This window comes from Brenneria roseae subsp. roseae, assembly GCF_003115845.1.
Classification (GTDB): Bacteria; Pseudomonadota; Gammaproteobacteria; order Enterobacterales; family Enterobacteriaceae; genus Brenneria; species Brenneria roseae.
Genome location: NZ_KZ819041.1, coordinates 1 through 44,223, shown reverse-complemented (window position 1 = coordinate 44,223; position 44,223 = coordinate 1). Strand labels below are relative to the sequence as shown.

The 44,223-nt window shown below is 50.5% G+C and carries 34 protein-coding genes, 2 tRNA genes and 1 riboswitch; of the genes, 16 read left to right on the top strand and 20 right to left on the bottom strand.

Annotation, left to right across the window (positions count from 1 at the left end):
- The first annotated feature begins 460 nt into the window (after window positions 1–460).
- Together DDT52_RS19905 and DDT52_RS19900 are read left to right on the top strand one after the other, a co-directional pair.
- Window positions 461–661: a ribbon-helix-helix domain-containing protein gene (locus tag DDT52_RS19905; protein ID WP_210732748.1), complete on the top strand. Its 201-nt coding sequence runs from the start codon at window positions 461–463 to the stop codon at window positions 659–661.
- Window positions 662–665: 4 nt separating this feature from the next.
- On the top strand, window positions 666–980 hold the full coding sequence (locus DDT52_RS19900) for a type II toxin-antitoxin system RelE/ParE family toxin (protein WP_136157885.1): 315 nt from the start codon (window positions 666–668) through the stop codon (window positions 978–980).
- A 341-nt stretch (window positions 981–1,321) separates the two neighbouring features.
- On the opposite strand, the gene DDT52_RS19895 is transcribed toward DDT52_RS19900, so the two are convergent.
- Both DDT52_RS19895 and DDT52_RS19890 read right to left on the bottom strand, forming a co-directional pair.
- Window positions 1,322–1,981 carry an HNH endonuclease gene (locus tag DDT52_RS19895; RefSeq protein WP_136157884.1) on the bottom strand — a complete coding sequence of 220 codons (660 nt, stop codon included), beginning with the start codon at window positions 1,979–1,981 and terminating at the stop codon, window positions 1,322–1,324.
- Complete coding sequence (locus DDT52_RS19890) at window positions 1,981–3,222, bottom strand: AAA family ATPase (protein ID WP_136157883.1); 1,242 nt, start codon at window positions 3,220–3,222, stop codon at window positions 1,981–1,983. The genes DDT52_RS19895 and DDT52_RS19890 overlap by 1 nt, the downstream gene beginning before the upstream one ends.
- An 889-nt stretch (window positions 3,223–4,111) precedes the next feature.
- On the opposite strand from DDT52_RS19890, the gene DDT52_RS19885 reads away from it, so the two are divergent.
- Window positions 4,112–4,975: a phage integrase N-terminal domain-containing protein gene (locus tag DDT52_RS19885; RefSeq protein ID WP_136157882.1), complete on the top strand. Its 864-nt coding sequence runs from the start codon at window positions 4,112–4,114 to the stop codon at window positions 4,973–4,975.
- Window positions 4,976–5,143: 168 nt separating this feature from the next.
- Here DDT52_RS19885 and DDT52_RS19880 read toward each other — a convergent pair whose 3' ends face one another.
- The gene (locus DDT52_RS19880; RefSeq protein WP_136157890.1) at window positions 5,144–5,389 is read right to left on the bottom strand and encodes a helix-turn-helix domain-containing protein; all 246 of its coding nucleotides are present in this window, start codon (window positions 5,387–5,389) and stop codon (window positions 5,144–5,146) included.
- A gap of 105 nt (window positions 5,390–5,494) precedes the next feature.
- Between DDT52_RS19880 and DDT52_RS19875 the strand changes: the two genes are divergently transcribed.
- Together DDT52_RS19875 and DDT52_RS19870 are read left to right on the top strand one after the other, a co-directional pair.
- Complete coding sequence (locus DDT52_RS19875; protein ID WP_048637299.1) at window positions 5,495–5,758, top strand: helix-turn-helix domain-containing protein; 264 nt, start codon at window positions 5,495–5,497, stop codon at window positions 5,756–5,758.
- 102 nt (window positions 5,759–5,860) lie between these two features.
- Window positions 5,861–6,130: a helix-turn-helix domain-containing protein gene (locus DDT52_RS19870; protein ID WP_136157889.1), complete on the top strand. Its 270-nt coding sequence runs from the start codon at window positions 5,861–5,863 to the stop codon at window positions 6,128–6,130.
- A gap of 5 nt (window positions 6,131–6,135) precedes the next feature.
- Here the strand turns inward: DDT52_RS19870 and DDT52_RS19865 are convergent, their stop codons facing one another.
- The 4 genes from DDT52_RS19865 to orn form a co-directional block, all read right to left on the bottom strand.
- A complete protein-coding gene (locus tag DDT52_RS19865; RefSeq protein ID WP_136157881.1) occupies window positions 6,136–7,500 on the bottom strand; it encodes a tyrosine-type recombinase/integrase in 1,365 nt (454 codons plus the stop codon).
- A gap of 228 nt (window positions 7,501–7,728) precedes the next feature.
- Window positions 7,729–7,804: transfer RNA gene (locus DDT52_RS19860), tRNA-Gly, on the bottom strand.
- Window positions 7,805–7,874: 70 nt separating this feature from the next.
- Window positions 7,875–7,950 (bottom strand) — tRNA-Gly (locus DDT52_RS19855).
- 212 nt (window positions 7,951–8,162) lie between these two features.
- Window positions 8,163–8,705 carry an oligoribonuclease gene (gene orn / locus DDT52_RS19850; protein ID WP_109052332.1) on the bottom strand — a complete coding sequence of 181 codons (543 nt, stop codon included), beginning with the start codon at window positions 8,703–8,705 and terminating at the stop codon, window positions 8,163–8,165.
- A 196-nt stretch (window positions 8,706–8,901) separates the two neighbouring features.
- Between orn and rsgA the strand changes: the two genes are divergently transcribed.
- From rsgA to mscM, 3 genes are all read left to right on the top strand, one after another.
- Complete coding sequence (gene rsgA, locus DDT52_RS19845) at window positions 8,902–9,951, top strand: small ribosomal subunit biogenesis GTPase RsgA (protein ID WP_136157880.1); 1,050 nt, start codon at window positions 8,902–8,904, stop codon at window positions 9,949–9,951.
- Between the two features lie 71 nt (window positions 9,952–10,022).
- Window positions 10,023–10,982: an archaetidylserine decarboxylase gene (gene asd / locus DDT52_RS19840; RefSeq protein ID WP_136157879.1), complete on the top strand. Its 960-nt coding sequence runs from the start codon at window positions 10,023–10,025 to the stop codon at window positions 10,980–10,982.
- 44 nt (window positions 10,983–11,026) lie between these two features.
- Window positions 11,027–14,350 (top strand): miniconductance mechanosensitive channel MscM, encoded by a 3,324-nt coding sequence (mscM, locus tag DDT52_RS19835; RefSeq protein WP_136157878.1) that lies wholly within the window; start codon window positions 11,027–11,029, stop codon window positions 14,348–14,350.
- A 53-nt stretch (window positions 14,351–14,403) separates the two neighbouring features.
- On the opposite strand, the gene epmA is transcribed toward mscM, so the two are convergent.
- The gene (gene epmA, locus DDT52_RS19830; RefSeq protein WP_136157877.1) at window positions 14,404–15,381 is read right to left on the bottom strand and encodes an elongation factor P--(R)-beta-lysine ligase; all 978 of its coding nucleotides are present in this window, start codon (window positions 15,379–15,381) and stop codon (window positions 14,404–14,406) included.
- A 517-nt stretch (window positions 15,382–15,898) separates the two neighbouring features.
- On the opposite strand from epmA, the gene frdA reads away from it, so the two are divergent.
- Genes frdA through frdD form a run of 4 tightly spaced genes read left to right on the top strand, consistent with a single transcriptional unit; the run spans window position 15,899 to window position 19,202 of the window.
- Window positions 15,899–17,695: a fumarate reductase (quinol) flavoprotein subunit gene (gene frdA / locus DDT52_RS19825; protein WP_136157876.1), complete on the top strand. Its 1,797-nt coding sequence runs from the start codon at window positions 15,899–15,901 to the stop codon at window positions 17,693–17,695.
- A complete protein-coding gene (locus DDT52_RS19820) occupies window positions 17,688–18,422 on the top strand; it encodes a succinate dehydrogenase/fumarate reductase iron-sulfur subunit (protein ID WP_109052326.1) in 735 nt (244 codons plus the stop codon). Before frdA ends, DDT52_RS19820 begins: the two co-directional genes overlap by 8 nt.
- Window positions 18,423–18,435: 13 nt before the next feature.
- Window positions 18,436–18,831, top strand: coding sequence for a fumarate reductase subunit FrdC (gene frdC, locus DDT52_RS19815; RefSeq protein WP_109052325.1), 396 nt, complete (start codon window positions 18,436–18,438; stop codon window positions 18,829–18,831).
- A 14-nt stretch (window positions 18,832–18,845) separates the two neighbouring features.
- Window positions 18,846–19,202 carry a fumarate reductase subunit FrdD gene (gene frdD, locus DDT52_RS19810; RefSeq protein ID WP_109052324.1) on the top strand — a complete coding sequence of 119 codons (357 nt, stop codon included), beginning with the start codon at window positions 18,846–18,848 and terminating at the stop codon, window positions 19,200–19,202.
- Window positions 19,203–19,718: 516 nt separating this feature from the next.
- Here the strand turns inward: frdD and DDT52_RS19805 are convergent.
- The gene (locus tag DDT52_RS19805; RefSeq protein ID WP_109052659.1) at window positions 19,719–19,850 is read right to left on the bottom strand and encodes an entericidin A/B family lipoprotein; all 132 of its coding nucleotides are present in this window, start codon (window positions 19,848–19,850) and stop codon (window positions 19,719–19,721) included.
- A 185-nt stretch (window positions 19,851–20,035) separates the two neighbouring features.
- On the bottom strand, window positions 20,036–20,602 hold the full coding sequence (gene efp, locus DDT52_RS19800; protein WP_136157875.1) for an elongation factor P: 567 nt from the start codon (window positions 20,600–20,602) through the stop codon (window positions 20,036–20,038).
- Window positions 20,603–20,641: 39 nt separating this feature from the next.
- On the opposite strand from efp, the gene epmB reads away from it, so the two are divergent.
- Window positions 20,642–21,694: an EF-P beta-lysylation protein EpmB gene (gene epmB, locus DDT52_RS19795; RefSeq protein WP_136157874.1), complete on the top strand. Its 1,053-nt coding sequence runs from the start codon at window positions 20,642–20,644 to the stop codon at window positions 21,692–21,694.
- 143 nt (window positions 21,695–21,837) lie between these two features.
- On the opposite strand, the gene DDT52_RS19790 is transcribed toward epmB, so the two are convergent.
- Window positions 21,838–22,182 (bottom strand): DUF4156 domain-containing protein, encoded by a 345-nt coding sequence (locus tag DDT52_RS19790; protein WP_136157873.1) that lies wholly within the window; start codon window positions 22,180–22,182, stop codon window positions 21,838–21,840.
- Window positions 22,183–22,562: 380 nt separating this feature from the next.
- Between DDT52_RS19790 and DDT52_RS19785 the strand changes: the two genes are divergently transcribed.
- A complete protein-coding gene (locus tag DDT52_RS19785; protein ID WP_136157872.1) occupies window positions 22,563–23,996 on the top strand; it encodes a capsule assembly Wzi family protein in 1,434 nt (477 codons plus the stop codon).
- Window positions 23,997–24,054: 58 nt separating this feature from the next.
- On the opposite strand, the gene pgi is transcribed toward DDT52_RS19785, so the two are convergent.
- Window positions 24,055–25,704, bottom strand: a complete 1,650-nt coding sequence (gene pgi, locus DDT52_RS19780) for a glucose-6-phosphate isomerase (RefSeq protein WP_136157871.1) — start codon at window positions 25,702–25,704, stop codon at window positions 24,055–24,057.
- Window positions 25,705–25,873: 169 nt separating this feature from the next.
- Window positions 25,874–26,069: riboswitch (Lysine riboswitch) on the top strand.
- A gap of 121 nt (window positions 26,070–26,190) precedes the next feature.
- Here pgi and lysC point away from each other — a divergent pair.
- Entirely contained in the window at window positions 26,191–27,567 is a 1,377-nt protein-coding gene (gene lysC, locus DDT52_RS19775; RefSeq protein ID WP_136157870.1) for a lysine-sensitive aspartokinase 3, read from the top strand.
- Window positions 27,568–27,628: 61 nt separating this feature from the next.
- Here lysC and DDT52_RS19770 read toward each other — a convergent pair whose 3' ends face one another.
- The 4 genes from DDT52_RS19770 to metH form a co-directional block, all read right to left on the bottom strand.
- Window positions 27,629–29,275, bottom strand: coding sequence for a Na/Pi cotransporter family protein (locus DDT52_RS19770; RefSeq protein ID WP_136157869.1), 1,647 nt, complete (start codon window positions 29,273–29,275; stop codon window positions 27,629–27,631).
- 330 nt (window positions 29,276–29,605) lie between these two features.
- A complete protein-coding gene (gene foxA, locus DDT52_RS19765; RefSeq protein ID WP_136157868.1) occupies window positions 29,606–31,714 on the bottom strand; it encodes a ferrioxamine B receptor FoxA in 2,109 nt (702 codons plus the stop codon).
- Window positions 31,715–31,927: 213 nt separating this feature from the next.
- The gene (locus DDT52_RS19760; protein WP_136157888.1) at window positions 31,928–32,884 is read right to left on the bottom strand and encodes a helix-turn-helix transcriptional regulator; all 957 of its coding nucleotides are present in this window, start codon (window positions 32,882–32,884) and stop codon (window positions 31,928–31,930) included.
- A 296-nt stretch (window positions 32,885–33,180) separates the two neighbouring features.
- The gene (gene metH, locus DDT52_RS19755) at window positions 33,181–36,864 is read right to left on the bottom strand and encodes a methionine synthase (protein WP_136157867.1); all 3,684 of its coding nucleotides are present in this window, start codon (window positions 36,862–36,864) and stop codon (window positions 33,181–33,183) included.
- Window positions 36,865–37,056: 192 nt separating this feature from the next.
- Here metH and iclR point away from each other — a divergent pair, with 192 nt between their 5' ends.
- Entirely contained in the window at window positions 37,057–37,890 is an 834-nt protein-coding gene (iclR, locus tag DDT52_RS19750) for a glyoxylate bypass operon transcriptional repressor IclR (protein WP_136157866.1), read from the top strand.
- A 56-nt stretch (window positions 37,891–37,946) separates the two neighbouring features.
- Here the strand turns inward: iclR and aceK are convergent, their stop codons facing one another.
- The 4 genes from aceK to metA form a co-directional block, all read right to left on the bottom strand.
- Complete coding sequence (aceK, locus tag DDT52_RS19745) at window positions 37,947–39,698, bottom strand: bifunctional isocitrate dehydrogenase kinase/phosphatase (RefSeq protein WP_136157887.1); 1,752 nt, start codon at window positions 39,696–39,698, stop codon at window positions 37,947–37,949.
- 52 nt (window positions 39,699–39,750) lie between these two features.
- Entirely contained in the window at window positions 39,751–41,058 is a 1,308-nt protein-coding gene (gene aceA / locus DDT52_RS19740; protein WP_136157865.1) for an isocitrate lyase, read from the bottom strand.
- Between the two features lie 31 nt (window positions 41,059–41,089).
- Entirely contained in the window at window positions 41,090–42,688 is a 1,599-nt protein-coding gene (aceB, locus tag DDT52_RS19735; protein ID WP_136157864.1) for a malate synthase A, read from the bottom strand.
- A gap of 276 nt (window positions 42,689–42,964) precedes the next feature.
- Window positions 42,965–43,894 carry a homoserine O-acetyltransferase MetA gene (gene metA / locus DDT52_RS19730; RefSeq protein ID WP_136157863.1) on the bottom strand — a complete coding sequence of 310 codons (930 nt, stop codon included), beginning with the start codon at window positions 43,892–43,894 and terminating at the stop codon, window positions 42,965–42,967.
- Window positions 43,895–44,223: the final 329 nt, after the last annotated feature.

Sequence of the window (44,223 nt, the reverse complement as noted above, 5' to 3'; positions counted from 1 at the left end):
GCTCAACAGAGCGATTACCCTGTTGAATCAGAGAGCTACAGACGTTGGTGGCTGTCTATAGAACAAGAATTGGAGCGGGAAACGAGACAAGCGCTGAGTTGCTAAGTCTGAGTTTATTAACGTTAATTTGATACTGTCAGTATCAGTCGAGCCTTGAAATTAGCCTTGTTTTGGGGGCTGGTCAAGCAAACGAATTGACAGCGCCTTTAAACAGCCATCAAAGCTCAATCGCCCTTCCCGATTAATATTATCTCCGCGCCAAACACAATATGCCAATGTTTCATAACCATATGAAAATATTAGTTTTTATTCATATGATTTACACCTTATGGCATAGGGTTCTACGTTGTTTTTGTATTATTTTTTGATTATATTCAATACATGATTCATCAATGAGGTACACACCATGTCCCGAACCACGACAATGACCGTTCGCCTCAAAGGGCCACTGAGCGACTTCGTGGCCGCCAACGTAGGCGAAAACGGCGCTTACGATAACGTCAGCGAGTACGTCCGAGACCTGATCCGCCGGGACAAAGAGCGGGTAGAAGCGGAAGCATTCGCACGACTTAAGGCCGAACTGACTAATGCCTTTGCTGCACCAGAGTCTTCATACGTACCCCTGACTGCCGCAGATATCATCGCACGCAACAAGGCCTGACCGTATGGCTAATGTTCGCATACAGGAAGCCGCCTCTTATCGTCTTGATGAGATCTACCGATACACCCGTGAGCGATGGGGTACAGAGCAAGCGGATCGCTACATTACCGGCATGTTTCAGGCATTTGCCAAGATAGACACCCACGAGGTCGTTTCACGGCCAGTACCCGCCGAATTTGGAGTAGAAGGTTTCTCCTTTCGCTACGAGCGACATGTTATCTACTGGCGCAGACTATCAAACGGCGATATAGGTATCGTGACGGTTCTGCACGAGCAGATGCATCAGATCGATCGGTTTCGAGAGGACTTTGGCATTTGATGACGGCTTAGGCATAGTTATTCTTAAATGAGCTAAGGTGCGTTGATTCGTACTTAATCTGACATATTACTACTCTGGGTCTATCAGATCTGACTGTCGGCTCAGCCAGAAGCGGACGTTGCGAATTTCATGTTCTATTAATTTGTGGAGAGCAAGGCAACCGAACCTTCGATGGACAAACATTCTCTTATCCGATTACAATTGAATGATTGGAGTCTTCAACAAAGAATTATTTACAATGAACATATCGTAAATATTTATGATATATTCATTTAGTCCCATACATGCTAAGACATGTATGGGAATTATTTTATTGTCACTTACAGCCTGCTTGTTTTTACTTAGAACACACCATTCCTAAAATGATGTAATTTTGGTGATTCAATTATAGACCATCGTAAAAAAGCAGAAAATTCATACTCTACTTTTAGCATATTTGCTATCCTTTTCTCTATTATAATTCGCTCTTCCTCTATAGTGTCTTCATCATCATATTGCCAAAGCAACTCTAAGAATTTCCTATATTGGGACATGAGTCTTTTTAATAAATAAGTTCTTGACAGCTCTTTATTTCCAGTGCTTTCGCTGTTAAAAACTTCATCTAGCAAAGAGGCTGTCATTTTTGTCTTTTCGTCATTGAACATTGCCGTGATTTTAACTTCTCTGGCATGGGCTGTAAGGGGAAACTCATGCTTCACTGCCATAAGAACATTGATGTCTTTGCTTGTGCAATCTAAAATATTATCATACTTACTTCTCTTTATGTTGTTGCATCTTGCACATGCAAAAAATAGATTACTCCAATCATATTTTTTTTCATCATCTATGTTTTTATGAGGTTTAAAGTGCTCAACATTCAAAGATATAGGATCTTTTATTTCACATATATAACACTTATTATGAAAATCTCTTGCCAATTGCTCTATGACGTCTTTACTACTGTATGAGCCTTCCTTTTCTAACGAGGCAGGTGCAGGCATGGTTTTTATAACATGAAACATTATGCCTCCTTTTTATTATCACGAAGAAACATCTTTGCCTTTATCAAAAATACAGCGCTTTCATCATCAAGCTTATCGTCATGTGGAGACAGTTTTTCAACCAATTCAGTCACGGCAAAAGTATCTGGATTATCTTCGGCTAAAAAAATTGAAAGTCGTTTTATGTCCTTCTCAAGTGACATAGACACTACAGGTACGCCTAATAGCCCCTCAACTATTGTTTCATATGAATAATTAGAAAGATTTGTAAACTCTTGCTTACTGCTAAGATCATAAACAACTGCATTATCAAGTGAGCCGATTACAAAAGGCGAATGAGTCGTTACTATAAATTGAATGTTTGGATAAAGATTACTTAAGAACGGTAATATCTTTCTTTGTAAGGATACATGTAGATGTGCATCTATTTCATCAATTAAAACCACACCCTGCATGTCCTGAGGGGAAGTTTTATATGCCTCCGTCATCATTATTAATTCTGATAATATATTAAATATTGAAGAATAACCAGAGGACAATTTTTGAAAGCTATAGGGTAATTTATTATCTTGGGTAAGAAGGAAACGAAACCCATCAGAATCAAATTTCAATTTAAAAGAATCATCCTCCATTAAAATGGAGATATTTTTCTCAAGTTCGTCAAACCATTGTTGAAGTTTGTTGGAGAGTTCAAAGTCTTTATCATAGGTTTCAGCAAATGACTGCCTTGTCTTCAGGTTAACCAAGTGATTTTCAAATTCGTTACCCAATCTTTTTTCGTTAGCCTGGAATTTATTCTTTAAGATCTTATCATCCAAGCTTGCTTTTGTTGCTCCAGAGGATGCGCTAATTTCAGATTTTCGTTCGGCAATGAAGTATTTATAAATTGCCTTCCCTCCATCTAATAATGCACAGAAACCAATTGCGTCAGAGATAGTTGCTTCAACTCCAGTGTCGTATTTTTCTAACTCATTGACTATATGATTATATTGTTCTTCACCTTGAGCATACTGGCTGGTTCCCTTAGGGTTTTGATCCATTTTCTTCTTCCAATGAGCCAGATTTCGAAGTGACTGTTCTTTTGCATCGTGTTTCTTTTCGACATATATATGTTGGATGTGTTTGTTAATTGCGTTTAAGAAAGTTGTTTTCCCACATCCATTACTGCCAGTGATTATTAAATCTTTGCCTGCTATATGAATATTCAACTCACCTATTAAATTCTTAGGTTGATATTTTATTTTCTCGATGTGTTTTTTCATTGCACCCTCTCGTCTAAATTAACCAAACGTTGTATGTCAGCGTAAGCATTCGATGCCGCATGAAATTACATTTGCTTACAGTAATTGAATTCGTGGTATAAGGCTAGAACACAAATCGTTACCATAGCCGCAGTGTAAGGAGCCCTATAAGAATGGCTATTAACTTTAGAGGCACTCCTGCATTTGACGCTCTTTAGATAACATCCACTTTTCGCTCTTAGTCGATTGTCAGATTTAGCCGTACCTTGCTACTGTTTATTCGCTCTGCGCCAACATCAAGCCGTCACTGCCGCCGCAGTGACGGCTTGATGCAACTCAGCAACAATATGGGCTGGCGCAACACCCTATTCATTGCTGCCTGCGTGACGATGCTCCGGCATACTGCCCCAGCAACAACCTTCCGGCGGGTCTGAACACCGGAAACATGGCTCAGCGTGTATGCTGCGCTGGCCGTACCCATCCGGCCATCCCAAAGGCATTGGCTCCTGCGAGTGTCTGTCCGCTGAGGATGGAGCCATCCAGACGCTTCTGGCTCATTCCCGGCGTCGCCCCTTAATCGGGTTGAGCCTTTTTCTCTCAGGGTATTACTGGCCCAATTTAATCAATGTCTCTTATCCGTAGCGGGCCGCAGGCCCGCATTTTCTTTTCATCCATCTGCAACAAAGGAGGTTTTATCACGTTTTTCAGGCAATACCCTCCGCCCGGCTTTCCAGCAGGAAACAAGGCGGATGCCTCAATCTGAGGCAACAGACGTTCTGAGCGTCTGGCCCCTGCCCTTCGGGGATCTTGTCGCAGTGAATGCGGCGAGTTGGCAATTACACTAACCCGATTTCCTCTCAGAACAAGCAAATTAACTTTAGCAAAAAGGCCGACAAAGAGGAGGCCGATTATGGATGACCTGACATGGACGCTGAACCAGCTTTGCCGACGCAACCGGGACGGCAGCCATACCACGCAGGCTGACAGAAAACGGTCTCTGACGCTGATGGCCCGCCAGTTACGTGAGGCCGGTTTCCGCCAGATGCGCGCTACTTCGCTTAAAGGTAAGCATATCAACACCCTGCTGACGCGCTGGCAATCAGAAGATTTGTCCGCCGGCACCCTAAAGAACCGGCTGGCGCATCTGCGCTGGTGGGCGGAGAAGATTGGCAAACCGGGCCTGCTGCCCGCCGACAACGACCAGTTGGGCATTCCCAAACGGTGCTATGTCACCAATCAGAATAAAGCCAAAACGCTGAACGACCGGCTCGACCGTATCCGCGACCCGCAGGTAAAAATGAGCTTGCGTTTGCAGGCTGCCTTTGGGCTACGCCGCAAAGAGTGCCTGCTGTTCCAGCCCCGCTATGCCGACCGGGGCGACCATATCGCATTGAAAGGCACATGGACCAAAGGCGGTAAAGCACGTACCGTCCCCATCACCACGCCGGAACAACGGGCCGTGCTGGATGAAACCCACGCGCTGGCGGGAGCCGGTTCGCTAATCCCGGCGCAGAAAACCTATATCCAGCAACGGCATCTGTATGACGGCCAGTGCAAAAACGCCGGACTCAGCGGCATGCACGGTTTACGCCATCGTTACGCCCAGATGCGCTATGAAACCCTGACCGGCTGGCTGGCCCCCGCCGCCGGTGGCCCCGGCTATAACCACCTGACGCAGGAACAACAAACCATCGACTGTGAAGCGCGGCAAATCATTAGTCGGGAACTGGGGCATGAAAGATTACAGATCGTGTCGCTCTATCTTGGACGATAAAAAGGGGTTTCTGGATCAAAAAGGCAGGAAATGGCCGAAGGGAATAGATATTAAGGGGCAACGGACCTGCCAGAAAAAGGGAAAAGGCACTCTGCCCTATTTCACGGTATCCCAGTCGCGGCTGCCAGCAGACGACGTCATAAACAGCCATCAAGCCCCTTCAGGTTTTCAATCCGCCTCCCCTTCCCCACCCTGACCACGGCTGACGCCCTGATAGCGGGAAGGCCAGATCTCTTCCGGTTGTTTGTTCAACGCTTCGGCAATTAAGCGCTCGCCCTTCGGCCAGTGTCGCGTCAGCGCATTTGCCAATGTAGATGACGCTAATCCCGCCTCTCTGGAGATCGCCGCCAGCGTTGTGCCACGTTTTCTCAAACCAGCGATAATATCCGCCGGATGCCAGTCATTACCGTCCATTACCCTCTCCCCCATGATTTTATCCGCCATGTTCAGTATCTCTAAACAACTACGATGTTAAGTAATGCTAAACACTAAGTCAATAGCTTATCTAGGGTGTTGATCATGCTTCCCGGACGTCTTAAATCCGCACGGTTAAACGCGCATCTTACTCAGGAAAAACTGGGTACGCTGGCAGGTATTGAAGAGGAAACCGCGCGGTCACGCGTCTCGCAGTATGAAAATGGGATACATCGCCCGACATTCGAAATGATGTGCGCCTTTGCGAAGGTGCTACATGTGCCGGAGGGTTATTTCTACACCCTTGATGATAAATTTGCGGCCATGCTGCTCGACCTTTATCGCCAATATAAAGCGCATTCCCTCTGATCTTTCTCTTATCTCAAGCCGACTCTGTTCAGGGACTCTAAGCAACTCGCCTGTAAAGCAATGCTAAACATGACATCAATATTGATTATTGATGGTGTCACTATGTTACCTGCTCGCCTTAAAGCTGCCCGCCTGCGTGCCCAAATGACGCAGGAAAAATTGGGGGTACTCGCTGGGATTGAAGAAGCCACCGCGCGGTCGCGTGTCTCCCAGTATGAAAGCGGCACACATCGCCCAACATTTGAAACGATGTGCGCCTTTGCCCGCGTTCTTAACGTCCCTGAAAGCTATTTTTATACCCTTGACGACGACTTTGCAGACATCATCCTGAAACTATATGACGGTGAAGTCGTTCAGTGGAAAAAGGGATAACCCGCTCATTGCAAAATAAACTCACGTAAAAACGGTATGCCCTCACCGGGCAGCATCCGACCGTCTGCCATGGCTTTCAGCGTGTTTTCAAGTACGCTGATTTTTGCAACGCCATCATTAACCTCACCGGCTCCGTTCGCCGTCCAGCGATCCAGCCTATCCGCCCACTCCTGCATCATGCGCCGCCGCTGTTCCACATACTGTGCATGATTGTAGGCCGCGCTGACTTTGTTGGGGTCGGCGTGGGAAAGCTGCGCCTCAATCCAAATTTTGGGATAGCCGATTTCATTGAGCGCCGTCGAGATGGTGGCGCGAATACCATGGCCGGTTAGTTGTTCCGCATACCCCATACGGCGCAGCGCGCCATTAAGCGTATTTTCGCTGATGCGTTTATTTAAATCGCTACGATGGGTCAGCAAATATTTTTGAGCCGGTTTCATCTGCGCCAGCAGATGATGCACAATGTCGAGCGCCTGAGCGGGTAACGGCACAACGTATGGCGGAATAGCCTGAGCACGCTTGCCGTGCCTGCGCATAGCATTCTGCAACTGCTTTATATTCTCCGGCGGAATGATCCATAGCTCACGCGTCAGATCGAACTGATCCGGCGTTGCCAGCCGCAGTTCTCCGGTGCGAACCCCGGTCAATAGCAACAACCGGATGCCAAGCTGCGTTTGCATATCGCCTGCGTAGTTGCTCAGCTTCCGGAGTAATGACGGCAGCTCGTGGATAGCGAGATAGGGATTATGCCTGACGGGTGGCTTAGGGGCCGCCACCACGTCCAGATCCGACGCCGGGTTAGTTTCCAGCCCTTCGATTTTCACCAGCGCAAAGCGAAACAGCTGGTTAAACCACGTACGCACTTTTTCCGCGATGGTCAGCGCTTTGCGCCGTTCAATACGGGCAATCACCTCCAGCAAGTCAGAGCGACGGAGCTCAAAGATCGAACGCTCACCCAGAATGGGCAGCACATCTTTAGAAAAAATACGCTGGATTTGCGACAGGGTACTTTGCCGCCCTTCTCTGAGTTCGAGTCTGCGATGGTCAAGCCAAAGGGAATAGACGGCTTTAAAGCTGTGTCCGGCAGCCAGACGCGCGGCCTGCCGCTTTTGCTTGCGAACAGTGCAGGGGTTGATGCCTTTAGCCAACAGCTCGCGAGCTTCATCACGCAATGCGCGCGCTTTGCGTAAGCCGATTGCAGGATAACGGCCCAGAGAGAGGCGCTTCTGTTTACCCAGCCAGTAATAGCGGAAATGCCATGACTTACCGCCCACCGGCGAAACAACCAGACCGAGGCCATCGCAATCAGGAAGATGAAAGGTTTTACCGTTGGCTTTGGACTGCCGGATAATCAGATCGGAAAGTGCCATGTTGATAGCTCCCAAGTTGAGACTCAGGCTCTATGCTTGTCATTGCCTTTATTTGATCCCAGCAACAATCCGCAACGCGTTGCCACCCTGTTTTTTTGGCCTCAATTCTGGCCTTAAAAAGGCTGGCCGTGGGTGGTTTTCAATGGATTGCTTTGGAAACAAAAAAAGAGCTTTTCGCTCTTTTTTCATAGACCTACAGACATCAGTGGACATCTATAGAAAAGAAATTGGAGCGGGAAACGAGACTCGAACTCGCGACCCCGACCTTGGCAAGGTCGTGCTCTACCAACTGAGCTATTCCCGCATAGTGGAGCAGACGATAATACGCCTGATGACTGCACGCTGTTTGTTTGGTGACAAACAACGCTAAAACTTGGAGCGGGAAACGAGACTCGAACTCGCGACCCCGACCTTGGCAAGGTCGTGCTCTACCAACTGAGCTATTCCCGCCCGGAATAGTGCCGTACCAGATATAAAATTCTGCATCGGTACGGGGTGCGCATTATACGAGAAATCTTTTTAACCGCAAGCCCCTGAAAATGAAAAGACGTTCAATTGCCGATAAAAAGAGCAAAGCGGCGTTAAAACATGCGTTACTCGATCTGAAGGCCGTCAGATTAATGCGCCTGACGGCCAATTCGCCCATGAATGCCAGAATCAGCTTAAAGCTGAATAAAATGCTCGCGGTAATACGCCAACTCAGCCAGCGATTCGCGAATATCGTCCATGGCCTGATGCGTGCCCTGCTTTTTAAAGCCCGACAGAATTTCTGGTTTCCAACGACGCGCCAGCTCTTTTAACGTACTGACATCCAGATAGCGATAGTGGAAATAGGCTTCCAGCTCCGGCATATAACGGAACAGGAAACGACGATCCTGACCAATACTGTTGCCACAAATCGGCGATTTACCTGCGGGTACCCACTGTTGCAAGAAAGCCAGCGTAGCCAGTTCTGCCGCACGCTCATCGACCGTGCTGGCTTTAACACGATCGATTAACCCGCTGGCGCCATGCGTGCGTACATTCCAGTCATCCATCAGCGCAAGCTGGCTATCAGGTTGATGAACCGCCAGAACAGGCCCTTCCGCCAACACATTAAGATTGGCATCCGTCACTAATGTCGCAATCTCAATAATACGATCTTGTTCAGGATTCAGTCCTGTCATCTCAAGATCGATCCAGATCAGGTTATTTTCATCTACCATCGTTGGTATTCCCATTTAGCCGTGTATTGTTGCCCGTTGGCGTCGATTGTAACACCCGCATTGGCGCCATCTGGCGGCATCAGTTAATTAAAATCAAATAGGGTGTATTATAGTCGCTTCAATCATCATGGGCGACAACCATGTCCTGTGGCGTTCATCGTACCATGGCGATCAATAGCGTATTAAGTGAGGCTTAGTGAGCAAAAAGAAACTGTCGAAAGGTCAGCAACGTCGGGTAAGTGCGAATCATCAGCGTCGCCTTAAACATTCTGAAAGCAAGATAGAATGGGAAGATAGCCAACTGGGCGATGCCCAGGAAGGTATTATCATCAGCCGATTCGGTATGCATGCCGATGTAGAAGCCGGAAACGGCGTCGTACATCGCTGTAATATTCGTCGAACGATTAAATCACTGGTCACAGGCGATCGCGTCGTGTGGCGGGCAGGTAATGAAGCACTGGCCGGGATCAGCGGGATCGTTGAAGCCGTTCATCCACGCCATTCTGTCCTGACGCGTCCTGATTACTACGACGGCGTCAAACCGATCGCGGCCAACATTGATCAGATCGTGATCGTTTCTGCCATTTTGCCCGAGCTCTCGCTCAATATTATCGATCGTTATCTGGTTGCCTGCGAAACACTGGAAGTTGAACCGCTGATCGTTCTGAACAAGATCGATTTGCTGGATAAAGAAGCGCTTCTTTTCGTTAATGAACTGATGGATATTTACCGGGCGCTCAACTACCGCGTACTGATGGTATCAAGCCATACTCAGGAAGGCATTGCGGAGCTGGAGCTGGCGTTAACCGATCGTATCAGTATCTTTGCCGGACAATCCGGGGTGGGTAAATCCAGCTTGCTCAACGCGTTGCTGACGCTTGGCGAAGAGCGCATTCTGGTTAACGAGGTTTCCGATAACTCAGGGCTGGGACAGCACACAACGACCGCAGCCCGTCTTTATCACTTTCCACACGGCGGGGATGTGATTGACTCTCCGGGCGTTCGTGAATTTGGTCTGTGGCACCTGGATCCCGATCAGATCACCCATGGCTTTATCGAATTCAGGGAATATATCGGCGCCTGTAAATTCCGTGACTGCAAACATGACAACGATCCCGGTTGCGCTATTCACGCGGCCCTCGAGCGCGGTGACATTGCCGCCGAGCGCTTCGATAATTATCACCGCATTCTGGAAAGCATGGCGCAGGTAAAGACGCGTAAAACCTTTTCCGATACGGATAACTGACATTTATTGTATCCATCGCTACAATGCGCCCCTTTTACATCATGGCGCACCATTAACCCAAGAGGCTCACTGTGCTGGATAATATCAAAATCAAATTACAGTATTGGCTTCCCAAAATCTGGCTGACTCGTTTGGCCGGTTGGGGAGCGGACAAACAGGCGGGTAAGCTCACCAGGCTGGTTATCGATCTGTTTGTCCGTCGGTACAAGGTCAATATGCAGGAAGCGCAGCAACCCGATACCGCCGCCTATCGTACTTTCAATGAATTTTTTGTTCGTCCGCTGAAGCCTGAAGTTCGTCCTATCGACCTACATGCCCATCGCCTCGTTCAACCTGCCGATGGTGTTTTGTCTCAGTTAGGCCCCATCACGGACGGCAAACTGATTCAGGCTAAAAACCACCTTTACTCACTGGAAGCATTGCTTGCCGGTAACTATGTCATGGCGGAACTGTTCCGCGACGGCCTGTTCGCCACGACATATTTATCGCCACGCGATTATCACCGCGTGCATATGCCGTGCGACGGCGTTCTGCGCGAGATGATTTATGTGCCGGGCGATCTGTTCTCCGTCAATCTGCTGACCGCAGACCATGTGCCAAATCTGTTTGCCCGTAACGAGCGGGTTATCTGCCTGTTTGATACCGAGTTTGGTCCACTGGCGCAGATTCTGGTCGGCGCCACCATTGTCGGCAGTATCGAAACCGTCTGGGCAGGCACGGTTACGCCGCCACGGGAAGGCATTATTCAACGCTGGACATATCCTCAGGCAGGCGAAGACGCGGTTATTCTGGAAAAAGGTCAGGAAATGGGCCGCTTTAAACTGGGCTCTACCGTGATTAACCTGTTTTCCCCCGGCCGGGTACAGTTTGCCGCTCATCTCAACAGCCTTAGCGTTACCCGGATGGGAGAACCCTTCGCGGAAATGCTGTCTGAAGATCAGGAAACCACGACACCACAGGGTGAAGTGGTCGCACAAGTGCAATCTCATGATGTACATGTTAAGTCTGACACAACAGATAATCCGGGCTGAATGCCGTCAATTCCCCATCGTTGTTAGTGAAAGGTAGGCTAAACGTGCGTTTGATTCTGACTTTTCTGCTGAGTTGCTTATTATCAACTACCGTATTGGCGGCCCCTGCGCTCAATGAGGCTCAGCTACGCCAGCAATTGCAACAGGCAGAGGCCAATAAAGGCGCAGCCGATCAGACGCAGATTGTTGAAGAGCTGCAATCTGCCCTGAATACAACACTGGAAGCCAAAGAGTCCCACGAACGCGCGGCGCAGTATCAACGTATTATTGATGATTTTCCCAAGCTGATTCAGGAACTGCGTCGCCAGTTGGCGGCGGAAGATGAAAAACCATCATCAATCACGAGCAATCTGTCCGTTAACGATCTTGAACAGCAGATCCTGCAAACCAGTAGCCAGCTACTGGAACAAGGTCGCCAGTTACAGCAGGAACAGGATCGATCACGCGAAATCAGTGATTCACTCGGACAGCTTCCCCAGCAACAAACTGAAGCCAGCCGCGCGCTCAGCGACATGGAACGCCGCATCCAGTCTCTCGGTACGCCGACGACACCGTTGACACAGGCGCAGTTGGCGGCGCTACAGGCTGAATCGGCCTTGCGCAAAAGTCTTGTAGACGAGTTGGAACTGGCGCAGCTATCAGCCAGTAATCGTCAGGAACTATCCCGTTTACGCGCCGAACTGTATAAAAAACGGCACGACCGACTGGATATTCAGCTACAGGAGTTACGCAGCAGCATCAATAGCCTGCGTCAGAAAGAGGCCGAACAGGCGCTGGAACGAACCGAACTGCTGGCAGAACAAAGCGGCGATTTACCCGGCGTTATCAGCGATCAGTTAAAGATCAACCGGGAACTGTCCGTCGCGCTGAATCAGCAGGCACAGCGTATGGACCTGATCGCCTCTCAGCAGCGTCAGGCCACCACGCATACGCTCCAGGTCCGCCAGGCGCTGACCACTATCCGTGAACAGGCGCAATGGCTCGGCGTCTCGCCAGTATTAGGCGAAACCCTGCGGGCGCAAGTTGCACGGCTGCCGGAAATGCCCAAACCACAGCTGTTGGACAGCGATATGGCGCAGCTACGCGTTCAACGTCTGCATTTTGAGGATCTGATCAATAAGCCACACGACCCTGATCAGTCGAAACAGGATGACGGTACGCCGCTGAGTACCGCCCAGCAGCGCATCCTGACCGATCAGCTGCGCACCCAGCGCGACTTGCTGACCTCATTGATCTCGGGTTGCGATGCTCAGATTCTGGAGTTGACCAAGCTCAAAGTGGCGAATAACCAGTTGGAAGATGCATTAAGAGAGACGAAAGAAGCGGCTCACCGCTACCTTTTCTGGGTGGCTGACGTCAACCCGATTACCTTCTCTTATCCGCTGAAGCTGGTACAGGATCTGACACTTCTGCTGTCTTTGGATACCTTTACCCAACTCAGCAGCGCCATGATCATGATGGTAACCAGCCGCGAAACGATCATCCCGCTACTGGGCGCCCTGTTACTGGTGGGGTTCAGCATCAGTTCCCGTCGTCATTACCACGCTTTTCTGGAACGCGCCAGCGGTCGGGTAGGCAAAGTCACCCTCGACCACTTTACGCTGACGCTGCGTACCGTTTTCTGGTCAATCCTGACGGCGCTGCCATTGCCGGTGCTCTGGGCCGCTCTGGGCTACGGCTTGCAAAATGCCTGGCCTTATCCGGTTGCAGTGGCCATTGGCGACAGCGTTACCGCTACCGTTCCTTTAATGTGGCTGGTGATGATCAGTGCGTCATTCGCTCATCCTCAGGGACTGTTTATCGTTCACTTCCGCTGGTCGCCCGAGCGGGTCGCCAGAGCGATGCGCTACTACCGTCTCTCCATTGCGTTTATCGTGCCATTAGTCATGGCGTTGATTACTTTCGATAACCTGGACGATCGCAAATTCTCCAGCACGCTGGGGCGCTTGTGCTTCATTCTGCTCTGTTTGGCATTGAGTCTGGTGACCACCAGCCTTAAACGCGCCGGTATCCCGCTTTATCTGGATAAAGAAGGTTCGGGCGAGAATTCGGTTAACCGAGCCATGTGGAATCTGCTGATATGCGTTCCGCTGGTCGCCGCGCTGGCATCCTGCATCGGCTATCTGGCAACGGCGCAGGCGCTGTTGGTCAGGCTGGAAACGTCCGTATCCATTTGGTTTTTCCTGCTGGTTGTCTACCATATTATTCGTCGCTGGATGCTCATTCAGCGACGCCGTATCGCTTTTGATCGCGCCAAGCAGCGCCGTTCAGAAATTTTGGCGCAGCGGGCCCGCGGAGAAGAGGAAACCCAGTCAGGTTCGACGCACGAAAACAGTTCGGAAGCGATTGAGGAACCGGTGGTGGATTTGGATGCGATCAGCGCTAAATCCCTACAGTTGGTTCGTTCCATCCTGACGCTTATCGCCCTGGTTTCCGTCATCGTTCTGTGGTCTGAAATCCATTCCGCTTTTGCTTTCCTGGAAAATATCAGCCTGTGGGACGTCACCAGTACGGTCAAAGGCGTGGAAAACGTTCAGGCGATTACATTGGGCTCCGTTCTCATTGCCGTGCTGATTTTTGTGATTACCGCCCAACTGGTGCGCAACCTGCCAGCCTTACTGGAGCTGGCCCTGTTACAACATCTTGATTTGTCGCCGGGCAGCGGTTACGCCATCACCACCATCAGCAAATATATTCTGATGCTGATTGGCTGCCTGATGGGCTTCTCGCTGATCGGGATTGAGTGGGCAAAATTGCAATGGCTGGTTGCCGCGCTCGGTGTGGGATTAGGGTTTGGCTTGCAGGAAATCTTCGCCAACTTTATTTCCGGCCTGATTATCCTGTTTGAAAAACCGATACGTATCGGCGATACCGTTACCATCCGCGATCTCACGGGGAGCGTCATGCGCATTAATACGCGCGCGACCACGATTTCCGACTGGGACCGCAAAGAGATTATCGTGCCGAACAAAGCCTTTATTACCGAGCAATTTATTAACTGGTCTCTGTCAGACTCCGTGACGCGCGTGGTCTTGACGATCCCGGCTCCCGCTGAAGCGGACAGCAAGGAAGTCACCGATTTGCTGATGGATGCGGTCAGCCGCTGCTCGCTGATATTAGAAAATCCGCCGCCGGAAGCCTTTCTGGTCGATTTGCAGCAGGGTATTCAGATTTTCGAACTGCGTATTTTCGCGGCGGAAATGGGTCATCGCATGCCGTTGCGGCATGAACTGCACCAGTTGATTCTGGAGAATTACCGTAAACACAACATGGTGCTGCCATTCCCACCCTTCCAGATGCGGATGGACAACCTATCGCGTAGAGGGAATACATTGACGTCCAAAAATCGGACAGCAGGAAGCTTATAATAACAAGCATCAGGGCGGGGCAGCAGCTTGCCCCGCCTTTTCGCAGCGAAATATCAGGAACGCTCGACCGAAAACGCGATCACATCACTCAGCTTTTCCGCGTTCAATGCCAGCATAATCAGGCGATCAACGCCCAACGCCACCCCTGCACATTCCGGAAGGCCATGCTTCAGTGCAGCCAGCAGGTTTTCATCAATAGGCTGCTGGGGTAAACCGCGCGCCGCGCGCTTGCGGTTATCCTGCTCGAAGCGCTGACGCTGCTCATCGCTGTCAGTCAGTTCGCGAAAACCGTTCGCCAGTTCAATGCCTTTGAAATAGACTTCAAAACGCTCGGCGACACGATGATCCTCGGTGCTAATTTCAGCCAGTGAGGCCTGCGTTGCCGGGAAATGGTAAACAAACGCCGGTTTGTCACGGCCGATGTTCGGCTCCACGCCGAAGGTAAACAACATTTGCACCAGCGCATCACGATCGTCTTCACGGCAGGCGATGTCGCCCAGTCCCAGCTTTTCCGCCGCTTCGCGCAGTTGGGCTTTGTCCACAGACAGCGGATCAATCTCCAAATGGCGCAGGAAGGCCTGTTGATACGAAAGCATCTCCGCACTTTCGCAGTCCAGTACCTGCTGTAGTAAATCATCGACTTCATTCATCAGTCGGTACATGTCGTAATGCGGCCGATACCATTCCAGCATGGTAAATTCTGGGTTATGGTATCTACCGGACTCTTCATTACGAAAGCTGCGGCATAGTTGAAAAATCGGACCGCTGCCTGCGGCCAGCAGTCGTTTCATGTGGTATTCAGGGCTGGTCATCAGATACAGCGTCATCCCATCAGCAGCACCCGGCCCAACGAAACGGGTCTGGAACGGGCATAAATAAACGTCCGTGACCGTTGCCTGGCTCATCGCCGGCGTTTCAACCTCCAGTACCCCGCGATCGGTGAAGAAACGCCGGATAGCTGAGACTATCGACGCACGCTTCAACAAATTAGCGACAGATGCACTGGGTTGCCAACTTGCCGTCTCGCTCATGGCTATTACTCCAAAGTCAAACAGGTGAAGCAGTCTACCCGCATCAGCGCGGGCAGACAAACGCCGGCACGTTTTTTAGCAACGCGCGGCGTTGTTCCGTCAGGTGGAGCGGCATAAGTACGAGAGGAAACCCGCGTACCTGCAACACGAAAGCGGGCAGCGATATATCCAGTGAAACATTTTCCTGTATAGCCTGCAAAAGAGTTATTAAAGAAATAAAAGCACTATTTTTATAAAAATAAGCCTTTCGATCACGTTTTTATCTCTTATTACCGTACTCCCTGAAAAAAAAGCAAAATGCTGGATCACATCAAATTTCATCTACCTATAATTCGCTATACTCATTCCCATACAAAAAATAGAGTTATGTCTATTCTTAATATGTTCGCGAATCAATTTTTCATACAGTTACATGCATAAAGCGTTCCGCGGATATATGTGGATATATAAAGATAGAAATGAATAGATATTATTTTTTTATTTTAACTTAATTAACTTAAGTAACTGGAGGAATGCAGTGCAAACCTTTAATGCCGACTTGGCCATTATCGGGGCCGGGGGCGCTGGCTTACGAGCGGCAATTGCTGCCGCTGAAGCTAATCCCCAACTGAAAATTGCGCTGATCTCAAAAGTCTACCCTATGCGTAGCCATACCGTGGCGGCAGAAGGCGGATCAGCAGCGGTCACTCAGGATCACGATAGCTTCGATTATCATTTCAACGACACCGTTTCAGGTGGCGACTGGCTATGTGAACAAGACGTTGTCGAACACTTCGTCAAACACTGTCCTGAAGAAATGATCCAGATGGAACAATGGGGCTGCCCGTGGAGCCGTAAACCTGATGGTTCTGTTAACGTTCGCCGCTTCGGCGGAATGAAAATAGAACGAACCTGGTTTGCCGCCGATAAAACCGGCTTCCACATGCTGCATACGCTGTTCCAGACCTCGCTCAAATACCCACAAATTCAGCGTTTCGATGAGCATTTCGTTCTGGATGTGCTGGTTGATGACGGCCATGCACGCGGTGTCGTCGCCATCAATATGATGGAAGGCTCATTAATCCAGATACGCGCAAACGCGGTGGTTATCGCCACCGGCGGCGCGGGCCGGGTGTATCGCTACAACACCAATGGCGGCATCGTTACCGGTGACGGTATGGGCATGGCATTCCGCCACGGCGTACCCTTGCGCGACATGGAATTCGTGCAGTATCACCCGACCGGCCTGCCAGGCTCGGGCATTTTGATGACCGAAGGCTGCCGTGGCGAAGGCGGGATCATGGTCAACAAAGACGGCTATCGTTATTTGCAGGATTACGGCATGGGTCCTGAAACCCCGCTGGGTCAGCCGAAAAACAAATACATGGAGCTGGGCCCGCGTGACAAGGTGTCTCAGGCGTTCTGGCATGAGTGGCGTGCGGGACGCACCATTTCCACTCCGTTGGGCGACGTGGTCTATCTTGACCTGCGCCACCTTGGCGAGAAAAAACTCAAAGAGCGTCTGCCGTTCATCTGCGAACTGGCGCAAGCCTATGTTGGCGTTGATCCGGTAAAAGAACCGATTCCGATTCGGCCTACCGCCCACTACACCATGGGTGGCATCGAAACCGATCAAAACTGCGAAACCCGCATCAAAGGTCTGTTTGCCGTCGGTGAATGTTCGTCTGTCGGCCTGCACGGCGCAAACCGTCTCGGTTCCAACTCGCTGGCGGAACTGGTGGTATTTGGCCGCGTAGCCGGCGAGCAAGCGGTACAGCGCTCCCAGTCTGCGGCGCCCGCCAACGGCAGCGCACTGGATGCGCAAACCCGTGATGTCGAACAGCGTCTGAACGACCTGATGAAACAGGAAGGCACCGAAAGCTGGGCGAAAATCCGTGATGAACTGGGGCTGTCCATGGAAGAAGGCTGCGGAATTTATCGTACAACGGACCTGATGCAAAAAACCGTTGATAAAATCACCGAGCTGAAAGAACGCTTCAAACGGGTGAAAATTACCGACCATTCCAGCGTGTTCAATACTGACCTGCTTTATACCATTGAGCTGGGACACAGTCTGGACGTCGCAGAATGTATGGCGCACTCCGCCATCAATCGTAAAGAATCCCGTGGCGCTCACCAACGTCTGGATGAAGGTTGCACCGAGCGTGATGACGTTAACTACCTGAAGCACACGCTGGCTTTTTATAACCCTGAAGGTGCGCCACATCTGGAGTACTCCGATGTGAAAATCACCAAACTGCCGCCGGCCAAACGTGTTTATGGCGCCGAAGGCGATGCTCAGGATAAAAGCAAGAAGGAGCAGGCGAATGGCTGAGATGCAAACCCTGAAAATGGAAGTCATGCGCTACAATCCAGAACAGGACAGCGAGCCGCATTTTGAGACGTTTGACGTTCCATTCAACAAGCAGACTTCCCTGCTGGACGCGCTGGGTTATATTAAAGATAACCTGGCGGCGGATCTCTCCTACCGCTGGTCCTGCCGTATGGCGATCTGTGGTTCATGCGGCATGATGGTGAATAACGTGCCCAAGCTGGCCTGTAAAACCTTCCTGCGTGATTATCAGGACGGATTGAAGGTTGAAGCGCTGGGCAACTTCCCCATCGAACGCGATCTCGTGGTCGACATGACTCACTTCATTGAGAGCCTGGAAGCCATCAAACCTTATATAATCGGCAACGATCGTAAACCGGCTGATGGCCCCAACAAACAAACCCCGGCGCAGATGGCCAAATACCATCAGTTCTCCGGTTGTATCAACTGTGGTCTCTGCTACGCCGCCTGTCCGCAGTTCGGCCTGAATCCTGAATTCATTGGTCCGGCAGCGATCACACTGGCGCATCGTTACAATCTGGATAACCGCGATCGCGGTAAAAAAGAGCGTATGCCGCAGTTGAACGGTGATAATGGGGTCTGGAGTTGTACCTTTGTAGGTTACTGCTCAGAGGTTTGTCCGAAGCATGTCGACCCGGCCGCTGCAATCCAGCAAGGCAAGGTGGAAAGTGCCAAAGACTTCATGATTGCCATGCTGAAGCCACAATAAGGGAGGGGCAATAATGACATCCAAACGTAAAGCGTATGTCCGTGACATGTCGCCAACCTGGTGGAAAAAGCTGGGATTCTATCGCTTTTACATGTTGCGTGAAGGTACGGCCTTACCTGCCGTCTGGTTCAGCATCATATTGATGTGTGGCGTATTTTCACTAAAAAATGGCCCGGAAAGTTGGGCTCATTTTGTTGGATTCCTGCAAAACCCACTGGTATTGCTGATCAATATCATTGCTTTGCTGGCCGCCGTGCTGCATACCAAAACCTGGTTTGAGCTGGCGCCGAAAGCATCCATCATCATCATAAAAGACGAGAAAATGGGGCCAGAGCCGATCATTAAAGGTCTCTGGGTTGTCACCATTGTAGTAACGGTAGCGGTACTGGCTATCGCCTTACTATTCTGATCAGGAGGAATAACGTGATTAATCAAACGCCAAAACGTTCCGATGAACCCCCTTTCTGGGGTTTGTTCGGCGCCGGTGGTATGTGGAGCGCATTTTTCGCTCCCGTCATTATTCTGCTGGTTGGTGTGCTATTACCGCTTGGCCTGTTTCCGGATGCGCTGACCTATGAACGTATCGCGGCATTCAGCCAAAGCTTTATCGGTCGCGTCTTCCTGCTGCTGATGATTATCCTGCCAATCTGGTGTGGTCTGCATCGTCTTCATCACGCCACGCACGATCTGAAAATCCATATTCCCGCCGGGAAATGGGTGTTTTATGGTCTGGCAGCGATTCTGAGCGTCGTGACTATCATTGGTGTTGTCACGCTGTAAGCGACCTTGTCCGCTATTAACGGCCTGCCTGTGCAGGCCGTTTTCTTTTCCAAATTAGCAGAAACCGCTGAACGCTCGATGATCCCCCGGCTAATTGATTAATTCATCTATCCCAATAAGCCGGTTAATCGGCAAAAGGCGGAAACCATAATTAAAGGAACGGCTGAAAATATCAGAAATCAATAATCAAAATGTGGGGAGAAAAGCAGAATATTAATCAATGAGGAATAATTATCATTTAATAAATGACCTGTTTATGATGCAGGCCCTGACAAACTATGCGACTTAACAAATAACCATTTTAACTAATGTTGATTACAAATCATGATTGAATTCAAACAGGCCGGACTCAGAAATGAGTATCACCTCATGACTTTATCCCGGGGTATAAAGAATACTCTTCCCATCGCCCAAATATAACCCGTTTGAAACAACCCTTTTAAATAAGTAACATCACCGCCATCCAGAGGAAAACGCCATGGTAACGCCTCCCTCATATGAAGAACCTTTTACCGCTTACTGCGCACTACGCTGTATCGCTTCCCCTCCGGCTTCAACATCCTGTCCAACACCGCGGGTAGTATTACACCCCACAACGGCTGATAGAATTAGCACAGAGAGAATAGCAGCAAGACTTTTCTTCAACATAAGTAATTCCTTCTTAAAGGTAAGAGAAAGCGTCTCGTTAAGCATAGTCAATATTGACTATTTCGTGGCACTTTTCATGCTTAATGAAGGAATCAGGCTTATCCAGGCAAAAAAACCGCCTATCGAACTGCCCAACTCGCGGGTGACAGCTCGATAAAGGCGGTGTTTTTTTAAAAAAGAATTAATTACTTAACGCGGGATACATACTCGCCAGAACGGGTATCCACTTTGATCACTTCGCCAATCTGCACAAACAATGGCACTTTTACTACCGCGCCAGTGCTCAGCGTCGCAGGTTTACCACCTGTACCGGCAGTATCGCCTTTCAGACCTGGATCAGTATCGATAATTTCCAGTTCAACAAAGTTCGGCGGCGTCACGGAAATCGGCTGACCGTTCCACAGCGTTACGATACATTCGGCCTGATCAAGCAGCCATTTGGCGTTGTCGCCAACCGCTTTCTCATCCGCAGCCAATTGCTCGAACGTTTCGTTATTCATGAAATGCCAGAACTCACCGTCGTTGTACAGGTAAGTCAGGTTCATATCGATAACATCCGCACCTTCGGCAGAATCCGTGGATTTGAATGTTTTTTCGATCAACTTGCCAGTCAGCAAACGACGCATTTTCACACGTGCGAAAGCCTGGCCTTTACCCGGTTTGACGAACTCACTTGATTCGACGGCATAAGGCTCGCCTTCGAACATGATTTTAAGACCGGAACGGAAATCGTTGCTAAAATAAGTCGCCATAAAGGCCCTCTACATTTGATACTGGTACTAAGCCAAAAAATGGCACACATTGTAACCCTAAATATACCTTCCAGAGAAGATTGGTTGCAGCAACTTGCAGACGTAATTACCGATCCGGAAGAATTACTGCAACTTTTGGCGCTGAGTGACAACGCCAAACTCCGGCAAGGCCATGATGCCCGTAAGCTTTTCCCGCTGCGTGTTCCCCGTGCTTTCGCGGCACGCATGCAAAAAGGCAATGCGAACGATCCGCTATTACTACAGGTGCTCACCTCACGCGAAGAATTCATCGTCACACCGGGATTCAGCCATGATCCGTTGGACGAACAGCATAGCGTCGTACCGGGGCTACTGCATAAATACCACAACCGCGCGCTACTGCTGGTAAAAGGCGGCTGTGCCGTCAACTGCCGCTACTGCTTTCGTCGGCATTTCCCCTATCAGGACAACCAGGGCAACAAGACAAACTGGCGTCAGGCGCTGGATTATATCCAGGCGCACCCCGAACTGGATGAAATTATCTTCTCCGGCGGCGATCCGCTGATGGCGAAAGACCATGAGCTTGATTGGCTGATCACCGAGCTGGAAAACATACCGCATCTGAAGCGACTGCGTATCCATACACGCTTGCCCGTGGTGATCCCGGCACGGATTACCGATACGCTGTGCCAGCGCTTATCGCAGACATCGCTTCAGGTTTTGCTGGTCACGCATATTAACCATCCGCAAGAGATTGACCCTGATTTAACACAAAGTATGGCGCGTTTGCGTCGCGCAGGCGTCACTCTGCTGAATCAGAGCGTCCTGCTGCGCGGGGTGAACGATAACGCGGACACATTGGCAAACTTGAGTAACGCGCTGTTTGACGCAGGCATACTACCTTACTATCTCCATGTTCTGGATAAAGTGCAGGGCGCCGCGCATTTTCTGGTCAGCGACGATGAGGCCCGCTCGCTGGTAAAAGGACTAATGAAAAAAGTGTCTGGCTATCTGGTTCCCCGCCTGGCACGAGAAATTGGCGGAGAAGCCAGCAAAACGCCGCTGGATTTGCGGCTCCGGCAAAGTCATGACGAAGGCGTCACGCTCAGATAAAAAAACACCGGGAGCGATTTTCAACATCGCTGGCGATGGACCGGCCATAAAAAACCGGCGAATGCACCACTGCGCATTCGCCGGAGTGTTTATTGAATACAATTTATTGAATACAAGACCCTGTCAGGAAAAATGCCTCTCGCTTAAGGACACTTGTATACGTTGCCAACCATCTTGCTGTCTAATGGTGCAAAACTTGACCAGAAAGTTTCACTCGGGCTGGTCGTACCATAAATGGTATTCCCCCCCATCGCCGCAGCTTTATTACGCAAATCGTTCGCCGCACCGCGCATTGAACTGCCATCGCTCCCATGACCAGATAACCAGTTAGACTGGCTGCCGCTAACCTGCCCCAGTAACTGGCACTCATCACCCGGTTTGGTGTCCGTAAACGTAACAGCCTGTCCTGCGGCACTGAGTTGATTGGTTGTATTACAGCCGGCAAGCAAGATGACCGCGGAGATACCCAGTAACATGCGAATCTGCATTTTTCCCTCCATGATATTGAAAATAAAAGACATCGGCGGAAAACATCACACAACTCACGCCTACTGAAATTATTGTTAACCCATACCGCTATTCTATACTTTAAAAACTGCACAAGCGTTCCGTGATTTAATACAATGATATTCATATAGAAAACCACGAATAGAGAGCAAATGGGATCAAATGGACTTTCAGTATTATCTGAAAAAAACCTCTAACGCAATTTATGTTTTTTTCAATCATTTAACGCTCTGTATGCTGTGCATGGGATATTTTAGCTACATCTGTCATTTATGCATCTCTCAGCGATACCTTAGTTAAAGGGATAATCGCTAAACGAAAGATAGCAAGATAATGTTGCGCCATAAAGGAACCTGACAATATGTCTACCAACAAACTATTAATGGCCATCAGTGGCATGTTTTTATGTGTATCAACCAGTCAGGCCGCTGGTTTAATTACGCCGGATAGCACTCTTCGCAACGATCTCGCCTGGCTGGTCGATCGTGGCGTCATCCAGACTAGCCTCTCTACCTGGCCGCTAAGTCAGGAAGAAATTGAATCCGCGCTGGCGCAGGCCACCCCCGTTACCGATACGGAAAGGCGCGTTATCGGTCGGGTTGAGCAACGAATCGGCCAATTAAAATCCAACGTTCGAATTACAGGCTATACCTCCACCGATAAACCGGGTTTGCCTCAGGGATTTGGCAGTACACATGCCAGCGATCATGCTTTGTCTATTGGCGCGGGGGCCAGTGATGAGTTCTGGGATGTCAATCTTAAAGGGACGGTTGAAGGAAATCAGCGAATTGAAGATCAGTCCCGCTGGAATATGGACGGCTCCTACGGCGCCGTTAAGATTTTTAATCAATGGTTATCGTTCGGGAAGGTAGCGCAATGGTGGGGGCCCGGCTATGACGGCAGTCTGATTCGCTCCGACTCTGCCCGTCCGGTTACAGGATTTATTTTACAGCGTGCCGATCAGTCACCGTTTGAGACCCCCTGGCTTTCATGGATTGGCCGCTGGCAATATCAGCTGTCGGCAGGACAGTTGGAGCAATATCACGCGGTTCCCGAGACCAAGTTGGTTGGGGGGCGTTTTACCATGATGCCGACTAATTTCATTGAGTTAGGCGCATCTCGCTACATAATGTGGGCCGGCAAGGGCCGCCCGAACAGCTGGGGCTCTTTTTGGGATGCCGCCACTGGCCGTGATAACACCGGCGACCCTAATCGTGATCCAGGCAACCAGTTGGGCGGTTTTGACGTGAAATTGAAATTACAGCCGCTTATTGGTTTACCGGTCAGCATTTATGCCCAATCGACGGGAGAAGATGAAGCCGGTTTCCTTCCATCGAAAAATGCCTATCTGGCGGGTATTGAAGGCCATCCTGAATGGGGTACCTCTACAATCCACTGGCACGTCGAAGCTGCCGACACCCGTTCTGAATTCAAAGACAAAAATGTGATCTATAACCACTTTATTTACAAAGGTGGTTACTATCAACAAGGTTATCCTCTGGGTCATGCCATGGGCGGCGGCGGGCAATCCCTGTCAGGGAAAATAGAACTGGCGCTTGACGATGGACAACGCTGGAATACCCGTCTCATGTACGCGAAAGTGAACCCCGCCAATCAAAGCTTCAACAAGGCTTTTCCCCGCTCTGATACGTTGAAAGGTATCGAAGTAGGCTGGGGCTATGACTTCCAGTCCAAAGTGAAGTTTGATACCAGCGTGTGGTATACCGATAGCGATCACAATACCAGCGACGATGTAGGCGCCGGCATTGGCATAGAAATACCGATTAATCTTTAAGGATTACAGAACTAAAAAGGTGGGGATTCCCCCACCTTTTCTTCTCATGCTGTCAGAATCAGGCACGCCATTTTTTGAAGCGGTTAATCAGGCCATTGGTTGAACTGTCATGGCTGGACACTTCTTTTGCATCTTCCAGCTCTGGTAAAATACGATTAGCCAGTTGTTTACCCAATTCCACCCCCCACTGATCGAACGTGAAGATGTTCAGAATTACGCCCTGAGTAAAGATTTTGTGTTCATAAAGTGCAATCAATGCCCCCAGGCTGTAAGGCGTAATCTCACGTAGCAGAATCGAGTTAGTTGGGCGGTTCCCTTCAAAAACCTTGAAAGGCGCCACATGCTCAACCTCTTTCGCCGTTTTACCTGCCGCGGCAAATTCCGCTTCGACGACTTCACGGCTCTTACCAAATGCCAACGCTTCCGTTTGCGCGAAGAAGTTGGACAACAGTTTGCTGTGGTGATCGCTCAGTGGGTTATGGCTCAATGCCGGCGCGATGAAATCGCAGGGAACCAGTTTGGTTCCCTGATGAATCAGCTGGTAAAACGCATGCTGACCATTGGTGCCCGGTTCCCCCCAGATAATCGGGCCGGTCTGATAATCCACTGGATTACCGTTGCGATCGACATATTTTCCGTTGGATTCCATATTGCCCTGTTGGAAATAGGCGGCAAAACGGTGCATATATTGATCGTAGGGCAGAATCGCTTCTGTTTCGGCCCCGAAGAAATTGTTATACCAAATCCCGATAAGCGCCAGCAACACCGGCAGATTCTGTTCCGCTGGCGTTGAAGCGAAATGCTTGTCCATCGCATGAGCGCCGCTCAGCAGTTGCTCAAAGTTATCAAATCCCAGCGAAAGAACAATCGACAGGCCAATGGCTGACCACAGAGAGTAACGTCCGCCAACCCAGTCCCAGAATTCGAACATGTTGTCGGTATCGATGCCGAATTCACCAACAGCTTTTGCATTGGTAGACAAGGCCGCGAAGTGTTTTGCGACATGCTTGTCGTCCTGCGCCGTTTTCAGGAACCAGTCACGGGCACTGTGTGCATTGGTCATGGTCTCCTGAGTGGTAAAGGTTTTGGAAGCGACCAGGAACAGGGTGGTTTCAGGATTCAGCGGCTTCAGCGTTTCTGCGATATGCGTGCCGTCCACGTTGGAGACAAAATGCATATTCAGATGATTTTTATAGGGCTTCAGCGCCTCGGTCACCATGTACGGGCCCAGATCGGAGCCGCCGATACCAATGTTCACCACATCAGTTATTGCTTTACCGGTATACCCTTTCCAGTCACCGCCAATAACGCGTTCGCTGAACAGCTTCATTTTTTCCAGCACCGCGTTCACTTCCGGCATGACATCCTTGCCATCGACCAGAATCGGGGTATTACTGCGGTTACGCAGAGCGACATGCAGCACGGCACGCCCTTCCGTCTGATTGATTTTTTCACCGGAGAACATGGAGTTAATCGCTCCCGCCAAATCCGTTTCCCGCGCCAATGCCTGTAGTTTCTCCAACGTTTCATCTGTGATGCGGTTTTTGGAGTAGTCAACCAGCATCTGATCGTCAAACGTTGCGGAAAAACGGCTGAAACGGTTGCTATCCTGTGCGAATAACTCACTGATTTTCAGTTCTTTAACCGTTTCAAAATGCTGTTGCAATGCTTTCCATGCGGCAGTCTGGCTTGGATTGATCTTCTTCATAACGATACTTTCTCTCTCAGTATGAATTCAAAAGTTACTGAATCGATTGTATCCCGTAAAACGCCGATTGAGATCCCTTTTCTTGCTAAATAACCCTCACCCGCTTTTGTTTATTGACAGCAGCAGGATTACCCGTTATTTCTAACGGTGTACTTGCACATTCAGTGTGCAAGCCAGAAGAGGAGCGTTGCCCAGGTAAGGTATCGGAGGAACCGTAATCCGATGATGATACCCCAGGGGGAGCCACGCCGAGGTGATGTGCAATACGGTATTCATATCATCGACCGCAGAGGCTGAATCCTCTGGGTTGTCACCCGGTTCGTCCTGATTAAGGGCGTTCAGCAAGGTGGAGCGCTTCTGGGTGTATCGTAGTTTTACTTCTACGCCTGCTCCCTGCTTACCGCTCTTCCCTTGTGCCAAGGCTGATTAATGGACTGTGGTTGTTCACCCTGAAACAACCGCGCCCCTGACACGAGGTTTTTTGACATGTCTGCTACTGAAGTTTCTACACCAGCACCCCCTATCGTTATTGCCAAATTCGGCGGTACCAGCGTGGCCGATTTTGATGCCATGAATCGTAGCGCCGATGTTGTTCTTTCCAACCCTGCGGTACGGGTTGTTGTTCTGTCCGCGTCTGCCGGCATCACCAATTTGCTGGTCGCGCTGGCTGAAGGCCAGAATCAGGAAGAACGGACTCAGCATCTGGCCAGGATTCGTCAAATCCAATATGCCATTATCGATCGCCTGGAACAGCCTGACGTCATCCGCGATGAAATCGATCGGATGTTGGAAAACGTCACCACGCTGTCGGAAGCGGCTGCGCTGGCAACGTCCAACGCCCTGACGGATGAATTGGTAAGCCATGGCGAATTGATGTCCACCCTGCTGTTCGTTGAAATTCTGCGTCAGCGCAATGTGACTGCGGAGTGGTTCGATGTTCGTAAAATCATGCGCACCAACGATCATTTCGGCCGTGCGGAACCCGACTGTCAGGTGCTGGGCGAGCTGACGCGCAGCCAGTTGCAACCGCGGCTCGAGCAGGGATTAATCATTACCCAGGGCTTTATCGGCAGCGAAGCCAAAGGCAGAACCACGACGTTAGGACGCGGCGGCAGCGATTACACCGCGGCCCTGCTGGGCGAAGCCTTGAACGCCGGCCGCATTGATATCTGGACGGATGTTCCCGGCATCTATACCACCGATCCTCGCGTGGCGCCGGCAGCAAAACGTATTGATGAAATTATGTTTGAAGAAGCCGCGGAAATGGCAACGTTCGGCGCGAAAGTGTTGCATCCGGCAACACTCTTGCCGGCCGTTCGCAGTGATATTCCGGTATTTGTCGGCTCCAGTAAAGATCCGGCCGCAGGTGGTACGCTGGTTTGCAATAAAACTGAAAATCCACCGTTATTCCGCGCGCTGGCGCTGCGTCGCAAACAAACGCTGCTCACGCTGCACAGCCTGAATATGTTGCACGCCCGCGGTTTTCTGGCCGAAGTATTCAGCATCCTCGCCCGTCATAATATCTCTGTGGATTTGATTACCACATCAGAAGTCAACGTGGCCCTGACGCTGGATACCACGGGCTCAACGTCGACAGGCAATAGTCTGCTGTCCAGCGCCCTGCTGACCGAACTGTCTTCACTGTGCCGGGTGGAAGTGGAAGAAAATCTGTCGCTGGTTGCCCTGATCGGCAACAAGCTGTCTCAGGCCTGCGGTGTGGGTAAAGAAGTCTTTGGCGTACTGGAACCGTTCAATATCCGCCTGATTTGCTACGGCGCCAGCAGCAACAACCTGTGTTTCCTCGTTCCCGGCAGTGACGCCGAGCGCGTCGTGCAGACATTGCACCACAGTTTGTTCGAGTAACGACCCCCGCGCTCACTATACGTCCTCAATAATGGGGGAAATATTTCCCCATTATTGACAGTTACAGCGTCAACGGCGATTCTTCCCGCTCGTCATCGCCATCCGGCGAGACGATCAGCACGTTATAAGCCACTGAACAAAACAGCGAATTCAACCGATTCATATCCCCCAGCAACCCCAGGTGCAGCGAACTGGTTTCCAGACTCTGCACGTTCTGCTGATGCAAGCGATCAACATGGGCATGCGCATAGCGACGGTTCAGAATACGGAAACGATGTTTGGCGCGGCGTAAACGCTTGGCGCTGGTCATATCTTCGGAAAGGAACACCGCCAGCCCAAGCCGCAGATTTGCCAGTAGCTGTTCATGCAAATGATTCAGTTCCTCCAGGCCCTGAGCGGAGAAAGCACGGCGCCTCGTCGATGAGTTATCAGCGACGTCATCCGCCATTCGCTCAATAATATCGCCCGCCTGCTCGAGGTTTAGCGCCACCTCTATCACTTCGGCCCAGCGGCGGGAATCCCGTTCATCTAGACCCTCTTTCTGGATCTGCGCCAGATAGAGTTTGATCGCGGTATAAAGCACATCGACATCATCATCAAGCCGCCGAATCTCCCGGCGCTGCATATGATCGCCCTTCATCACCTCCCGATAAAGCCGTAACATCTGCTCAAGCAGATCGCCGATACGCAAGGTTTCACGCGCGGCATTCGTCAGCGCCAGAGCGGGCGTATCCAACGCACTGGTATCCAGATGCCGGGGTTTCATCTGGATATCCACCTCCGGCGAATCGGCAATCATCACACAGGACAACCGGGCAACCATCTCGGTAAACGGAATCAATATCAGACAGCGAATAAGGTTGTAGAAAAGGTGGAAATAAATAACCAGCTCTTCCGGCTCGAGCGGTAACCGCGCCAACCAGCGGGATAATGGCTCGACAAAGGGCAACACGATCAAACAACCAATCAGCTTGAACAGTACGCTGCCCAGCGCCACCCGGCGACCCGCCGCACTCTGCGCAGAGGCGCCGATCATGATCAGCAACCCGCTGCCCAGGTTAGCGCCGATGACCAGACACATCGCCACTTCCAGAGAAATTACACCGCTGGCCGTCAGGGTTGCCGTCAGCAACACCGCCGCTAAACTGGAATAGCTCACGACAGCGAACAACGCGCCGACCAACGCATCCAACATAACGTCACCGGTCAGGGACGAGAAAAGCACTTTAACGCCGGCGGTTTGGGTGATGGGCGTCGCTGCCGCCACGATCATTTCCAGCGCCAGCAGAATCAGTCCCAGACCGATCGCGACCCGGCCAATCTGACCAACACGCGTCTGCTTACGACTGAGGAAAAAAATAACCCCCAGAAAAATCAGCAGCGGAGAAAGCCAGGAGAAATCGAATGTCAGTATCCTCACCATCAGCGCCGTACCAACATCCGCACCGAGGATGATAACCAGCGCCGGCGCCAATGCCACCAGCCCCTGAGAAACAAAGGAAGTCGTCAGCAACGCAGTGGCATTACTACTCTGCACCAGGGCGGTGACACCAATTCCCGCCATAAATGCTAAAGGTTTCTTCTCAACACTTTCGCCCAGTATCCGCCGCAAGCTGGCGCCATAGACCCGCATGATCCCGGTACGGACAATGTGAGTCCCCCAGACCAGCAACGCAATTGCAGCAAGCAAATGCAATAGTGTTAACACAAAGTTAAATCCTCTAAGATAAATGTGAATTTGAACATTCAACAATCACCATATTACCAGATGTTCCCTGGCCGGGCTGCGAGACAAACCCTGCACGTGGGAAATCAGCTGACAGGATTCAGTATATCTAGTTAATTAGATAGCAATATTTAGAAAATAGAATTCAAATCAATAATACGTATATTTCTTCTTTAGCTGTAAGAAAAATGGATGCAGACCCAAACATCGTATGGCATGCATTGTATTAAAACACCGGATGTTTATCGCATGTAAAAAGCAGGGCAGGATAAATCCCGCCCTGCCTGGTTTTATCACTGCAAAAACGTGGCGTTAGAAAGAATAGGAAACGCTGCCTACAATACTGCGCTCGGCGCCAAAATAGCAGAACTCCAGTGAATTACAGGCCGCAACATAACGTTTATCCGTCAGGTTATTTACGTTCAACTGGGCGCTAAGCCCTTTTAAACCGACTTTCGACAGATCGTAGCCTATCGCCATATCCACCAGCGTATACGAGGGCAGCGTGTGCGCATTAGCGCGATCGGAGGTGACGCCGTTGACATAACGCACGCCGGTGCCGATGGTCAGACCATCCAGCGGGCCATTTTTCACATCATAACTGGCCCAGGCGCTAGCCTGATTACGCGGCGCATAAACAGCGCGTTTTCCCTGTTCGCTCACATCATTGCTTTTCCTATAGCGGATATCCGTATAGGTATACGCGGCTTGCAGTCGCAGATTGTCAGTAATATGGCTAACGGCTTCCAGCTCCACCCCTTCCGATTCGATTTCACCCACGGAACGATAAGGGTCGGTCGGCTGATTTTTGGTTGCCACATTCTTCTGATTAATGCGGAATACCGACAGGCCGTACTGGCTTTGTGAACCTTCCGGCTGATATTTCAGTCCGGCTTCCCACTGCCTGCCTTTCATCGGTTCAAGCACATTGCCATCCTCTCCGATAAAGCTGGTCGGCGTGAACGCGGTAGAATAGCTGACGTAAGGAGCAAAGCCAGAATCAAACAAATAGAGTAATGCCGCCCGGGAACTAAAATTATCCTTGTCCAGCTCGCTACGTGCGCCATCGTTCTTGCTGATATTGGTCACTTTCACCTGATCGTGGCGACCGCCCAGCGTGAAACGCCAGCGCTCCCAGGTCATCTGATCCTGAACGTAAATGCCCGTTTGTTGCAGCTTGTGCTTCTCAAGCGTTGAGGGATACATGATCGTCGGCAATGCACCATAAACGGGATCGAAGGCATCAATACCCGGGAATGCGCCTGAAGGCCAGTCCACATCGTTATGGCGCTGCTGATAGTCGCCCCCCACCAACAGCCGGTGGCTGACAGAACCCGTATCAAAGCTGCCGTCAAGCTGGTTATCCAGCGTAAGCGCGGAAAGTGATTCACGCGATCCGGAGTAGTAACGATTTAATGTGTTGCCCGTACTCCAGCCGTATGCGTAGACCTGATCCAGATGGACTTTAGTATGCAGATAGCGCAACTTCTGGCGCACGGTCCAGCCGTTATCAAAACCGTGCTCGAAGTTGTATCCCACCATATTTTGCTTACGGTCATATTTCTCGTAATTCTCTTCACCTTCATAGAAATGGTTAGAGATTTTCTGACCATTATGGGCAATCACCGTACCTTCATACGGTAAACCCGAGTGGCTGCCACCTTCCGGATCGCGATGCAGGTAAGCCATCAGATCCAACCGGGTCTTATCAGAAATACGCCACGTCAAACCAGGCGCGACGGCGTAACGCGCTTCTTTCAGCGGCCCGAACTGGGTATCGGCATAACGCGTCATACCGCCGAGGCGAAATGCCAGACGATCATCATCATCCAGCGGTCCGGTGATATCAAATGCCGCTCCACGCTGCGCGTTATTACCGGCAAACAGTTTGATCTGTCCGCTGCGCTCAAACGATGGCAAACGGGAGTTCAGCGCCACAATCCCGCCCGGAGAAGCTCGGCCATACAACACAGATGCAGGCCCCCTTACGACTTCGATACTGTCCAGAAACCAGGGATCGACAACCAGAGAACTGTGGGAATTGGTATCTCCCATCATTTTCAGACCGTCAAGATAGACGTTATCCAGACTACCATCAGAAAAACCGCGCAGAACCATATAGTCAAAACGGTTAGAGGCGCCTATTTGGTTGCTGAACACGCCGGGCGTATAGCTCACGGCCTGTCGTACGCTGATCGCACCCTGCTCCTGAATCTGATCGCGCGTCACGATAGAAACGGCCTGTGGCGTTTCTATATCTGGCGTAACCAACTTGGTCGCACCGCTTTGCGTCTGAGAAGTCACCACCACCGTATCGTTTTTGGCAGAGGACGATGTCGTCGCTTCCTCTGCCATCGCTGATGCGCTGAAGCCGCCCGCGATACATCCCATCGCCAGCGCCAGCCGCGTTTTTCTGAACATGTCAATCTCCGCAAGATCTTTGTTGTAAATAAGAATTATTACCGTTCTTGCGGACGCCACCGCTATGCGCAATGACAATTTACGTATGCGCGGTGACAAAAGTGCTCAGCGCCGGGAACTCGGAGAGAAACGCATCACCTTCCTGCATCAGGAAACCCGAACATTCATGGAAAAAAGCAATGCAGAGGAAAGAAAACGGTCAAGAGAACCGTCTCAGGTATTGGTTCGAACAACGCTCGGCGCGAAACCGTAGCGTCGCCGAAATGCGGTGGCAAAATTGGTGGCATGCTGATAACCAGACATCCAGGCCGCCTGCTGGACGCTATAGCCCTGCTCCAGATAGCGGCGGGCCAGTTCCAGCCGGCAATCCCGCAGATAATCGAACACCGCGTGCCCGTAAGTCTGGCGGAATTTGGTTCTCAGGCTGCTGGGACTCATGGCAGCCGTTTGCGCCAATTCCTGCAACGTGTAGGATTTTTCAGGCTGTTGCCGTAATAACTGACGGACATGCTCCAGTCGATTTTGTTCGCCGGGCGAAAGCAATCCGCGGCGATCCCGTCCCATCAGATCCGTCGACAACCCCTGCCCCAAAAGCTGCAACATGACGCCTTCCAGCATAAACTGGCGCGATATCCCCGATATGTTACCGTCGAGCGCATATTGCAGGCCGGACAGGAGATGGTCTGGCACCTGCCACACAAACGCCGGGCTTTCACCGCGTTCCCATTCATGCAGCAAAGACGAAATCAGCGGTTGGGGCTGGAAACTTGCAGGATTAATGCCAAGCGTCAGGGTTTTAAGGTGATAATCCGCCTGGTGGCTGGCATTCATCACCAGTTGCTCACCCAACCGGGTACTGAACGCCATACCCGACTGTACGATAAACTCGCGATTATTCAGCCGGATGACCACCCGGCCTGCCAGCACGATCAGCGTATACAGCGGAGAGCAATGCAGCGAGGTGGATTCATAAGGTTGTAAAACCTGCACATTGGAATTCGTCAGACAGATGCCCGACGACAGCACCATCTCTTCAACGTTTCCCTGTACGACGGTACGCTTTTCTTTATAACGATCGCAGCTCCCTGCCAGCACGGGGAAATGGTAACGAATCCCATAGCGCTCGCCAAAATCAAAAAAATCTTCTATCGAAAAGTGGCGTTTCAACATCGCGGGAGAGTGTGCGTTCATCATATTTAGCATCAAACATCAGGCCAGACCAATCTGGCGAAAACAGTACCAGAGTCATGATTACGGTGCTCACCATATCATCAGCCCTTCCAGGCATCAATAATATTGATAAGCATTCTCATTATGGTGTTTTTATCATATGAAAAACCATCAGGTCACACTGGGAAAGTTTGGCGGCAACGGTGGTGCATAGTGCAGAATACCCCCTGCACTATGCAAAACAAGCTTATTTTTCGTACAGGATAAATCGCAGATTTTCGCTGTCAGGCGCAGACTTAATCCGCATCATATCCCAGATTGGGCGCCAGCCAGCGCTCCACCTCGTTTATATCCATCCCTTTACGCCGGGCGTAATCTTCTACCTGATCGCGTTGAATCTGCGCCACGGCAAAATACTTACTGTCAGGATGGCTGAAATACCAGCCGGATACCGATGCTCCCGGCCACATGGCATACGACTCCGTGAGTTTCATACCGGTATGTTTTTCGACATCCAGCAACTGCCAGATCTGCGCTTTTTCGGTATGGTCGGGACACGCCGGATAGCCGGGGGCAGGTCGGATCCCCTGATAGTTTTCACGGATCAATTCGCCGTTACTGAGATTCTCATGCGCGGCATAACCCCAATAAACTTTGCGCACCCGCTCATGCAGATACTCGGCAAAGGCTTCCGCCAGTCGGTCCGACAACGCTTTCACCATGATCTTATTGTAATCGTCATGCAAAGCATCCCATTGATCGGCCAGCGTATCTTCTTCCAGACCGCCCGTCACAGCGAATGCGCCAAGGTAGTCCGGTTTACCGCTGGACTTCGGCGCCACAAAGTCGGACAGGCAATAATTCGGGAAATCCGTTTTTTCTGTTTGCTGACGCAAATGATGACTGACTACCAGCACCTCATCACGTCGTTCGTCCGTATAGATCTCCACATCATCCCCGACCCGGTTGGCCGGAAACAGCCCGACCACCCCGCGAGGATTGAGCGAACCGTTTTCAGAGAGCGCGTCCAGCATGGCATTGGCGTCCGTAAACAAACGCCTGGCCTCTTCACCCACCACCTCATCTTCCAGAATACGCGGGTATTTCCCCGCCAACGACCAGGTCATGAAGAAGGGCGTCCAATCGATATAATTACGTAGCGTTTCGATGCTGGCCGTGACGGCTTGTACGCCCAAACGATGAACAACCGGCGGCGTGTAGTTTTCCCAATCCAGCGCGGAAGCGTTATCACGGGCGGCGTCCAGCGTAACCGGCGGCGTTCTGGGTTTTTTACGGGCGTGCTGAATACGTACCGTGTCGTATTCCTTGCGGGTGCGAGCAACAAAATCATCGTACTGAGTGTCGGATAACAGCGCCGAAACCACCCCTACCGAGCGGGACGCATTCTGCACATAGACCGTCGGGCCGCTATAGTTTTGTTCGATTTTCACCGCCGTATGGGCTTTAGAGGTGGTCGCCCCGCCGATTAACAACGGCATCGTAAACCCCTGACGCTGCATTTCCTTCGCCACGTTCACCATTTCATCCAGCGAAGGCGTAATCAAGCCGGATAACCCTATGATATCCACTTTTTCTTCCCGCGCGGTCTTCAGGATTTTATCCGTTGGCACCATCACGCCAAGGTCGATGATGTCGTAGTTATTACACTGTAATACCACGCCGACAATGTTCTTGCCGATATCGTGTACATCCCCCTTCACCGTCGCCAGCAAAATCTTTCCGGCCGTGGTGCCTTTGGCTTTACTGGCTTCGATATAAGGTTCGAGATAGGCCACCGCCTGCTTCATGACGCGGGCGGATTTCACCACCTGCGGCAAAAACATTTTCCCGGCGCCAAATAAATCGCCAACCACATTCATGCCATCCATCAACGGCCCTTCGATGACCTCAATGGGACGTGTCGCCTGCTGACGGGCTTCTTCGGTGTCCGATTCGATAAATTCGGTAATGCCTTTGACCAGCGAGTATTCCAGACGTTTGTTAACCGCCCAGCTTCTCCATTCAGCCTGCGGCTTGTTACTTTCGTCTTCTGACTTGCTACCACGGTATTTTTCGGCCAGATCGAGCATACGTTCCGTCGCATCATCGCGGCGGTTAAGGATCACGTCTTCAACGGCATCGCGCAGCTCAGCCGGAAGATCGTCATAGATCGCCAACTGTCCTGCGTTCACGATCCCCATATCCATGCCGTTACGGATCGCGTGATAAAGGAAAACGGCGTGGATGGCTTCACGCACCATATCGTTGCCCCGGAAAGAGAACGATACGTTGGAAACACCGCCAGAAATCATCGCATGAGGCAACTGGGCTTTGATGTCCGCGCAGGCCTCAATGAAATCCACCGCATAGTTGTTGTGCTCTTCAATCCCCGTCGCCACAGCGAAAATATTCGGGTCGAAAATAATGTCTTCCGGCGGGAAACCCACTTCTTCAGTCAGAATCTGATAAGCCCGGCGGCAAATTTCAATTTTCCGGGTTCGGGTATCCGCCTGCCCCACTTCATCAAATGCCATCACCACCACGGCCGCGCCATAACGCCGGACCAGTTTGGCGTGGTGAATAAAGGCTTCAACCCCTTCCTTCATGGAAATCGAGTTAACGATGCCTTTGCCCTGAATACATTTCAGTCCCTGCTCGACGACGGCCCATTTTGAAGAGTCAATCATGATCGGCACACGGGCAATATCAGGCTCGCCAGCAATCAGACTCAGAAAACGGATCATCGCGGCTTCGGCATCCAGCATGCCTTCATCCATGTTGATATCGATGATCTGCGCGCCGCTTTCTACCTGCTGACGGGCGACATCCAGCGCTTCATTATATTTTTCTTCTTTAATCAGCCGCTTGAATCGCGCAGATCCCGTCACGTTGGTGCGTTCACCCACGTTAACAAACAACGTATTGGCATCAATGTTCAACGGTTCAAGACCCGCAAGGCGGCAGGCAACCGGTATCTCGGGTAATTTTCTAGGTGCAACGCCTTCGACAACCCTGGCGATAGCGGCAATATGCGCCGGCGTGGAGCCGCAGCATCCCCCCACAATATTCAGAAAACCGGACCGGGCCCATTCCCCGATATGTTTCGCCATCTCTGCCGCATCCAGATCGTACTCGCCGAAGGCGTTAGGCAATCCGGCGTTCGGGTGCGCCGATACGTAGCATTCAGCGATACGCGACAGTTCCGCAACGTACTGGCGCAGCTCATCCGGCCCCAGCGCGCAATTCAGGCCAAAAGAAAGCGGGCGGGAATGACGCAGCGAGTTGTAAAAGGCTTCCGTCGTCTGGCCGGACAAAGTGCGTCCGGACGCATCGGTGATCGTGCCGGAAATCATCACCGGCAGTTCGATCCCCAATGCTTCAAATTCGCTTTCAACTGCAAATATCGCCGCTTTGGCATTCAGGGTATCGAAGATGGTTTCGATCATGATCAAATCAACACCGCCTTCGATCAACGCACGGGTTGATTCACGGTAGGCATCGACCAGTTGATCGAAGCTGACGTTACGAAAGGCAGGATCGTTCACGTCCGGGGAGATTGACGCGGTTCGGTTGGTCGGCCCCAACACGCCGGCGACATAGCGGGGCTTATCCGGCGTCAACGCGGTCCATTTATCGGCACAGGCACGGGCCAGCTTTGCCGCCGCCGTATTGATCTCCGCTGACAGAGACTCCATCGAATAATCCGCCATCGCGATCGTCGTGGCGTTGAAGGTATTGGTTTCGAGAATATCAGCGCCTGATTTCAGGTAAGCATCATGGATTTCCGTAATTACCTGCGGCCTGGTTAATACCAGAAGATCGTTATTGCCCTTAACGTCACTTGGCCAGTCGGCAAAACGCTCGCCACGATAATCTTCTTCCTGCAAGCGATAGCTTTGGATCATGGTTCCCATACCACCATCCAACACCATAATGCGTTGCGCCAACTGACGGCGCAATTCGTCTACCCGATTAATCACAATAACCTCATTCCCAATTCCCGGCCGATAGATAACCCGCCATATCCTAACATAAGTTGAGAATCCGCTAACGTCGCGCCACATGAGACTTTTTCAGGCAGAATGGTTATTTACGCATCAGAGAAAGAAGTGTTGCATTATTTGATAAAAAAACGAAAATCAATTCCATTATCACAATAGGGAATCAACGCTATGACGCCACCAGAGCCAGTCAAAAGAGGCAAAAAGCCCAGAGCCAGTGCCGCAACGCCAGCCCATGCCACTGGACAGGTACAGTCTCTGACGCGCGGTTTGACGCTATTGGAATATATCGCCAAAGCAAACGGCAGCGTCGCGCTGACCGATCTGGCCCAGCAGGCCGGATTACCCAACTCCACCACCCACCGTTTGCTTACCACCATGCAGCAACAGGGATTTGTCCGGCAGGTGGGGGATCTGGGGCTATGGACCATCGCCTCTCACGCTTTTATTGTCGGCAGCAGTTTTCTGCAAAGCCGTAATTTACTGGCAATTGTGCATCCTATCCTGAGAAAACTGATGGAAGTATCCGGTGAAACGGTCAATCTGGCCGTGCTCGATCGGGCCGATTGTCAGGCTATCATCATCGATCAGGTTCAATGTACCGCGCTGATGAGAATGTCCGCGCCGATTGGCGGCAAATTACCGATGCATGCTTCCGGGGCCGGCAAAGCCTTTCTGGCGAATTTACCAGAAAGTCAGGTAACCCAGCTGCTGCACAAAAAAGGGCTGCATGGTTATACCCCGCATACGCTGAACTCGCCGCAAAACCTGAAAGACAACCTGTCGCTGATCCGCAAACAAGGCTATTCCTTCGATGATGAAGAACATGCGCTGGGATTACGTTGCATCGCGGCCTGCATTCTGGATGAGCACCATGAGGCCTTTGCCGCCATCTCGATTTCCGGCCCGGTTTCACGAATTACCGATGACCGAGTGACCGAGCTGGGTGCGTTGGTGATTAAAGCCGCGAAACAGATTACCAACGAATACAGCGGCACACGCTGAGAGCTGAGATGGGGAACAGAGAACGCGACGTTAACGCGCCCCATCCGCTCGCGGTTTCAGGCGATAGCCTGCACGGCATTGCCTTCCGATGTTCGCTGACTAAAGCGCTGCCTGCGCCGATAAGCGTAGACATCTTCAATATGGCCGTCACGGATACGCTGCTGCAACGCCCGCCAGTAATCGGCACGAAACAGATCACCGTGCATTTCCTCAAATAGCGAGTGCAACTGGCGGTCGCTACACAAAAAATGGCGAAACTCTTCAGGAAATACATCGTTGGGCGCGACGCTATACCAGGGCTCTGCGGCCATCTCATCTTCGGGATAACGCGGCGGCGGAATATCACGGAAATTCACTTCGGTCATATAGCAGATTTCATCGTAGTCGTAGAACACCACCCGCCCATGTCGGGTTACACCGAAGTTTTTAAATAGCATATCGCCCGGGAAAATATTGGCGGCGGCTAACTGTTTGATCGCATTGCCATACTCTTCAATGACATCGTGTAGTTGCTGTTCTGTCACTTGTTCAAGATAAAGATTCAGCGGTGTCATTCGTCGTTCCATGTACAGATGACGAATCACGATCCGATCGCCCAGGTCCTCCAGTTTTTCTGCTACTTCGTGCTGTAGTTCCTCCATTAACTCAGGGCTGATACGGTGTTTCTCAATGACAAAATTTTCATACTCTTGCGTATCAGCCATTCGCCCCACGCGATCGTGCTCTTTTACCAGGCGATAACAGGCCATAACCCGCGCAGCGTTAACGTCTTTTTGCGGCGCGAAACGATCCTTTATCACCTTAAATACCCGATCGAACGATGGCAGCGTAAACACCAGCATCACCATACCTTTTACACCGGGCGCAATAATAAATCGCTCCTGCGATCCGGTAATGTAATGGAGATATTCGCGGTAATACTCCGTCTTACTGTGCTTCTGGCAGCCAATAGACAAATACAGCTCAGCGGTTGTTTTACCTGGAAGAATATCGCGTAACCAGGTCACCAGCGCCGATGGCAAAGGGGCATAGACCATAAAATAGGAACGGGCGAAACCGAATACGATGCTGGCTTCAGACTGGCTGGTCAGGCAGGTATCAATGAATACCGCGCCTTGTTCGTTATGGTGAATCGGCAACAGAAAAGGGGATACCCCCTCGGGCAATGACAATTTCCCCACTAGCCAGGCCGCTTTATTACGATAGAACAACTCATTGGCAACCTGTAGCGTTGCCTGAGAGAGCTGTTCTGTCGAGAAGGTGCGCTGAAGATAATTCATAATGTATGAAATATCCCTGGGCAGATTTTCCCACGGTAAACGCAGAGGTAAATCCCCTAATAATCTTGCCAGCATTGCCCGCCAACCATCGGAGGGGAGAAACGTACGCGCAATAGGACGAGGGATCTCCCGGAAACGTCTTTCTGGCTGGGAGCTGAAAACAAATAATTTATCGGGAGTGAGTTCCCGATGGTTAAACAGTCGACAATAAACTGAATTGAAAAAGCTTTCTGCAATTTCAAAGCGCGGATAATCAGGCAACAGCTGCGTGTAGATCTGCTTTACCCGGCCGAGGAAATCCGCGTCATAACATCGCTGGCCGGAAATGCAGCGCAACTGTTCAACCACCAACCCAACATGATGATCGTAAAGATGGATACGTTGCTTCATGGCCTGTTGTACCGCTGGCCAGTCCGCTTGCTCGAATCGCTGCTGCGCCCCTGAAGTGACCTCCAGAAAACGACCGTATTGCGCATCAAACCCCTGCAAAATCGTCTGTGCCACCAGTTGTTCAAGGTCACGAACCATCATTCATGCTCTCCACATGCGGCTCGGCCAGCACCAGTCTGGCCGTTTGGTCTCAGAATTGCTGCTCTTCCGTCGATCCCGTCAAGGCAGTGACGGAAGACGCTCCGCCCTGAATAATGTTCGTCACCTTATCAAAATAGCCCGTACCGACTTCCTGCTGATGCGATGAGAAAGTATAACCATCCTTTATCGCGTCAAATTCCGGCTGCTGTACTTTCTCGACATAATGCCTCATGCCTTCCCCGCGAGCATAAGCATGGGCCAGATCGAACATGTTGAACCACATACTGTGGATCCCAGCCAACGTAATGAATTGATACTTGTAACCCATTGCCGACAGCTCATCCTGAAAGCGTGCAATCGTGCGATCATCCAGATTCTTCTTCCAGTTAAAGGAGGGAGAACAGTTATAAGCCAGCAGCTTACCGGGATATTTAGCGTGAATCGCCTGTGCAAAACGACGCGCCAGTTCCAGATCAGGCGTGGAAGTTTCGCACCACACCAGATCGGCATAAGGCGCATAAGCCAGACCACGACTGATAGCCTGTTCTACGCCGGCACGGGTGCGGTAAAAGCCCTCCATTGTTCGCTCACCGGTAATAAACGCTTTGTCATATTCATCACAATCAGAAGTCAACAGGTCCGCAGCATCAGCATCGGTTCGCGCTACCAGTAACGTCGGCACCCCCAGCACATCCGCAGCTAAACGGGCGGCGACCAGTTTCTGAATAGCTTCCTGGGTGGGCACCAGGACCTTACCGCCCATGTGCCCACACTTTTTGACGGAGGCGAGCTGATCTTCAAAATGAACCGCCGCCGCCCCCGCTTCAATCATCGACTTCATTAGTTCAAAGGCATTCAGCACGCCGCCGAACCCCGCTTCCGCATCGGCGACAATCGGCAGAAAATAATCGGTATAGCCTTTATCACCCGGCTCGATTTGATTGGCCCATTGAATCTGATCGGCTCGCCGGAACGTGTTATTAATTCGTTCAACCACCGCCGGCACCGAGTTAGCCGGATACAATGACTGATCGGGGTACATACTGGATGCCAGATTCGCATCGGCAGCAACCTGCCAGCCAGAAAGATAAATAGCCTCAATTCCCGCTTTTGCCTGTTGCAAAGCCTGTCCACCAGTCAATGCGCCCAGACAATTGATATAGTCTTTACGGGACTCGCCATGTAGCAGTTTCCATAATTTGGCGGCCCCCAACTGCGCCAGCGTACATTCAGGGTTTACCGAGCCACGTAAATTAATCACGTCTTCAGCCCGGTAAGGACGGGTAATGCCTTCCCAGCGAGTACTTTTCCATTCCTGCTCAATCTGTTGAATCTGTTGGGTACGAGAAGTCGTCATAGCTGCGATTCCTTTTTATTATCAGTCAGAATTAGTCAAGCAATGCATAACCAGGTAACGTCAGGAAATCGATCAATTCATCCTGCGTCGTGATTTGTTCCATCAGTCGGGCAGCGTCATCAAACCGACCACCGCTGAACCGTGCGTCTCCCAATTCCTCCTGGATCACCAGCATCTCTTCAGCCAACATCTGCTGAAACAGCGCTTTGGTAATCGTTCGTCCGTCACTCAAGGTTTTTCCGTGATGAATCCATTGCCAAATTGAAGTACGCGAAATCTCAGCGGTCGCCGCATCCTCCATCAGCCCGTAAATTGGCACGCAGCCATTACCCGAGATCCAGGCTTCGATGTACTGCACCGCGACGCGAATATTGGCGCGCATACCGGCTTCGGTTCGTTCACCGGGACACGGCTCCAGCAATTCCCTGGCACCGATCGGCTCATCGTTCTCACGCCGAATGTCGAGCTGGTTTTGACGCGTCTCAAGCACCCGATCGAAAACGTCCATTACCGTATCCGCCAAGCCGGGGTGGGCAATCCAAGTGCCGTCGTGACCGTTTCTGGCTTCGAGTTCCTTATCTTTACGCACTTTGTCCAGCACCCAGGCATTCCGATCGGGATCCTTACTGGGGATAAAAGCCGCCATTCCCCCCATTGCAAATGCTCCGCGGCGGTGACAGGTTTTGATCAATAATCTCGAGTAGGCATTCAGGAAAGGTTTCTCCATCGTCACTGACTGACGATCGGGCAGGACACGGTCGGGATGATTTTTCAGCGTTTTGATATAGCTGAAAATGTAATCCCAACGGCCACAGTTCAATCCAACAATATGATCGCGCAAATGGTAAAGGATCTCGTCCATCTGGAAGACGGCTGGCAGCGTTTCAATCAATACGGTGGCTTTAATCGTTCCTCTCGGAAGCACAAAACGATCTTCAGCATAGCAAAAGACCTCGTTCCACCATGCCGCCTCTTGCCACGACTGCATTTTTGGCAAGTAAAAGTAGGGGCCGCTGCCTTTCGCCAGTAGTTCTCGATAGTTGTGAAAGAAGTAGAGAGCAAAATCAAACAGACTTCCGGAAATCGCTTCGCCTTGAGCCGTCACATGTTTTTCAGGCAGATGCAAGCCGCGTACACGACAGATCAGAACGGCAGGATTTGGCTTTAACTGATAAATCTTTCCCGTCTCATTGATATAAGAAATCGTTCCTCGTATGGCATCACGCAGATTAAGCTGCCCCTCTATCACCTTGTCCCAGCCAGGAGAAAGAGAATCTTCAAAATCAGCCATAAAAACCTTTACGTTGGCATTCAATGCATTGATAACCATCTTGCGTTCAACAGGGCCGGTAATTTCAACACGCCGGTCTTTCAGGTCATCAGGAATGCCGCGGATTTTCCAGTCATCATCACGAATGGAAGCGGTTTCCGAAATAAAATCCGGCAGTTGACCATGATCAATCTTGCGCTGCTGCACCTGCCGTTCAGCCAATAGCTGATTCCGTGCAGATGTAAAACGCCCGACTAATTCAGTCAAGAAATCAACGGCTTCATTCGTGAGAATTTGTCTTTCAACATCCCCAACACGCTGACTGAACGCCAATTCTCTGCTTATTGTCTGTTGCGTCATTTCACTATTCCTTTTCAGAATCCTCGTAGCTAATCGACCTATCTGGTCGGCAGATGCGATATGAACATTTCTTAACCGACAGTTTTAAGCGTAATCCAATTAAATAAAAAATCAAAAACTATTTCCATTTTAAAAAATAAATTGATTTAATTAATTGATATATAAATACATTAATTTATAAAAATAAAAGAAAGCACTTTCATAAATTGGAATGATGAGAAAGATGAAAACAAAAAAGGCGCCTGAAAAGGCGCCTTGAAGAGCAATGGAGAGCGATTATTCCAATGTCGGATTCATACGACGCAAGTCGTATGGTGTGATCTGATAAACGTAGTAGTTCAGCCAGTTCACAAACAACAAGTGGCCATGACTGCGCCAGGTTGCTTTTGGTGCAATCTGCGGATTGTTGTCAGGAAAATAGTTCACTGGAACAATCGGCTCCAGGCCTGCGTCGTAGTCACGGAAAAATTCATCCGCCAAAGTATGCGCATCGTACTCAGGATGGCCGGTGACAAAAGCCAGACGTTTATCCTTACTGGCAAACAGGTAGGCTCCAGCCTGTTCGGACTCAACCAGAATATCCAAATCGGTATACTGGCGAATGACCTCTGTTGGAAAATCCGCATAGCGGGAGTGTGGCGCTAAAAAGGTTTCATCAAAACCGCGAGTCAGCAATGCATGCGGCTGCAAGGTTTGATGTGAATAAACACCCGACAGCTTTTCCTGACGAGTCATCTTAGGAATGTCATACAGAATATTCAATGCTGCCTGCACGGCCCAGCATACAAACAGCGTTGAGGTGACATGCTCTTTTGCCCATGCGATGACACGCTCTATTTGTGGCCAATAAACCACATCACAGAAATCGACCAACCCTAATGGCGCCCCGGTAACAATCAAGCCGTCAAAATTTTCATCCTGAATATCGTCGAAGTTACAGTAGAAAGTATTCAGATGTTCAGCTGGCGTATTCTTTGACTCACGGCTATCTATGCGCAACAGTTGAATGTCGATCTGTAATGGAGAATTCGATAGCAGACGTAGAAACTGATTTTCCGTTTCGATCTTTTTAGGCATCAGGTTCAGCACCAGCACTTTCAGAGGACGAATTTCCTGCGTTTTAGCACGCGAGGAAGTCATCACAAAGACGTTCTCGTTGCGCAGAAAATTGACGGCTGGTAACTCATCAGGAACCCGGATTGGCATGACCTTACATCCTCACAGTATACGTTTATATGTTTATACGTTTAGACTTCTAGATGCCCGAAAAGATAGCGAGTTTTTATACGAATGTCGAGCGATCACTGACTAAGGTGAAAATGTTTCATCACTATTCAAAATAAGTTTATGCACTTTTAGTATATGCAGAGATGAGCTATTGCCGAAAGAAAACAGAAAGACGGTAAAGGTAAGTTTAATCAGTCGGTTATATAAGATTCGAGATAAAACCAATCTCATTGCCTTACAGAAAGCATGTGATAAAAAATGAATGGGGCTACAACGCAAAAAGCCCCCGTCTTTCGACGAGGGCTTCT

Excerpts from the sequence above, each read along its gene's own strand:
- orn (WP_109052332.1), bottom strand. The coding sequence starts at position 8,705 with ATGGTAGATGAAAATAACCTGATCTGGATCGATCTTGAGATGACAGGA.
- DDT52_RS19790 (WP_136157873.1), bottom strand. The coding sequence starts at position 22,182 with ATGCAGATTCGCATGTTACTGGGTATCTCCGCGGTCATCTTGCTTGCC.
- DDT52_RS19900 (WP_136157885.1), top strand. The coding sequence starts at position 666 with ATGGCTAATGTTCGCATACAGGAAGCCGCCTCTTATCGTCTTGATGAG.
- DDT52_RS19785 (WP_136157872.1), top strand. The coding sequence starts at position 22,563 with ATGTCTACCAACAAACTATTAATGGCCATCAGTGGCATGTTTTTATGT.
- DDT52_RS19760 (WP_136157888.1), bottom strand. The coding sequence starts at position 32,884 with ATGTTGAAACGCCACTTTTCGATAGAAGATTTTTTTGATTTTGGCGAG.
- DDT52_RS19890 (WP_136157883.1), bottom strand. The coding sequence starts at position 3,222 with ATGAAAAAACACATCGAGAAAATAAAATATCAACCTAAGAATTTAATA.
- foxA (WP_136157868.1), bottom strand. The coding sequence starts at position 31,714 with ATGTTCAGAAAAACGCGGCTGGCGCTGGCGATGGGATGTATCGCGGGC.
- DDT52_RS19885 (WP_136157882.1), top strand. The coding sequence starts at position 4,112 with ATGGATGACCTGACATGGACGCTGAACCAGCTTTGCCGACGCAACCGG.
- DDT52_RS19870 (WP_136157889.1), top strand. The coding sequence starts at position 5,861 with ATGTTACCTGCTCGCCTTAAAGCTGCCCGCCTGCGTGCCCAAATGACG.
- DDT52_RS19880 (WP_136157890.1), bottom strand. The coding sequence starts at position 5,389 with ATGGACGGTAATGACTGGCATCCGGCGGATATTATCGCTGGTTTGAGA.
- frdC (WP_109052325.1), top strand. The coding sequence starts at position 18,436 with ATGACATCCAAACGTAAAGCGTATGTCCGTGACATGTCGCCAACCTGG.
- epmB (WP_136157874.1), top strand. The coding sequence starts at position 20,642 with ATGGCACACATTGTAACCCTAAATATACCTTCCAGAGAAGATTGGTTG.
- metA (WP_136157863.1), bottom strand. The coding sequence starts at position 43,894 with ATGCCAATCCGGGTTCCTGATGAGTTACCAGCCGTCAATTTTCTGCGC.
- DDT52_RS19805 (WP_109052659.1), bottom strand. The coding sequence starts at position 19,850 with ATGTTGAAGAAAAGTCTTGCTGCTATTCTCTCTGTGCTAATTCTATCA.
- aceK (WP_136157887.1), bottom strand. The coding sequence starts at position 39,698 with ATGGTTCGTGACCTTGAACAACTGGTGGCACAGACGATTTTGCAGGGG.
- lysC (WP_136157870.1), top strand. The coding sequence starts at position 26,191 with ATGTCTGCTACTGAAGTTTCTACACCAGCACCCCCTATCGTTATTGCC.
- aceA (WP_136157865.1), bottom strand. The coding sequence starts at position 41,058 with ATGACGACTTCTCGTACCCAACAGATTCAACAGATTGAGCAGGAATGG.
- DDT52_RS19865 (WP_136157881.1), bottom strand. The coding sequence starts at position 7,500 with ATGGCACTTTCCGATCTGATTATCCGGCAGTCCAAAGCCAACGGTAAA.
- iclR (WP_136157866.1), top strand. The coding sequence starts at position 37,057 with ATGACGCCACCAGAGCCAGTCAAAAGAGGCAAAAAGCCCAGAGCCAGT.
- DDT52_RS19895 (WP_136157884.1), bottom strand. The coding sequence starts at position 1,981 with ATGTTTCATGTTATAAAAACCATGCCTGCACCTGCCTCGTTAGAAAAG.
- DDT52_RS19875 (WP_048637299.1), top strand. The coding sequence starts at position 5,495 with ATGCTTCCCGGACGTCTTAAATCCGCACGGTTAAACGCGCATCTTACT.
- epmA (WP_136157877.1), bottom strand. The coding sequence starts at position 15,381 with ATGAGCGAGACGGCAAGTTGGCAACCCAGTGCATCTGTCGCTAATTTG.
- DDT52_RS19820 (WP_109052326.1), top strand. The coding sequence starts at position 17,688 with ATGGCTGAGATGCAAACCCTGAAAATGGAAGTCATGCGCTACAATCCA.
- aceB (WP_136157864.1), bottom strand. The coding sequence starts at position 42,688 with ATGACGCAACAGACAATAAGCAGAGAATTGGCGTTCAGTCAGCGTGTT.
- efp (WP_136157875.1), bottom strand. The coding sequence starts at position 20,602 with ATGGCGACTTATTTTAGCAACGATTTCCGTTCCGGTCTTAAAATCATG.
- pgi (WP_136157871.1), bottom strand. The coding sequence starts at position 25,704 with ATGAAGAAGATCAATCCAAGCCAGACTGCCGCATGGAAAGCATTGCAA.